The organism is Niallia tiangongensis (assembly GCF_044704065.1).
Taxonomy (GTDB): domain Bacteria; phylum Bacillota; class Bacilli; order Bacillales; family Cytobacillaceae; genus Niallia; species Niallia tiangongensis.
On record NZ_CP162613.1, the window covers coordinates 1437913 to 1495583 of the forward strand.

The 57671-nt window shown below is 35.1% G+C and carries 44 protein-coding genes and 2 pseudogenes (1 of these 46 running past the window's edge); 36 read left to right on the plus strand and 10 right to left on the minus strand.

The annotated features are described in order from the left end of the window. Positions 1–114 precede the first annotated feature (114 nt). Together AB3U99_RS06920 and AB3U99_RS06925 are read left to right on the plus strand one after the other, a co-directional pair. A complete protein-coding gene (locus AB3U99_RS06920; RefSeq protein ID WP_400246579.1) occupies positions 115–672 on the plus strand; it encodes a GNAT family N-acetyltransferase in 558 nt (185 codons plus the stop codon). Positions 673–779: 107 nt separating this feature from the next. Further along, positions 780–1112 carry an NIPSNAP family protein gene (locus tag AB3U99_RS06925; protein WP_400247977.1) on the plus strand — a complete coding sequence of 111 codons (333 nt, stop codon included), beginning with the start codon at positions 780–782 and terminating at the stop codon, positions 1110–1112. 176 nt (positions 1113–1288) lie between these two features. Here AB3U99_RS06925 and gntK read toward each other — a convergent pair whose 3' ends face one another. Further along, entirely contained in the window at positions 1289–2833 is a 1545-nt protein-coding gene (gene gntK, locus AB3U99_RS06930) for a gluconokinase (protein WP_400246580.1), read from the minus strand. Positions 2834–3106: 273 nt separating this feature from the next. Here gntK and AB3U99_RS06935 point away from each other — a divergent pair, with 273 nt between their 5' ends. Beyond that, the gene (locus tag AB3U99_RS06935; protein ID WP_400246581.1) at positions 3107–3358 is read left to right on the plus strand and encodes a hypothetical protein; all 252 of its coding nucleotides are present in this window, start codon (positions 3107–3109) and stop codon (positions 3356–3358) included. Between the two features lie 3 nt (positions 3359–3361). Here AB3U99_RS06935 and AB3U99_RS06940 read toward each other — a convergent pair whose 3' ends face one another. Next, positions 3362–4231 (minus strand): helix-turn-helix domain-containing protein, encoded by an 870-nt coding sequence (locus AB3U99_RS06940; protein WP_400246582.1) that lies wholly within the window; start codon positions 4229–4231, stop codon positions 3362–3364. A 249-nt stretch (positions 4232–4480) separates the two neighbouring features. On the opposite strand from AB3U99_RS06940, the gene AB3U99_RS06945 reads away from it, so the two are divergent. Genes AB3U99_RS06945 through galT form a run of 3 tightly spaced genes read left to right on the plus strand, consistent with a single transcriptional unit; the run spans position 4481 to position 8241 of the window. After that, positions 4481–5656 (plus strand): galactokinase, encoded by a 1176-nt coding sequence (locus AB3U99_RS06945; RefSeq protein ID WP_400246583.1) that lies wholly within the window; start codon positions 4481–4483, stop codon positions 5654–5656. A 28-nt stretch (positions 5657–5684) separates the two neighbouring features. Beyond that, positions 5685–6677, plus strand: coding sequence for a UDP-glucose 4-epimerase GalE (galE, locus tag AB3U99_RS06950; RefSeq protein ID WP_400246584.1), 993 nt, complete (start codon positions 5685–5687; stop codon positions 6675–6677). A 34-nt stretch (positions 6678–6711) separates the two neighbouring features. Beyond that, on the plus strand, positions 6712–8241 hold the full coding sequence (gene galT, locus AB3U99_RS06955; protein WP_400246585.1) for a UDP-glucose--hexose-1-phosphate uridylyltransferase: 1530 nt from the start codon (positions 6712–6714) through the stop codon (positions 8239–8241). A gap of 307 nt (positions 8242–8548) precedes the next feature. Here galT and AB3U99_RS06960 read toward each other — a convergent pair whose 3' ends face one another. Further along, positions 8549–10099, minus strand: coding sequence for a glycosyltransferase family 2 protein (locus AB3U99_RS06960; protein ID WP_400246586.1), 1551 nt, complete (start codon positions 10097–10099; stop codon positions 8549–8551). Between the two features lie 298 nt (positions 10100–10397). Here AB3U99_RS06960 and AB3U99_RS06965 point away from each other — a divergent pair, with 298 nt between their 5' ends. The 8 genes from AB3U99_RS06965 to AB3U99_RS07000 all read left to right on the plus strand — a co-directional run bounded on the left by AB3U99_RS06965 (position 10398) and on the right by AB3U99_RS07000 (position 18906). Further along, entirely contained in the window at positions 10398–11378 is a 981-nt protein-coding gene (locus AB3U99_RS06965) for a LacI family DNA-binding transcriptional regulator (protein WP_400246587.1), read from the plus strand. A gap of 365 nt (positions 11379–11743) precedes the next feature. Further along, the gene (nagA, locus tag AB3U99_RS06970; protein WP_400246588.1) at positions 11744–12952 is read left to right on the plus strand and encodes an N-acetylglucosamine-6-phosphate deacetylase; all 1209 of its coding nucleotides are present in this window, start codon (positions 11744–11746) and stop codon (positions 12950–12952) included. Continuing rightward, positions 12949–13701 carry a glucosamine-6-phosphate deaminase gene (nagB, locus tag AB3U99_RS06975; RefSeq protein ID WP_400246589.1) on the plus strand — a complete coding sequence of 251 codons (753 nt, stop codon included), beginning with the start codon at positions 12949–12951 and terminating at the stop codon, positions 13699–13701. Before nagA ends, nagB begins: the two co-directional genes overlap by 4 nt. Then, positions 13698–14423 carry a GntR family transcriptional regulator gene (locus tag AB3U99_RS06980; RefSeq protein WP_400246590.1) on the plus strand — a complete coding sequence of 242 codons (726 nt, stop codon included), beginning with the start codon at positions 13698–13700 and terminating at the stop codon, positions 14421–14423. The genes nagB and AB3U99_RS06980 overlap by 4 nt, the downstream gene beginning before the upstream one ends. Continuing rightward, the gene (gene murQ, locus AB3U99_RS06985; RefSeq protein WP_400246591.1) at positions 14420–15325 is read left to right on the plus strand and encodes an N-acetylmuramic acid 6-phosphate etherase; all 906 of its coding nucleotides are present in this window, start codon (positions 14420–14422) and stop codon (positions 15323–15325) included. The genes AB3U99_RS06980 and murQ overlap by 4 nt, the downstream gene beginning before the upstream one ends. Positions 15326–15445: 120 nt before the next feature. Beyond that, on the plus strand, positions 15446–16897 hold the full coding sequence (nagE, locus tag AB3U99_RS06990; RefSeq protein WP_400246592.1) for an N-acetylglucosamine-specific PTS transporter subunit IIBC: 1452 nt from the start codon (positions 15446–15448) through the stop codon (positions 16895–16897). A gap of 304 nt (positions 16898–17201) precedes the next feature. Further along, positions 17202–17978, plus strand: a complete 777-nt coding sequence (locus AB3U99_RS06995) for a LamB/YcsF family protein (protein ID WP_400246593.1) — start codon at positions 17202–17204, stop codon at positions 17976–17978. 385 nt (positions 17979–18363) lie between these two features. After that, on the plus strand, positions 18364–18906 hold the full coding sequence (locus AB3U99_RS07000; protein ID WP_400246594.1) for an RNA polymerase sigma factor: 543 nt from the start codon (positions 18364–18366) through the stop codon (positions 18904–18906). A gap of 577 nt (positions 18907–19483) precedes the next feature. Here AB3U99_RS07000 and AB3U99_RS07005 read toward each other — a convergent pair. From AB3U99_RS07005 to pepT, 4 genes are all read right to left on the minus strand, one after another. After that, positions 19484–20977 (minus strand): peptide MFS transporter, encoded by a 1494-nt coding sequence (locus tag AB3U99_RS07005; protein ID WP_400246595.1) that lies wholly within the window; start codon positions 20975–20977, stop codon positions 19484–19486. 925 nt (positions 20978–21902) lie between these two features. Then, positions 21903–22547 (minus strand): ribulose-phosphate 3-epimerase, encoded by a 645-nt coding sequence (rpe, locus tag AB3U99_RS07010; RefSeq protein ID WP_400246596.1) that lies wholly within the window; start codon positions 22545–22547, stop codon positions 21903–21905. A gap of 203 nt (positions 22548–22750) precedes the next feature. Beyond that, complete coding sequence (locus AB3U99_RS07015; protein ID WP_400246597.1) at positions 22751–23173, minus strand: hypothetical protein; 423 nt, start codon at positions 23171–23173, stop codon at positions 22751–22753. Between the two features lie 201 nt (positions 23174–23374). Beyond that, a complete protein-coding gene (gene pepT / locus AB3U99_RS07020; RefSeq protein WP_400246598.1) occupies positions 23375–24610 on the minus strand; it encodes a peptidase T in 1236 nt (411 codons plus the stop codon). A 300-nt stretch (positions 24611–24910) separates the two neighbouring features. Between pepT and AB3U99_RS07025 the strand changes: the two genes are divergently transcribed. The 14 genes and pseudogenes from AB3U99_RS07025 (at position 24911) to AB3U99_RS07090 (ending at position 44636) form a co-directional block, all read left to right on the plus strand. After that, positions 24911–25249 carry a hypothetical protein gene (locus AB3U99_RS07025; RefSeq protein ID WP_400246599.1) on the plus strand — a complete coding sequence of 113 codons (339 nt, stop codon included), beginning with the start codon at positions 24911–24913 and terminating at the stop codon, positions 25247–25249. 589 nt (positions 25250–25838) lie between these two features. Beyond that, the gene (locus tag AB3U99_RS07030; protein WP_400246600.1) at positions 25839–27908 is read left to right on the plus strand and encodes a bifunctional aldolase/short-chain dehydrogenase; all 2070 of its coding nucleotides are present in this window, start codon (positions 25839–25841) and stop codon (positions 27906–27908) included. Between the two features lie 244 nt (positions 27909–28152). Then, entirely contained in the window at positions 28153–29118 is a 966-nt protein-coding gene (locus tag AB3U99_RS07035) for an AraC family transcriptional regulator (protein WP_400246601.1), read from the plus strand. Positions 29119–29601: 483 nt separating this feature from the next. Further along, positions 29602–31020, plus strand: a complete 1419-nt coding sequence (gene rhaB / locus AB3U99_RS07040; RefSeq protein ID WP_400246602.1) for a rhamnulokinase — start codon at positions 29602–29604, stop codon at positions 31018–31020. Positions 31021–31035: 15 nt separating this feature from the next. Further along, complete coding sequence (gene rhaA, locus AB3U99_RS07045) at positions 31036–32289, plus strand: L-rhamnose isomerase (RefSeq protein WP_400246603.1); 1254 nt, start codon at positions 31036–31038, stop codon at positions 32287–32289. Between the two features lie 321 nt (positions 32290–32610). Next, positions 32611–33948, plus strand: a complete 1338-nt coding sequence (locus tag AB3U99_RS07050; protein WP_400241751.1) for an ISLre2 family transposase — start codon at positions 32611–32613, stop codon at positions 33946–33948. Positions 33949–34167: 219 nt separating this feature from the next. Then, on the plus strand, positions 34168–34932 hold the full coding sequence (locus tag AB3U99_RS07055) for a DeoR/GlpR family DNA-binding transcription regulator (protein WP_400246604.1): 765 nt from the start codon (positions 34168–34170) through the stop codon (positions 34930–34932). 273 nt (positions 34933–35205) lie between these two features. Continuing rightward, positions 35206–36042, plus strand: a complete 837-nt coding sequence (rhaD, locus tag AB3U99_RS07060) for a rhamnulose-1-phosphate aldolase (RefSeq protein ID WP_400246605.1) — start codon at positions 35206–35208, stop codon at positions 36040–36042. A gap of 417 nt (positions 36043–36459) precedes the next feature. Beyond that, entirely contained in the window at positions 36460–37611 is a 1152-nt protein-coding gene (locus AB3U99_RS07065; protein ID WP_400246606.1) for an iron-containing alcohol dehydrogenase, read from the plus strand. 387 nt (positions 37612–37998) lie between these two features. Then, positions 37999–38820: pseudogene (locus tag AB3U99_RS07070) on the plus strand (autoinducer 2 ABC transporter substrate-binding protein). A gap of 184 nt (positions 38821–39004) precedes the next feature. Then, a complete protein-coding gene (locus AB3U99_RS07075; protein WP_400246607.1) occupies positions 39005–40861 on the plus strand; it encodes a sensor histidine kinase in 1857 nt (618 codons plus the stop codon). Next, entirely contained in the window at positions 40830–42458 is a 1629-nt protein-coding gene (locus AB3U99_RS07080; protein WP_400246608.1) for a helix-turn-helix domain-containing protein, read from the plus strand. Before AB3U99_RS07075 ends, AB3U99_RS07080 begins: the two co-directional genes overlap by 32 nt. A 556-nt stretch (positions 42459–43014) precedes the next feature. Then, positions 43015–43338: an L-rhamnose mutarotase gene (gene rhaM / locus AB3U99_RS07085; RefSeq protein WP_400246609.1), complete on the plus strand. Its 324-nt coding sequence runs from the start codon at positions 43015–43017 to the stop codon at positions 43336–43338. A gap of 23 nt (positions 43339–43361) precedes the next feature. Beyond that, entirely contained in the window at positions 43362–44636 is a 1275-nt protein-coding gene (locus AB3U99_RS07090) for an MFS transporter (RefSeq protein WP_400246610.1), read from the plus strand. Between the two features lie 55 nt (positions 44637–44691). Here AB3U99_RS07090 and AB3U99_RS07095 read toward each other — a convergent pair whose 3' ends face one another. Both AB3U99_RS07095 and AB3U99_RS07100 read right to left on the minus strand, forming a co-directional pair. Next, a complete protein-coding gene (locus AB3U99_RS07095; RefSeq protein ID WP_400246611.1) occupies positions 44692–45534 on the minus strand; it encodes an STAS domain-containing protein in 843 nt (280 codons plus the stop codon). A 79-nt stretch (positions 45535–45613) separates the two neighbouring features. Beyond that, the gene (locus AB3U99_RS07100) at positions 45614–46732 is read right to left on the minus strand and encodes a GntR family transcriptional regulator (RefSeq protein ID WP_400246612.1); all 1119 of its coding nucleotides are present in this window, start codon (positions 46730–46732) and stop codon (positions 45614–45616) included. 675 nt (positions 46733–47407) lie between these two features. Between AB3U99_RS07100 and AB3U99_RS07105 the strand changes: the two genes are divergently transcribed. From AB3U99_RS07105 to AB3U99_RS07140, 8 genes and pseudogenes are all read left to right on the plus strand, one after another. Next, the gene (locus AB3U99_RS07105; protein WP_400247978.1) at positions 47408–47512 is read left to right on the plus strand and encodes an ATP-binding cassette domain-containing protein; all 105 of its coding nucleotides are present in this window, start codon (positions 47408–47410) and stop codon (positions 47510–47512) included. A 61-nt stretch (positions 47513–47573) separates the two neighbouring features. Further along, a pseudogene (locus AB3U99_RS07110) lies at positions 47574–47837 on the plus strand (ATP-binding cassette domain-containing protein); the annotation flags it as partial. Between the two features lie 92 nt (positions 47838–47929). After that, the gene (locus AB3U99_RS07115; RefSeq protein WP_400246613.1) at positions 47930–48160 is read left to right on the plus strand and encodes a hypothetical protein; all 231 of its coding nucleotides are present in this window, start codon (positions 47930–47932) and stop codon (positions 48158–48160) included. A gap of 550 nt (positions 48161–48710) precedes the next feature. Further along, positions 48711–50393 carry an alpha,alpha-phosphotrehalase gene (gene treC, locus AB3U99_RS07120; RefSeq protein WP_400246614.1) on the plus strand — a complete coding sequence of 561 codons (1683 nt, stop codon included), beginning with the start codon at positions 48711–48713 and terminating at the stop codon, positions 50391–50393. Between the two features lie 114 nt (positions 50394–50507). Then, positions 50508–50981, plus strand: coding sequence for a PTS glucose transporter subunit IIA (locus AB3U99_RS07125; RefSeq protein WP_400246615.1), 474 nt, complete (start codon positions 50508–50510; stop codon positions 50979–50981). Between the two features lie 999 nt (positions 50982–51980). Continuing rightward, on the plus strand, positions 51981–52724 hold the full coding sequence (locus AB3U99_RS07130) for a sugar phosphate nucleotidyltransferase (protein WP_400246616.1): 744 nt from the start codon (positions 51981–51983) through the stop codon (positions 52722–52724). A gap of 27 nt (positions 52725–52751) precedes the next feature. Further along, positions 52752–55481, plus strand: a complete 2730-nt coding sequence (locus AB3U99_RS07135) for a hypothetical protein (protein ID WP_400246617.1) — start codon at positions 52752–52754, stop codon at positions 55479–55481. A gap of 12 nt (positions 55482–55493) precedes the next feature. Beyond that, a complete protein-coding gene (locus tag AB3U99_RS07140) occupies positions 55494–56438 on the plus strand; it encodes an NAD-dependent epimerase/dehydratase family protein (RefSeq protein ID WP_400246618.1) in 945 nt (314 codons plus the stop codon). Positions 56439–56597: 159 nt separating this feature from the next. Here the strand turns inward: AB3U99_RS07140 and AB3U99_RS07145 are convergent, their stop codons facing one another. Continuing rightward, positions 56598–57671, minus strand: the 3' portion of a protein-coding gene (locus AB3U99_RS07145; protein WP_400242960.1) for a transposase. The gene runs 426 nt beyond the window's last position; 1074 of the gene's 1500 nt are visible here — the last part of the coding sequence; its start codon lies beyond the right edge, outside the window; the stop codon is at positions 56598–56600.

Below are 57671 nucleotides of genomic sequence, written 5' to 3' on the forward strand. Positions count from 1 at the left end.
TTCCTGTAATAAGTGAAACTTTGCTTATGGTAGAAACGGGGTAGTAGAGTTTAAGAAGGAGTTATTTACCTTATCAAAGAATATTATTCACATCGAATTGCTGGGGGAATGGATATGGACAACTTATTTACAATAGACTGTGGTGAAATACTATTAAGAGAATTTAGAAAAGAGGATGTTGATGCTATTTATGAATTGACATCACAATCCGAAGTTTATGAATTTTTGCCCGATTGGCGTTCGACAAGAGAACAAAGATTAGACTGGGTTACAAATTATGAGATACCCGATAATAAAGAGTTTTTAGCTAATATCCCAAGTATTGGTGAAAGGTGGCTGAAACTGGGAATTATTCTAAAAGAAACTGATGAATTTATTGGTTTCTGTAATACGGGTATAAAAGATGAACTAAGTGAACCGAATCGAGAAATTGCTTATGCTATTTCTAAACATTATAGAAATAAAGGGTACACAACACAAGCAGTAAAAGGATTAGTAAAATACTTATTTGAAAACACTGATGTTGAACAATTGAATGCTGTGGTACTACCACGAAATATAGCTTCAAATAAAGTTATAGAAAGATGCGGTTTTCAACTTAGTAGAGATGTTGAGATTGAAAACCAACTACATTATCATTACATCCTTGACAAAAAAGAATGGAAGAATTAAGTTTCTTTAACTAAACCAGCTAATAGAAGCTATTTTCTCGTTGCGTTAACGGGTGCAAGAGTTGAACAAGGCGGGCTTTAAATCAGATCGTCTTTTTATTTGCTTCAATATATTCGGAATATTATGTTAACAATGAATTTGTTGAAGTTTTTAATGCTCATTTTAATGAAAATAATTTACCTAATCAATTAAAACATGGTGCACGATTGGTAGGAAGATGGATGATTCCAATTGATGAAACAACCACAGAAATATTCGCTATTTGGGAATATGACAGTTACGAAGATTACGTTGAAATTGAAAATAATGTTAGAAGTGACGAAGCACATGTTCAACGAGTTAAAGAATGGTATGAACAACAGGGCGGTAGAGATTATGTCTTCAAAAATTATCTATTAGAAGTGAGGAACGAACAGTTAGAAACAACATTAAGTAAATAAGATAATTTCTTCTTCAACTATAGCACCCCTTTTGTTCAAAAAGATAATAGAAAAATATAAAAACGCTTGGAAAGGGTCCAAGCGTTTTTGCATGTCATTTGGCGTGCTTTTAACAGGAGAATATAATGTAACCTTTTCTCCAAATTATCTGAGCTACCTACTAGCTGCCGAAATCCTTATTTCACCCATTTATTCTGAAACGATGCAATTGCATCATACTCTTGTTCTAATGCTCGAGATATACGGATATAAATAGCAGTTAAATCCTGATAGATATCAACATTTTCTTGAAGTGGCTGATGGGAGTGTGTACTACCAACTAATTGTTTCATAATCGAGAAGTCATCAATTTCTCCCAGTGCATACATGCCTAAAACGATGGCCCCAAGACAAGAGCTTTCAAAGCTTTCTGGAACGACTACTTCTTGATCAAAAATATCTGCCATCATTTGTCTCCATAGTTCAGAACGGGCAAATCCACCTGTTGCTTGAATTTGCTTTGGTGCTCCAATCACTTCCTGTAAAGCTAACATAACCGTATAAAGATTTAAGATAACTCCCTCTAATACTGCTCTTACCATATGTTCTTTTTTATGATGTAAACCTAGTCCAAAGAAGGAACCTCTTGCATTGGCATTCCATAAAGGCGCTCTTTCTCCAGCAAGATATGGATGGAATAATAAACCGTCAGCACCAGGTGTAACTCGGGAAGCAATCTTTGTTAAAACTTCATAAGGGTCAATTCCGAGTCTTTTTGCTGTTTCCACTTCCGAAGAGGCCAATTCATCACGCACCCAACGGAAAGTCATTCCACCATTATTTACAGGACCACCAACTACCCAGTGATCTTCTGTTAAGCAATAGCAAAAGATTCTTCCTTTAGGATCTGTTATTGGTTTTTCGGTTACAGTACGAATCGCACCGCTTGTACCGATTGTCACTGCAACAACACCAGGGTCAATAGCATTTACTCCAAGATTAGAAAGAACGCCATCACTTGCACCTACAACAAATGGAGTTTCGGCAGGAATTCCAAGTTCCGTTGCATATTTATCCTTTAGCCCAGTCAAATAATGGGTAGTAGGAACCGGCTTCGCCAACTGCTCAGGAGTTACACCAGCAACTTCTAAAGCTTCCTGATCCCAATTTAACTGTTCAAGATTAAACATTCCAGTCGCAGAAGCAATAGAATAATCGATCACAAACTCGTCAAATAAGCGATAGAATATATATTCTTTAATGCCAATAAATTTAGTCGCCTTAGTAAAAATGTCTGGTTGATCATTTCTTAGCCAAGTTAATTTGGCTAAAGGAGACATGGGATGAATTGGCGTTCCTGTTCTGCGATATATTTCTAAGCCATTATGTTCTTCTTTGATTTTTTTTGCCCAAGAAGAAGCACGGCTATCTGCCCACGTAATACAGCGTGTTAAAGGTTTTCCATTTTCGCCTAATGCTATAACACTATGCATTGCAGAGCTAAAGGATACTAATTTTAGATTTTTCGCATCCACTTTGGCTTTTCTTAGAGCAGTCTTCATTGTTTCTAATACAGCCTGAAAAATTTGCTCAGGATCCTGTTCTGCAATTGCCGGTGCAGGGCTATGTAATGGATATTCTACATGATGCATGCTTAATACTTTGCCAGCTTCCGCAAATAGCACAGATTTTGTACTTGTTGTACCAATGTCTACACCTAAATATAGGGATGTTGAACTCATTATAAAAAACTCCTTTATACGGAAAGTCTAAAAAATATTTCATAAAATGTATTTTTTGTAGAAAAAAATTTCTTTACTTATATTTTAAAGGATATATATTTATTTTGAAACTGTTTTCATGAATTATTTTAAATTAATTTGCGTTAATTTATAGGCTTGTCGAATTTGAGTGCTCCATATAATGATTAGTTATATATTTTTGCTCTAAATATAGTAAAAACGGAGCAAAAATATGCTAAGATGAAATCATCCTATGTGTAAGGAGTTTTTTGAATGAATAACGAAATGGAAAAGATGTATGAGGCTATTTACAATCAAATACTCCATTATCAAAACCAATTGGAAGCAATTTTATGTCAAAATTCGGATACATTGCAGGAAGAGGAGCAAGAACAGTATAATCGAATGTCCATTGCTCTCCAAGCTTCAAAAGATATTCTGGAAAATATGCTAACACCAGGGAAGAAACTGAACTTCATTTATGAAAAAGGAATGTTCAGCTTGGAAATGTTTGATGAGAAATAAGTATTAGAGAAGAATATCTTCGCTTGGACGAATATTCTTCTTCCGAAACTCTCCAGGTGTCATGCCAGTTGATTTTCGAAACACCTTCGTAAAATAGTTTGCATTTGCAAAGCCTACCTGAACGGAAATATCCTCAATGGAATATTTGGTTTGATACAATAACTCTGCTCCTTTTATTATCCGGATATTCGTTAAATATTGGATAGGTGTAATGCCAAGCACTTTTTTAAATAAACGGGTAAAATGGAAGCGGGAAAGTTCGGCTGCCTCAGCCATATCATCAGGACCAATTGGTTTATCATAGTGATTTTGCGCAAATAATGTTGCATTTAATATACTCTCAGGCAATGGAATGTCTCCCATATTCTTCTTATATTGATACACTTCCATTATAAAGGAATAAGCAAGACTAGACGCTTGGTACGCATTCGTTATATTCTTCTCATTTGCTAGTTGATAAATGTGAAGAAGCTGCTGTATGGGTCTAGAATCAGAAGCTAATTGTATAATGAATTGATTATTCTCGGTGAAGGAATGCCAGCATTTTTTTACCGTTTCCCCATATAAAGTAATAAAAATGAATTCCCATTGCTCACTATTTTGTGGCAGATAATATCTGTATTCCTCTGAAATATCAATTAGAAATGCTTTTCCAGCGGTTAATCTATGATCTTTTCCTCCCATTTCAATAGCTCCCATTCCAGAAATAGTATATTGGAAAATATACATGCTATCCTCTTTACGCTTTTTTCCTTTCCAATTATAAAGATGAGAAGTTTGATTCTCCCATCCAATCGACCAAATTTGGGCAACCTCTTTTGTAATTTTTTCCGTAAATCTGTATGCAAATACATTATTATCTTTTTTAGGCAATGAGAAAGCCCCTTTCTAAGTGGAGATAACATAGGTAGATACTTGCCTGTATAGATGGATAGGAATTTGAGTTAATATTAAAGTTTATCAGAAATATTTCTGTTGAATAGCAAAATATTACCCTTTTCCCTTTCTTATTTTACCATTGAGAGAGAAAGGTTTGAAGCATAAAATAAAAATGTAAACGGTTCAATGAATTATTGATAACGAGAGGGAAAATAATCGTTCCTATATAAAGGAGAGATATAAATGGCAAATGACCTATGTACAACTTTTACTGATATTTTTAACGAAGGGGAAACAAAAATACGTACTTTTTTTGCACCGGGACGTGTGAATTTAATAGGAGAACACACAGATTATAATGGAGGGCATGTTTTTCCTTGTGCCTTATCCATTGGAACAACAGCAATTGTTCGAAAAAGATCCGATAGAATGATTCAATTCTATTCTACAAATTTTACGAATTTAGGTGTCATAAAGATAGCCTTAGATAATCTAGTCTATGATCAAGGAGATGATTGGGCGAATTACCCAAAAGGAGTTATTGCAATACTTGAACAACATGGATATAAACTAGATTCTGGATTTGATGTTTTATATGAAGGAGAAATACCAAATGGTGCGGGCTTATCTTCCTCTGCTTCTATTGAAGTAGTAACAGCTATCATGATAAATGAGCTCTACTCTTTTGCGATTGATCGAATTTCGCTAGTGAAAATGTGTCAGCAGGCAGAGAACGAGTTTATTGGTGTAAGCTGTGGCATCATGGATCAATTCGCAATTGGAATGGGAAAAGAAAAACATGCTATTTTACTAGATTGCGATACGCTTGATTATACCTACAGTCCACTCGATTTAGAAAATGCATCGCTAATTATTGCCAATACCAATAAGCGCAGGGGGCTTGCTGATTCTAAATATAATGAGAGACGAGGGGAATGTGAGAGAGCACTAAAAGACTTGCAGGAAGAGCTAGATATTCGTTCGCTTGGAGAATTAACTCAAGGGGAATTTGATGCACATGCTCATTTCATTAAGCAAGATATTGATCGATTAAGAGCAAGGCATGCTGTATATGAAAATGCAAGAACAATAGAGGCGGTAGAGAAACTTGAAGATGGCGATATTGCTGGATTTGGACAATTGATGAACGCATCACATATCTCCTTGAGGGACGATTATGAAGTTACTGGAAAAGAATTGGATGCTTTAGTGGAGGCTGCATGGGAACAAGAAGGTGTCATTGGTTCTCGTATGACAGGTGCAGGCTTTGGTGGCTGTACAATCAGCATTGTGAACAATGAATATATTGATGCCTTTATCGAAAAGGTAGGGGCGAAATACGAAGAGCAGACAGGATTAAAGGCAGACTTTTATGTTGTTCAAGTTGGCGATGGTGCAAAAGAAATGGTGGAAGCGTAGAAGCTAATAATAAAAGGAGGAGTAAGAAATGGCAATTCTAGTATGTGGTGGTGCTGGGTATATTGGAAGTCATATGGTGTCTGAACTATTAGACAGAGGGGAAGAAGTAGTTGTTGTAGATAATCTTCAAACAGGACATAAAGCAGCCGTATTAGAAAATGCAGCACTTTATATTGGTGATTTGCGAGATGAACAGTTCCTAGATGCTGTGTTTAAGAAACATTCGATTGATGCGGTTGTCCATTTTGCAGCTGACTCCTTAGTAGGGGAAAGTGTAAACAATCCATTGAAGTACTATGACAATAATGTATATGGTGCTATGTCGATTTTAAAGGTTATGCAGTCAAACGGTGTGAAGAAAATGGTATTCTCGTCAACAGCTGCAACTTATGGAGAAGCGAAGAATTTTCCGATTCAAGAAAGTGATCCTACTATCCCGACGAATCCATATGGTGAGACTAAGCTTGCGATTGAGAAAATGTTAAAGTGGACGGAAGAGGCGCATGGGATTCATTTTGTAGCGCTAAGATACTTTAATGTTGCAGGAGCGCATTTGGACGGAAAATTGGGAGAAGATCATTTTCCTGAAACACATCTTATTCCGATTATTTTACAAGTGGCATTAGGAAGTAGAGAAGCTATTAGCATTTTTGGCGATGATTATGATACGCATGACGGAACATGTATAAGAGATTATATTCATGTCACTGATTTAGCGAATGCTCATATACTCGCTTTGGAAAAATTAAGAAAAGATGAAACGAGTGGGATATACAATTTAGGTAGCGGAACAGGATTTACAGTGAAAGAAGTAATTGAAGCAGCAAGAAAGGTAACAGACCATCCTATCCCAACCGTAATTGCACCTAGAAGAGCAGGGGATCCTGCCCGATTAGTTGCTTCTTCAGACAAAGCAAAAGCAGAATTAGGCTGGAATCCACAATATACTTCTTTAGAAAAAATGATTGGGAGCGCTTGGAGATGGTTCCAAGAAAATCCGGAAGGCTATAAAGATAGATAATGAGGAATGACGAAGAAGAAAGGAGCAATGGTAGATGACACTAACTATTTATCATCATGTAGAACAATTGCTTTATTATGGACTACAATCAGATTTAATAAATAAATGGGATATAGATGTAGTACGAAATAAATTGCTCGAAATCTTAGAATTGGATGATTTTATTCCATCAGATAAGAAGGAAGTAACGGATACAGATTTGCGAATTATTTTAGATAATATATTAGATTGGGCAGCAGAAAATAATCGCTTACTAGAGCCTACGATTACCTACCGAGATTTACTAGATACAAAATTAATGGGCTGCTTTGTTCCATTGCCATCTGAAATAAATAATAGATTCGAAATGCTATACAAAGAAAAGGGAGCAAAGCAAGCAACAAACTGGTTTTATGATTTTTCGAAAAAGGTAGATTATATCCGAACCGATCGAATTGCCAAAAATGAAGAATGGCTGGTACAAACGAGCTATGGGGATTTAGAGATTACGATTAATTTGTCAAAACCAGAGAAAGACCCGAAAGAAATTGCAGCTGCAAAAAAAATAAAGCAAGGGTCCTATCCAAAATGTTTGCTATGTAAAGAAAATGCTGGTTATGCGGGGAGAGTCAATCATCCCGCAAGGCAAAATCATCGTATCCTCCCAGTAACTTTAGCGGGGGAACAGTGGTACCTGCAGTTTTCGCCATATGTGTATTACAATGAACATGCAATATGCTTTTCCGAAAAGCATGAACCAATGACTATTTCTAAACGTACATTTGCAAGATTATTAAACTTTGTCAAACAGTATCCTCATTATTTTATGGGCTCAAATGCAGACTTGCCGATTGTTGGGGGATCGATTCTGACACATGAGCATTTTCAAGGGGGAGTTCATGAATTTCCGATGGCAAAGGCTGAAATAGAAACAACATTTACAATGGACCGTTTCTCTTCTATTCAAGCAGGAATTGTCAAATGGCCTATGTCTGTCCTCCGGTTACAAGGAACAGATATACAAGAATTAGTGGAGGCTTCTGATTATATATTAAAAGAATGGATGGACTATAGTGATGAAACGGTAGATATTATTACATACACAGCTCATACTCGCCATAATACGATTACACCGATTGCCAGAATACGAAATGGATTATTTGAAATCGATTTAGTGTTGCGCAATAACCGAACAAGTGAAGAGCATCCATACGGAATCTTTCATCCGCATGAGGAGGTCCATGCGATAAAACACGAGAATATCGGACTTATTGAAGTGATGGGCTTAGCAGTCTTGCCAGGACGCTTAAAAGAAGAGATGAGCTTGCTTGCAGACAAAATTTTACAAGCTGATTTCGAAGCAAGCATCAAGGAAGAGCCTGCCATTATAAAACATTTGGACTGGGCAAAGGTTGTAAAAGAGAAAAACCAGGAGATGACAATAGAAAATGTACACTCCATCTTACAATCAGAAATAGGCATAGTGTTCGAAACCATTTTGCATCATGCAGGCGTGTTTAAAAGAGATGACAAAGGAAAAAAAGCATTTCAACGATTTGTAGCGATACTGCAAAAAATAAAGTGAAATAATGGGCTATCCGCCTCGTTCCAAAAGGGTTTGTGAAAAAAGTGTTTTATAGAGAAAATTAGAAATTAGGGACTTAAAAAGCGAAAAGTATATTGGTTGGAGAGGCGTCCGCTCGCCCCCTGGAAAGTGGACGCCTTGGAAAACAAAAACTGTTACATCTAAGTTTAGAAATAGCATCATCCAAATAATCAATAGTTACCAGATTTTATTGGCCACACTTAAGTCGAGGTTTAGAACTCGCCTCGGAACACAATTTTTCACTTTATTAAAATCTACTTTCGAACTAATTATTCATAATTTTTGTCTATCCAAGAACCTTTAATGCCAAATGATTATGAATCGTTTTGTAAAAATGATGCTTATCTGTTTGGCGTTTTTTTAACCGAAGCTTTGGATTTGGAATATGTAACTGTACTGTATGATAATCTTGATACGATAAATAAATTGTGTACACCGATTTTCCAAAAGAGGTAAAGAATGCTTCAGGTATCATAATTCTTTTTAAAGCTCCTTCATATGGGTCAATCTGAAAGAAATACTGTCTATGCATATCGTTTCGATCACGGAAAAGTATCTGCTCCATGTCTTCTGGATAATCACCTGTTATGCCGATATCGAACCGGAAGAAACCATTAGCATATTCACAATTTACTAATTCGGCATACATGGGAACTTTAATATAGTTATACGGTGGGCTTAAAGGGGAGACCCAATAAGCAGAACCGTTTTTTACAATGTGTTTCTTGCTTTTTTCTTGATTTATCCATTTACATAATGTTTCGATATCTTTATAGCGTTTTTGCAGAAATAATTGATAACAAACTTTATTATAAGGATGATAAAATTGGTCACAGATCTCATAATCAAAGGAAGAAGTTGTACGCAACATTTTTTTCATGGTTGATATATATGCTTTTCTTTTTAAAAATTCATCTATTTTTTCTTTATAAGTTTGAGTGTTCTCGCTTCTTAGCGTATGATAACGATTCATAAAACCATTAAAGCAATCAAATTCATAAAGTCGATTAAAAATCATTCTCTTTAATTCTGCATCCATCTCCTTCTGTTTAAAATAGTGAATGACTTTTCTATTACAACGCATTTTATTTAGAGCATTCGTTTGCTTGGTCAAGGACTCGTTATTTTCATCTAAGCGATTTAAATAATAAATAATCGATTTCGTTGTTGAGATTTTCTTGCAATTAGTCAGTACTTCCATGAAAAATTGCTTATCCTCTGCAAATTTCATCTCAGGGAATTTAATTTGATTTTTTTTAATAATACTAGATTTCATTAATCTTGCTCTAGGTCCTAAATGATGAAAAATATGTGGGATACTTGTCGGGTGAATGCTTCTTCTTTCTTTCCATGATTCATGTTCTGCTACAATTGCACTTTTATTGGAAGTAACTCTAATTGTTTTCCCAACAACATAATCATCGTCTGTTTCATTCAATACACTATAAAGCTTTTCTAAGCCAGTCTTTTCAAACCAATCATCAGCATCTAAAAAAGTTAGATAGGGGGCAGATGAAAGCTCGATTCCTAAATTTCTAGGATAAGCTGGGGTACCGCTATTTTTCTCAAGAAAGGCGAGTTTAATATTAGGATGTTCGTTAACGAACGTTTTTAAGATAGAACGAGTCTGATCTTTAGAGCCATCGTCAACGATAATATATTCAATTTGCGACATAATGGATTGCTGTAAAACCGATTCAATTGTATGCTTGATTGTTTTTTCATTATTATATACGGGTGTAATGACAGAGATAAGGGGCTGATTTAAATAGTTTTCACTTTCATATAGATCATACCTATATTTCTTGTTTTTTTGGAGAAATGATATATTTTTCATTGATTACCCTACCTTTATAATTAACGCTAAAAGAAGATCCTACTAGCAATCATTATGAAACAACAAGCAGAAAGGTATACTTCCACAATTAGAAAAAATAGTTAATACGTAATTATTTTTATCCTGTATAATATAGGTAGAAAAGAAAAGGGGCTAGAGTGAAAGTAGCGCTAAGTAAATCAGATACATAAGTACAACGAAATGAAAAGGCTTTCTAGAATGACTGATGACTGGGATGCGGGATGCTCTTAACCATTATGTTTTGCAAGAGCAACTTATAAGGAGGTTTGGTTTATAGGTGACAACAATTGGTGATATTGCTAAACTTGCAGGCGTAGCGAAAAGTACGGTTTCTCGTTATTTAAATGATGGTTCTGTAAGTGAAGCCACAAAACGAAAAATACAACATATTATTAAAGAAACAGGCTATACACCTAATGCATTTGCTCAAAGCTTAAAGGCAAAGAAAACGAATATCATTGGAACGATCGTGCCTAGATTAGATTCGTATGCTTCTTCACGAACGTTAATTGGAATCGATGAAGAATTAAAAACTATGAATTATCAAATGCTAATTTCCCATTCCAATCTAGACTTAGAAAGGGAAATTGAAAATATTCATTCATTAGTAACGCAAAAGGTTGCAGGGATTATTTTATTAGCGACGGAAATAACGGATCGTCACATATCGATAATTAAGGAAGTAGATATACCTGTGCTAATTGTCGGACAGCAGCATAAGGAAATTCATAGTTTAATTCATAATGATTATGAAGCAGCCTATGAAGTAGGGAAATATGTTATGTCACAAGGACATAAAAGAATTGCATTCCTTGGGGCCAATGAAAAAAATGTTGCAATTGGAATTGATCGAAAAGAAGGTTTTAAAAAAAGTATAGAAGAAGCAGTTGATATAGATGTAAGATTTTTTGAAACAAATAGGAATACTTTAGATTCAGTTTCCATTGTTTATGACATAATCGATACATTCTGTCCTAGTATCATTGTTTGTGCAACCGATAATCTTGCGATCGAAACAATGAAAGCGGTTTATTCGAAGGGTATCTCTATTCCGAATGATCTTTCCATTACTGGTTTTGGAGGGTACGAAATGGCAGAAATGATTCATCCTGGCTTAACCACTGCTAAGTTTTTTTATAAAGATGCTGGCAATCTTGCAGCTAGAAAGATGCTTAGTCTTATAAGAGGAGAGGACACTCCGATGAAAACAGTATCTGGATTTGAAATTATTTATCGGGAAAGTGTTAGAAAGGTTTAGTGGGGATTATATCCTGTCTTTGGGAATGGAAAGAGCGAGCGTTTGGAAAAAGAATTTTTAACTTTGTTATATCAGCTGGAGTTTGGAAAGGCAAGCTTTGGCTGATATCATTTAATATTTAATTAAAATAGAGATAGTTGAAGATTGACTTGGGAAAACGAAATAATCTATAATTTTATATGAAAGCGATTACTAGATATATGCAGATAAAAAAATAAAAAAACTTTGTTAAATTTCCTGACAAGTTTAGAGATTTATATGCATACTTTTAGTAGTATATGTAATAAGAATTATGTACGGAAGAACTGGTATAGACATCTAGATATATAGTTAATAAACCATTTTAAAAGGGGCTAATGAAATTTATGATTACAGATGAACAACAGGAATTAGTTTTAAAAAACTTATGTATTTACACAGAATCAGGCATAACTCCAAATGGATATGTGGCAGTTAAAGGAGGAAAAATCGATACAATTGGCTTAATGGAATCCTTTCATGAAAAAGACTGGAATAATGTACGAGTAATAGATTTCCCTAAGGGGATGAATTTAATTCCAGGATTCATAGATATCCATATTCATGGAGCAAATGATGCAGATGCGATGGACGGATCATTGAATGCCTTAGAAATAATGGCCAATATCTTACCAAAGGAAGGTACAACAAGCTTTTTAGCAACGACAATGACGCAAGATGCAGAAAGTATCGAAAAGGCACTGTCTACTATCGCTCAGTATATCGAATCTGCTGATCAAACTGGAAAAGCGGAAATAATCGGTATTCACTTAGAAGGTCCGTTTATCTCAGAAAAAAGAGTAGGGGCTCAACCGATTCAATCCGTTAAAAAGCCAGATATAGCACTGTTTAAAAAATGGCAAAGGTTATCCCACAATCAAATCAAACTTGTTACGATGGCACCTGAGGAAGATGAAAACTTCGAACTTGTTCGCTATTTAAAAGATGAGAATATTATTCCGTCAATAGGCCATTCAGATGCAGTTTATGAGCAAGTACTAACAAGCATTCAAGCAGGAGTAAATCATGTCACACATCTTTTTAATGGTATGAGAGGCCTACATCATCGCGATCCAGGAGTTGCTGGTGGAGCTTTGCTTCATTCTGAGTTAATGGCAGAAATGATTGTAGATGGCGTGCATATCCATCCAGACATCGTTAAACTTGCTTTTTTACAAAAGGGAGTTAATCATATTATCCTCATTACAGATAGCATGCGTGCGAAATGGCTTGAGGATGGCATATCTTCTTTAGGTGGGCAAAAGGTAATTGTTCGCGATGGAAAAGCATTATTAGAAAATGGTTCACTTGCTGGAAGTACGTTAAAAATGAATGATGCTATAAAAAATATGATGAATTTTACAGGATGCACGTTAAAGGATGTAATACAAATGGCTTCTTATAATCCTGCCAAACAGATCGGGGTATTGGATAAAAAAGGAAGTATCGCAAAAGGAAAAGATGCAGATTTAGTCGTATTAGATGAGAAACATCAAGTGATACTTACAATTTGTAATGGACAAATCGTTTATTCGAATGGAGGAGTAACAGCATGAAACTAATTGAAGCGCAAAATTATGACGAAATGAGTAAATTAGCTGCGAAAATAATAATCGAGCAAGTTCAAACTAAGTCAAATAGTGTTTTAGGACTCGCAACTGGCGGTACCCCAATAGGAACGTACCAGCATTTAATTAAGGATTTTACCCAAAATAAAACTTCCTATGAGCAAGTTATTACGCTCAATTTAGATGAATATATTGGTTTAGAAAAGGATAATCCACAAAGCTACAGCTATTATATGAAAGAGCAGTTATTTAAGCATATTAATATTCCAGAAAATCAAACTTACTTGCCATCTGCCAAAAGTGTTCAGGATGAAGAGGCAGGAAGAAATTATGAAAAGCTTATTGATTCATTAGGTGGAATAGATATGCAAATTTTAGGAATAGGTGAAAATGGGCATATCGGTTTTAATGAACCAGGTACTTCTTTTTCTTCTACTACAAGTATTGTAAAACTGGCTGACTCTACAAGAGAAGCAAATGCTCGATATTTTACTAAGATGGAGGATGTACCAACACATGCTATCTCTATGGGAATTTCCACGATAATGAAAAGTCGAAAAATCGTATTACTTGTTTCCGGAGTGAAAAAAGCTCCAATATTAAATCAGTTATTTCATACGGATGTAAAGGAGGATCTACCTGCATCTATTTTGAAAAAACATTTGGATGTCACGATTATAGCTGATCAGGAAGCACTTTCGATTTTAAAAGAAAATAAAGGGAGTGTATATAGTTGATCATAAAAGATTCGCATATTCCTATTTATTATCAATTAGAGATGGAAATAAAAGAAATCATTAAAGAATTAAAACCAGGGGATCCCATAAGTTCAGAACGGGAATTTTCGGAAAAATACGGTATCAGCAGGATGACGGTGCGCCAAGCAATTAATAATTTAGTAGCAGAGGGTGTTCTAGTTCGCAAGCGAGGAAAGGGAACTTTTGTTGCTACTCCTAAAGTAGAACAGGAGCTTTCTGGGCTAACAAGCTTTTCAGAAGATATGCGTTCGAGAGGATTAACGCCAAATACAAAAATTTTAGATTTTAAAACGATTCCTTGTCCAAGAGGAATTGCCTCTAAACTTAAGATAGATGAGGGTGATATGGTGTATGAATTTAGCCGATTGCGAATTGCAGATGATATCCCGATGGCGCTTGAAACCTCCTATCTTCCAACAGCATTGATTAAAGAGCTTCAGGAAGAGACTTTACATGGTTCTATGTATGAGTATGTGGAGCAAACTTTACATTTAAAGATTAGTCATGCTACACAAACATTAGAGTCGACATTAGCTCAAAAGAGTGAAAGTACGCCTCTGGGGATTAAAGAAGGAGCACCTGTCTTACTGATGGAGCGATATAGCTATTTGGAAAATGCAACTCCTTTTGAATATGTTAAATCTATTTATCGGGGAGATCGTTATAAATTTGTTATTGATATGAAGAGGTCACAATCATGAAGAAGCATAGAACGACAGAAAATAGTAATGAAAAAAGCCTGTTATTAGATGAATGGAGTTCTTTCGAAATTGTTCAGTTTATGAACCAGGAAGATGACGGAATTGCAAATGCGGTAAAAGTAGCATTGCCAACGATTGCCTTAGCAGTTGACGGAATTGTAGATCGATGGAAACAAGGAGGAAGAGTCTTTGTCATTGGAGCAGGTACTAGTGGAAGATTAGGGGTTGTGGATGCTGTGGAGCTTGGTCCCACTTTTTCTATTGAGCATGATCGGTGGACTGGAATCCTTGCTGGTGGTTATGACGCTATGTGGACCTCTTTGGAGGAGACAGAGGATGACGAACAGCTTATATTATCAACATTGGATAACTATCATTTTTCAGCGACAGATGTATTAATTGGTGTGACCGCGAGTGGATCTACCCCATTTGTCCTTTCGGGCATTCAGTATGGAAATGAAAAAAATGGACTAACAATAGGGATAAGTAATAATGAAAATACGCTACTTTCCTCTATTTGTGTGTATGGAATTGAAGCAATAACAGGTCCAGAAGTTATTAGAGGATCTACGCGGTTAAAAGCAGGAACCGCTCAAAAAATGGTGTTGAATATGCTATCTACCGCTTCTATGGTGAAACTAGGGAAGGTTTACCGTAATGAAATGGTTGATATGAAGTTAATTAATAGAAAGCTCGTATATCGTGCTGTACAAACGTTGATGAATACTACAGATATCAGTGAGGAGGAAGCTGCACGAATATTAAAAGAGAATAAGGAGGATTTGAAGGTATCCATATTTCGTGTGCTAACAGATGGAACAAAGGAGGAAGCACTTCATTATCTTCGGGAGACAGACGGTCATATAAAGCAAGCTATGCAACAATTTTTTCAAAAAAACTAATGAATTTCTATTTAAAGGAGGGATGCCCAAAAAAAGATAAGGTCAATAGAGGTCTCTTATTAAAACAGCAGTAGAGGATGGCATTATTTTAACTTATTTATTATATTAGGGGGAAGTTGAATGAAATCATACTTACAAAAGCTCGGTCGTGCATTGATGCTGCCAGTGGCTGTTTTACCAGCAGCAGCATTACTAATGGGGATTGGTTATGCAATTGATCCAAGTGGATGGGGAGAAGGGAGTCCGATTGCTTCTTTTCTAATTAAAGCGGGCTCGTCGATATTAGATAATATAGCAATCTTATTTGCAGTCGGAGTCGCGTTAGGTTTGTCAAAGGATAAGGACGGCGCTTCTGCAATGAGTGGCTTAGTTTCATACTTAGTTGTCAAAACCTTATTATCTCCTGCCTCTGTTGCAATGTTACAAGGGATTAATGTGGAAGATGTAAATTTAGCTTTCTCTAAAATTGAGAATGCATTTATCGGTATTTTAGCAGGTGCTGTAGCAGCAGCACTATACAATCGATTTAGCAAGACTCAACTTCCGACAGCATTTGCCTTCTTTAGCGGGAAAAGGCTTGTTCCAATTCTTAGTGCTGTTTCGATGCTAGTCATTTCCGTGATTTTATTGTTTGTTTGGCCAGCTATTTTTTCAGGACTTGTTAACTTTGGGGAAGCAATCAGTAAAATAGGGGCAGTTGGAGCAGGTATCTATGGATTCTTTAACCGTTTACTTATTCCAACAGGTTTACATCATGCCTTAAACGCTGTATTCTGGTTTGATATTGCAGGGATAAACGATATAAATAATTTTTGGTCCAGCAATGGAGAAAAAGGAATAACTGGTATGTATCAGGCGGGATTCTTCCCAGTAATGATGTTTGGACTTCCAGCAGCAGCTCTTGCTATGTATCATACAGCAAAAACAAAACGTAAAAAACAAGTGGCTTCCTTAATGCTTGCAGCAGGAATTGCTGCTTTTGTAACGGGTGTTACGGAACCAATTGAATTTGCGTTTATGTTCGCAGCTCCGGCCCTTTATGTTGTTCATGCTCTATTAACAGGTATTTCTCTATTTATTGCAGCAAGTTTTCATTGGACAGCTGGGTTTGGATTTAGTGGAGGATTAATCGACTTCATTTTAAGCTCTCAATTGCCATTAGCCAATAAGCCATATATGCTAATCGTCCAAGGTCTAGTATTTGCTGTTATATACTATACATTATTCCGTTTCCTCATTACTAAATTTAATTTTAAAACACCAGGCAGAGAAGATGATGAGTTAGTGAATGAATCATTAGATCAGGTGGCAGTTACTACGGATAATAAATTTGCTGTGATGGCTTCTGAAATTTATGAAGGTCTTGGCGGCGATAGTAATGTCACTTCTGTTGATAATTGTGTAACCCGTTTGCGGATTGAAGTAAAAGATATGGATGCAGTTAATCAACAGAAAATAAAAACTACTGGTGTACCAGGGATTAATATTATTGGACAAACAAGCATACAAGTAATTGTTGGGACAAATGTTCAATTTGTTGCAGATGAGATTGAAAAGATTAGAAAGGTGTAAACAATTAGATGGATTGTGTTAAAAGCTATTTCTTCTTCTAATCAAAGTCTACTGGAATAATAGCCTAAAAGGAAAACAATCTTTAAATGAAAATGCGGTAGTCCTCTCTTTGATTGGGGCTACCGTATTTTTGTTGCTATAAAGAAAGTAGAAAAATTAGCAGGTTTAAACGTCTGTTATCTAGAATCACCATAGTAAAGACAGGAGAAATAGGAACTAAGAGAAAGATATTACGTGTGTAAAAGTTTGATAGAAGTTACATCTATTGTTATAAAAATGATTTGACTAATTGGAGGGAGTTTGTATGTTTATTGATATAAACTGTGATTTAGGAGAAAGCTATGGAGCTTATCGTATAGGTAATGATGAAGCGATTATACCATTTGTAACAAGTGTTAATATTGCCTGTGGATTTCATGCAGGTGATCCAACGACGATGAGAAAAACTGTGAGTCTTGCTCTTGAAAATAACGTCGCTATTGGAGCGCATCCAGGCTTTAAGGATGTACTTGGCTTTGGAAGAAGAGAAATAAAAATCTCAGCCAGTGAAGTATATGATCTTGTCGTGTATCAAATAGGAGCATTAGAGGCATTTGTAAAAGCAGAGGGAGGAACGCTTCAACACGTAAAGCCTCATGGTGCATTATATAATATGGCAGCGAAAGATAAGCAATTAGCAGATGCAATTGCTAAAGCAGTTTATAAGGTGAATCCAGAATATATCCTCTTTGGTTTAGCAAGCAGCGAAATAATCAGAGCTGGTAAACGTTATGGTTTAAAAACAGCTAACGAGGTATTTGCGGATCGGATGTATCAGTCAGATGGAAGCTTAACTCCACGTACACAGGAACATGCTCTAATCCATAACCCAGATCATGCAGCCAAGCAGATAGTTCATATGGTCAAGGATAATAAGGTTATTTCTAACCAAGGAGAAGAAGTACCCATTCAAGCAGATACAATATGCATTCATGGGGATTCAAATAACGGCTTATCTATCGTAAAAACAATCAGAACAACTCTGCTTCAATCTAATATAAGCATTCAAAATTTCAATCAGTCGAAACAAGCAAAGCAGTAATGCTTTGCTTCCCCTATAATGACGACGATTTAGTAGTTCTCCCGACAAAATAAAAGCAGAAGCAACGCTCCATTAAGACAGCTATAAGGAAATAGAAAAATAACAGAATTTTAATGAAAAAAATGGGACTTTTATTACATTAAGATGTATAATATATTTCATTAATGTTACAAACGGAGTTTTAGTAACAGTCTTGTAACAAATCTAATGGATAAACACTGTTTTGATAGTAATAACTTAATGAGGAACTCGAATTGAGTGACAAATTTTACATGCTGTTAATTGGATTTTTTTTATAAAAAATACTTCTCATTAATCTAGTAATAAAATTTTTTTACTTGCTATCTGTCCATTGATTCACTGGTTTTGGTTGGGAGTGGGGGAAATGGGTTCGATTGATGAGCTCTATAGACAATATAATCAAGAATTAATTCATTTTTTACTATATTTAGGAGTAAAAAAAGAGGAGGCTGAGGATTTAGTTCAGGAAGTTTTTATTAGAGTTCTTAAAACAAAATGCCTCTTTAAAGGAGAAAGCAGTGAAAGGACTTGGTTATATACAATTGCAAAAAATATCGCCATCGATCATTTTCGAAAGCAAAAAAATTCCTATTCCTTTGATAGTGAAATTCCTATCCATATAAAAGATGAACAGGCACTTCCTGAGGAAATTGCACTTCATAAAGAACAACTGGATTGGATTAATCATCTACTAACATGCTGTACAGCAGATCAAAAAAAAGTAATCTATTGTAGATATTTGAAGGAAATGTCTATTATAGAAACAGCATTGAATTTAGGGTGGTCTGAAAGTAAGGTGAAGACAACACAGCATCGTGCCTTAAAATTACTTAAAAGAAGTCTAGTAAGCTCAAAAAAAATGGATGCAATTCCGAGAGTAGTACAAAAAGTAGAAATGGAGATATAAAGAGATGAAGATAGAAATTAGCTCTCCAATTTAAGTATTAATGGATAGTATAGGTTTAAAATAAAAAGAGGCTGGGACATAAGTATACCAGCCATAGATAAACCCGAACAATTATCAAAGAGTCCTAGATGGTTGTTCGGGTTTTATTAATTTTATAAAAGGCTGTTTTAGTACAGTTAGTGTTAATATCCGCAGCCTGAATACACTTCGCTTTCGATGGGGCGAGCACCGAGCCGCGGTCTGCCTTTGGCCTGCAGGGTCTCGGACTTTCTCGCAGCTCCCATAGGAGTCTACGTGTATTCAGGCTGCTCCATTTTTCTTACTAATTTATTTTTTCTTGGAAGAAAATTAGTTTTTAGGAAATAGTCTTTAAAAACGAAGTGGAATGGAGTGGAAAACACTCGACTCCTCCCCGCGGAAAGCGAGGGTTTGTAGCGCAATGGAACAAAATAGTTTTTACACTTGACTATATTTAAAAACATAAATAACTATTGTATAAAAGTAACCTTTATTTAAGAGCTAATTTAGAGATTGTTCGTCTTTACAGATTGGCTATTTACTTTTGTACCATCCTCTTTTATTTTATTCCCTTCATCTTGGTTTGAATCATTGGTGATATCAAGAAAAGGATAATACTTAAGAGGATAGCTATTCCACCTAGAATACCGAAATAGGCAACTTCTGATATTTTTGTAAATAACGGAGCGATTTGTGCATTAAGCGCCTGAGCAGCTGCACTTGATAAAAACCATAAGCTCATTGTTTGCGCAGAGAAAGCTTCTGGCGCAAGCTTCGTAGTTGCAGATAATCCTACTGGAGATATACATAGCTCCCCAACAACTACAAGGAAATAGCTTAATACTAACCATAATGGGCTTACTAGTGTACTTTCTCCACTAATATAAGCAGGTAACATCATAAGGATAAAGGATAAACCTGCAAATAATAAAGCAATCGAGAATTTTTTAGAAACAGAAGGCTGACGATTACCAAGCTTTACCCAAATCCATGCAAATACTGGTGCAAAAATAATGATGAACAACGGATTGATGGATTGGAAAATTGTCGGTGAAAGACTTAAACCAGCAAATTCTAATTGTGTTCGTTTATCTGCATAGGTAGCTAGAATAGTGGAACCTTGTTCTTGAATAGCCCAAAACATAACTGCAGCTAAAAACAACGGAATATATGCAATCAATCTGGAACGCTCATCACGAGTTGTTTTAGGACTGCGATACATAACTGTGAAATAAATAGCTGGAATTAAGAAACCAAGAATTCCAATAATTGTGATGAATGAATCAAATGTTAATATGCCTAAAGAAATAGTAATAGCAAGAATAATGGCAAGTACAACAATACCAATACCAATGGAAGAATAGACTTTTTTCTTTTCCTCTTTTGACAATGGATTTGGCACTACCGTACCAGCAAGACCTAGATTTTTCTTCTTAGTCATCATAAATACAATTAGTCCTAATAACATACCGATTGCAGCAAGTCCGAAACCAAGATGGAAGCTATAATTCATTCCAATCTCTCCGACAATGATTGGTGCTAGGAATCCACCAAGATTTATTCCCATGTAGAAAATACTAAAGCCGGCGTCACGGCGAGCATCCTGTGGACTATACATTTCACCAACAATACTTGATACATTTGGTTTTAATAATCCTGTTCCGATAACAATTAAGACCATCGAAATAAAGAACATCGTGATACTTCCTGGGACTGCTAAAACAATATGACCAAGCATGATGAAAATACCACCATAGAAAACGGCCATAGACGTACCAAAAATTCTATCTGCAAACCATCCGCCGATTATACCTGACATATAAACAAGGGAACCGTAAATAGAAACAATGGCAATTGCCGTTCCTTCAGAGATACCTAATCCGCCTTTAGAAACTTCGTAGTACATATAATAAACTAGGATGGCTCTCATTCCATAGTAAGAAAACCTCTCCCAAAATTCTGTGAAGAAAAGTGTGAATAATCCTTTTGGGTGCCCAAAGAATCCCTTTTGGGGAACACTGTCCACAATTTTCTGTTTATTTAATTCTGACATCATGAAACCTCCTCTATTATTTTAATATAATACTGAAAAGATGCTAGATTTGTCAAAAAAATTTTCGTGAAAGCTTTAATGTAGGTAAATATAAGGAAATATCGGATTGGAGTCTTAATAATTTTTTTTTAGAAAAGAATAAATATTTCTAATATAATATTTTCGATTGAATCTATGATAGGTTTCCGGTGTTATTTGGATCCGATTCGTGAGTGAATGGAAAGGAGGAAAAAAATTGATGACGGCATAATTGTGAAGGTTCAAGTGCGATGTTGGATCAGCATATGAGGATGGTTGAGAAAGGCAAAAAGAGGCTGGGCCATAAGTATTCCAGCCCAAGTTAAAGCCAAACAATTACACGAAAATTTCGTATGATTGTTTGGCTTTTTAATTAGCTTGTAAAAAAGCTGGTTCAGTTGTTATCACCCGCAGCCTGAATACACTTCGCTTTCCGTGGGGCTCGCGCTAAAGCCGCGGTCTGGCTTTGGCCTGCAGGGTCTCAGGCTGTCTCGCTAATCCCCGTGGCGTCTACGTGTATTCAGGCTGCTCCCTATTTCCTACTAATTTATTTTTTTAGGAAATAGGCTTTATAAACGGAGTGAAATGGAGCGGAAGACACGCGACTCCTGCGGGAAATAGAGTCGCTTTAGATCCCACAGGCTTTAGCCGAGGTGGCTCAGCTTTCTCCCCGGCGCATCGTGTGTCTGCAGCGCAATGGAACGAATTGTTTTTTACCCTTGATTATATTTAAAATCATAAATAACTAGTATGAAAAACTAGCCTTTGTTTAAGAGCTAAATTAGAGATTGTTCGTCTTTACAGAGTGGCTATTTAGTTTTGGCCCAGCCTCTTTTTATCAATTAATTCGGTTTTATGGGAGTAAGGGTCTACTAATTAACGGTCTTATATGGTAGTTTCACTTTATTTATCCACGTACAGCCTTAATTGCTTCTTCACGATTTGGATTATTATATATAAATGATCCAGCAACGAGCACATTGGCACCAGCTTCTTTCACTAATACTGCGGTTTCAGCGTTAATACCACCGTCAACTTCAATATCAAGTGCAGGATTTAATTGATCAGCTAATTGGCGAACTTCTCTTATTTTTGGAAGTACACTATGGATGAATGCTTGTCCACCAAATCCAGGATTAACGGTCATCAATAGAACCATGTCAATATCTTCGATGATGTGTTTAATCATTTCAACAGGAGTGCTTGGATTTAATACCACCCCAGATTTGACCCCATTTTCTTTAATCAATTGAATAGTACGGTGTAGGTGGCGACATGCCTCCACATGTACCGTAATGATATCAGCACCAGCTTTTGCAAATTGTGGTATATAAGAATCAGGATTCTCAATCATTAAATGAACATCTAAAGGTAATGTTGTAACTGGACGGATTGCTTCCACAATAAGTGGACCAATAGTGATATTTGGTACAAAATGTCCATCCATGACATCAACATGGATATAATCAGCACCACCTAACTCTACGTCTTTAACTTCTTCTCCTAGCTTCGCAAAATTAGCGGAGAGAATGGAGGGTGCAACTTTAATCATATGTTTCCTCCTCATTATGGTTTAAAATAAGTGCAATAAAATATACATGAAAATTATATCAGAGTGTGCGGAATGGAACAAGGAGATTAAAAGCGGTTCCACTATTGCAGGGAAAGAGGTAATAAAAAAAATAGTAGCCACTTCATAATATGGGAGGATGAGAAGAAGTGGCTATCAAAAATGAATCATGTATTTTTAAAGAATTATAATTTATTTATGATATCTTTTTGAATTTCAGCAGTCGCAGCTGCATAATTTGTTGAAATACAAGAAACTAACATTTCTTTATTTTTATAGAAAGGTTCTTTGTTTTTATTATAGTAAAAACGTACACTCTCTTCTTCTTTAAAGAATTCTTTCCCAATTTTTAATAGAGCAGTAATTGGCAGGGTATCAAAAGAAACATTGCTTTCTTCATGCTTTGTAGTTGGAATAGACTGTTCTTGATCTGTTTGCTTAAACTCTTTCACTACTTTTTTAAGAACCTTTTCTTGAGAGATTACCTGTTTAAAAAGTTTTTTGCGCACTCTTTTTTTCTTGGATTGAAGTCCAAATGTTTCTAATATATAGTGATGTAATTCTGTATTTTGTGTAACTTCTTCTTGCATTTTACTGATTGTATTCATTGCAAAACTCCTCTAATCTTTTCTTTCACCACTAAATCCATGGAATATAGGGATTTTGGCACTGAATTATTATATACTAAACTATTAAAAGTACAAAATTTAATTCGGTATTCGAAGTATATTTGGAATGCGAATGGGGTGATTATTGTAAAAAAATAACTAGTAAAACTATAAAAAAGAAGGCATAGAGCCTTCTTTCTATTATTCTCCTCTTTCTTCAAATAAGCGAGCAATTTCTACGATTACATTTGTCGCTTTCACCATGTTATCGACAGAAATATATTCATATTTCCCATGGAAATTTTCTCCACCTGTAAATATATTTGGGGTTGGTAGTCCCATATATGAAAGCTGAGAACCATCTGTACCACCACGGATTGGTTGTACGATTGGTGTAATTCCGAGATTTTCCAATGCTTGGTATGCGACGTCTACAATTTCTTTTACTGGCTCTATTTTTTCGCGCATATTGTAGTATTGGTCATTTAAATCTAACTTTATCGTATTATCGCCGTACTTTTGATTTAACTCGACCACAATTGCTTGAAGGGCATTTTTTCTTTCTTCAAAAGAAGCACGATCAAAATCACGGATAATATAATGGAGCTTTGTTTTTTCTACATCTCCTTCAAAGGACAGTAAATGATAAAAACCCTCGTATCCTTCTGTGAATTCAGGTGCTTCATTTGCAGGTAAACTGCTTTGTAACTCCATCGCTATTTTGATACTATTGACCATTTTCCCTTTTGCTGTACCTGGATGAACATTCGTTCCGCTTATGGTAATCTTTGCTCCAGCTGCATTAAAGCTTTCATATTGTAATTCGCCTAATGGACCACCATCAACCGTGTAAGCAAAATCTGCATCAAAGGCTTCAACATTAAATTTATGAGGTCCTCTTCCAATTTCTTCATCAGGTGTAAAGGCAACTCTGATTTTCCCATGTTTAATGTCGGAGTTTTCTTTTAGGTAAATAAGGGCAGTTACAATTTCAGCAATTCCAGCTTTATTGTCTGCACCAAGTAAGGTGGTTCCATCGGTTGTGAGTAATGTATGCCCAACATAATTCTTTAATTCTGGAAAATCCTTAGGTGATAAAACGATATGTAAGTCTTTATTTAATACAATTTCCTGACCGTCATATTTTTCCACTTTTTGTGGTCGAACATTTTTCCCTGTGAAATCCGTTGCTGTATCTAAATGAGCTAGAAAGCCAATCGTTGGAACCTTTTTATCTGTATTAGCCGGCAAGGTTGCCATAACATAGCCATTTTCATCAATAGTTACATCGTCCATTCCAATTTCTTTTAGTTCTTCCACTAATAAATTTGCCAGTGTTAATTGTCCTGGAGTAGATGGACATTCAGAGTTGCTTTCATTTGATTGCGTATCAACCACTGTATACGATATAAAACGATTTATAATATTTTCTTTCACAATATTCAACTCCTTTATCAGATATCCTGATTTTATCATAGAAGGAATGAATAATACGAATATATTAGTACAATCGCAGTAATTATTATTATTTGTTTTGCAGCTATATGGTGGTTAAACGGTAAGAGTATACATGCGATTGAGGACATAAGGAAAATAGATGCATCAGCTACATTTGATCAGCAAGATGAGGAATATATCGTTTATTTTTGGCAAGCAACCTGTACATATTGTAAACAAATCGAAAATGATGTTATTGATTTTAGCAACAGTGGAGATATTCCTATTTATATTGTCGATATGCAGGACGAAAAGAATGAATCTAGCTGGTATGACTGGGATGCCCATCATAAAAAGTATGACAAAGTAATAGGTAAAATAGAAGACGGAAAAGAAGTATGGAATGATGGAATAGACATAGAGGATTTCCAAAATGATAAAAATATTGCCTGGGGGGTAGTGGCAAATGAAGATAATCAAATTATTGCAACACATAATACAGCTTATGGTAATGAAGCGCCAGAAAGAGCAGAGGAAATTGAAATTACTGGCACACCAACGATGATAAAAATTAAAAATGGTACTTTTGAAGATTATGCTGTGGGAGTAGAAGAAACACAAGAAATGCTAGGGGAATAAAGCCGATAGAAGCTGAAGGTAGGTACCTAGGCTTCTTTTTTTAGATAAAAGCTGAAATTTGGATAGTAAGAGTAAATGGGCATTCAATGAAAGGGGGGAACGCCGAAAAGCAGAGCGACAAAGGGAAAAGTGGCGTTCATCAAGGGAATGAAAGCCGAAAAGCAGAGTGACAAAGGGAAAAGTGGCGTTCATCAAGGGAATGAAAGCCGAAAAGCAGAGTGACAAAGGGAAAAGTGGCGTTCATCAAGGGAATGAAAGCCGAAAAGCAGAGTGACAAAGGGAAAAGTGGCGTTCATCAAGGGAATGAAAGCCGAAAAGCAGAGCGACAAAGGAATGAGTAGCGTTCATAAAGCAAATGAAACCCAAAAAGTTAGAAGAAATAAATTCCCCCCAAAAAAACAATGTTAAGCGTAACATAGCTGTACATCACAGTCCCCATCAAAAGAAGCTCCTATTAACTTTTCCTGATGTGGATTAATCTTTACAAAACAACTACAAATAAAAATAAATAAACTATTTCAAAAACAAACAAACATACTATATAATGTAATTGGGGTATAAAAAAACAGTTAGTGAAGGGAGAATTATTATGGTTCAGAATTTATGGAAAAATGAAAAGGCTTCACAATTGAATAAAGGATTAGATGAGTTAGTTTACCGCTCCAATTTAATTGGTTCAGATCGAGCTGTATGTAATTGGGGAGGCGGAAATACTTCCATGAAAACAATCGAAAAGGATTTTCGTGGACGAGAAATAGAAGTAATGTGGGTAAAAGGAAGCGGTTCAGACTTAGCAACAATGAAAGCGCATAATTTTACAGGACTTAAGCTGGAAGATATTAAACCATTAATCGAAAGAGAAGAAATGCCTGATGAGGAAATGGTCGCTTATTTATCTCATTGTATGATTGATAGTACTCATCCAAGAGCGTCTATCGAAACCTTATTACACGCATTTTTACCGTATAAACATGTCGATCACACCCATCCAGATGCTATTATCAGCATTTGCTGTGCGGATAATGGGAAACAAATCGCCGAAGAAATTTATGGGAATCGTTTTGTGTGGGTACCTTATATTAGACCGGGCTTTATCTTGTCAAAAATGATTGCAGAAGGTGTCAAGAATAATCCAAATGCAGAGTTAGTGTTAATGGAAAAGCATGGTCTTGTTGTTTGGGGAGATACAGCCGAGGAAAGCTATGAAAAAACAATCGCGATTATTAACGAAGCAGAAAGCTATATTCATAATAAAATAAAAGAAGAAAAAGTGTTTGGTGGAGAAAAATATTCTGCTTTATCGATGGAAGAGGCAGAAGAGATTCTTAGCCAAGTGCTGCCAGTAATTCGAGGAGCAATAAGTGGAGAAAAACAGATGCTTCTAACCTATGATAGAGAGAAAGAAGTACTTCAATTCGTTAATAGCAACGATGCAAAGAGTTTATCACAAATAGGTGCAGCATGCCCAGATCATCTTGTACATACGAAAAGACAACCATTGTATATAGAGTGGGATTCGGCGACAAAAGATATTGCTAGTTTAAAAGAAAGTATAAAAACAGGTGTAGAGAACTTTAAAAATGAGTATATTGCTTATTTTGATAGAAATAAAGAGGAGGGAGATCAAATTTCTGAAACGGCTCCAAGGGTTATTCTAATACCTGGAATTGGTATGGTTAACACTGGAAAAACACTTGCTATGGCTGAAGTGAGTGGTGCTTTATATCATCGAGCAATCTCTGTTATGAAGGGGGCTACAACATTAGGGGAGTTTGTATCTTTAAATGAAAATGAATCATTTAAGATAGAGTATTGGCCACTGGAATTATATAAATTATCCCTTGCACCAAAAGAAGCGGAATTCTCTCGTAAAGTTGCCTTTGTTACCGGAGGAGCTGGTGGTATTGGAAGTGAAACTTGCCGACTATTTGCAGACCTAGGGGCACATGTTGTTATTGCGGATCTTAATATAGAAGGTGCAGAAAAGGTAGCTGCAGAAATCAATGAAAAGTACGGTTCTAAACGAGCGCTAGCAGTTAAGATGGATGTAACAAAAGAAGAAGCTGTGAAAGAAGCCTATAAGAAAACAGCCCTTACATTTGGGGGAGTGGATATTATCGTCAATAATGCAGGACTTGCAACATCTAGTCCATTTGATGAAACTTCTTTACAAGAATGGAATTTAAATGTAAATGTTCTTGGAACAGGATATTTTCTAGTTGCGAGAGAAGCATTTAAGCAAATGAAAGAGCAAGGTTTAGGGGGCAGCATGGTATTCATCGGTTCCAAAAACTCTGTATATGCAGGGAAAAATGTTACTGCCTATAGCTCCGTGAAAGCAATGGAAGCACATCTAGCAAGATGTATTGCTGCAGAGGGAGGAGAATTTGGCATCCGTGTTAATACGGTATTACCTGATGCTGTATTACAGGGGTCTGCTATCTGGGGATCAAAGTGGCGTGAAGAGCGAGCAGCCAATTATGGAATTGACCCAGCTCAATTAGAAGAGCACTATAAGAAACGTACTACTTTATTAGTGAATATTTTTCCAAAGGATATTGCGGAAGCTATTTGCTATTTCTCTTCTTCAAAAGCAGAGAAAACAACAGGGTGCATGCTGACAGTTGATGGAGGAGTTCCAGCAGCATTCACTAGATAATATAAAGTGAGCTTCAATGAGTGGGGATTTATGCTATCCCCGCTTTTTTTTGTGTGAAAGGAATGAAAAATAGTTGAAAAGACGTTTCCTTCCAATTGTTAAGTAGATATTAGCAGAAGCAAGTCTTATACTAAAGTAGAAGCAATGTAAACGATTTCGAAAAATCGCGTCTTTTTTTCTTACAGAAAAGCGTATCAAAATCACCAATAATATTATAGATAGTTTAAACAGGAGGTTGACCTTCTTGGAAAATGTTTTATTGAAGCAATTAATGAAATTAACAGAGGAAGAAAAAAGTATTGTGCAGCAAAAGCAAGGCGTTATGAAAGACATCTATACAAGTCAAAGTAATTTTGTTATTGAAAGTGAAAAGTTTCTGCGAAAAGATAAAATGATAACGGTGAGAAAGCATACACGTTTTATTGACTTTCCTAAACATAAGCATAATTATATTGAGATAAATTATGTGGTGAATGGTAGATTGCAGCAAAAAGTTGGCAAAGACCACATTTCGCTAAAAAAAGGGGAGCTCTTATTTTTAAATCAGCATATGGAGCATGAAATTCAGGCTTGTGATAGGGAAGATATCGTCGTTAATTTCATCATCCAGCCGCCTTTTTTTCAGTTTATTTTTCAATATTTACATGGAGAAAATAAACTAATCGATTTTCTTATTAATAGCTTATTTAATCATACGGAAAGTGGCCAGTATTTATACTACAAGGTCTCTGAAGTTATGGAAATCCAAGACATCATCGGGAAATTATTAAAGGAAGAAACAAATAATTCCATTTTATCGGAATCGACGATGAAGCTGTATATGGGGTTATTGATAATTGAACTGATAAAAAATACAGATAAAATTCAACAAAATGAAGGGGCATTGCAAAATCAGTATCTTGTGATTGAAGCTTTGACCTATATCGAAGAGAATTATCAAAATGGAACGCTAAATGAACTGGCAGATAAGCTCCATCAATCTATGTCTTCTTTGAGTAAAAATATAAAGAAAGCAACAGGTTATACTTTTAAGGAGTTGCTGCAGGAGAAGCGTCTTAGTAAGTCAAAAATTCTGTTGGAGACCACGGATATTTCGATTAAGCGAATCATTGAAGAAGTAGGATATGATAATATTAGCTATTTCTATCGGATATTTAAAGAAAAATATGGAATGACACCGAAAACTTTTCGGTTGAAGCTAGCAAAGTAACCATTTGCTAGTTTTTTTGAGGATGGTCAAAAATAAATAACTAATCTTTAAAGACGAACAATCTCTAATTTATCTCTAAAATAAAGCTACTTTCTCATGTGGTTATCTATGTTTTTAAAAATAGTCAAGTGTAAACACTAAGTCGTTCCATTGCGCTACAGACGCTCGCTTTCCGCGGGGTATCAGCCTTTCCTCTATTTCCCGCAGGAGTCGAGCGTCCTCCGCTCCATTTCACTTCGTTTCTAAACCTTTTAATAAACCAATAAACACGAATATTTATGTAAATTAATTACATTATAGTTTGCGTTTATTGTTAGTTGGAATACTTATGTCCAAGCCTCTTGAAAATACAAAAAATAGTTTTGGAGGTTTGGAAAATAAGGACAATAAAAAAGAGAAGTTACGTTATTTTTTTTTAGATTGTAAACCATTACAATAAGTCTAAGGAAACGTTTTCTAATTCCTTTTTAAGGAGAGGTGGAAATGACAAGGTATACACTTGCAGTAGATATCGGAGCCTCTAGCGGAAGGCTTATTCTTGGATCAGTTCAAAATGAAAAATTAGAGCTTAATGAAATTCATCGTTTTGAAAATAACATGATTAAAAAAGGACAGCATTACTGTTGGGATATGGACAGGCTTTTTTCTGAAGTGAAAAAAGGTATAAATAAGTGCAATGCTCTAGGTATCAAGCCAGAAAGTATTGGCATAGATACTTGGGCCGTGGATTTTGTTTTACTAGATGAAAATGGGGAACTTTTGACAGATGCCATTGCTTACCGGGATGATCGAACGGATGGCAAGATGGAAGAAGTATTCCAGAAAATCATGAAGGAAAGATTATACTTAGAAACAGGTATTCAATTCCAAAAATTTAATACAATTTATCAATTATATTCTTTAAAAAAGACGCAGCCGGAAGTATTAGCAAGGGCGAAAACATTTTTAATGATTCCTGATTATTTACACTATTTACTTTCAGGCATTCCAGCAAATGAGTACACTAATGCCTCTTCTACACAATTATTAAATGCTTTTACAAAAAAATGGGATATAACAATTCTCGATACATTAGAAATTAACAGTCAAATGTTCCAAGAAATCAAAAAGCCGAATACGATTCTTGGAAATTTAAAGCCTGAATTGGTAGAAGAATTTGGCTTTGATATGAAGGTTATTCTACCAGCAACACATGATACAGGTTCCGCAGTAATTTCCGTTCCAGAGTTAAATGATACAATCTATATCAGTTCAGGAACATGGTCACTGATTGGAGTGGAAAATAGATTTCCTATCTGTGTAACGAAGGCGTTAGATTATAACTTTACTAATGAAGGAGGAATCGATTATCGCTTTCGTTTCTTGAAAAATATTATGGGGCTTTGGATGATACAGGAAGTCAGACGCAATTATAATAACCAATACTCTTTTGCTGAGTTTGTTGAATTAGCAAAAGAAGCACATGATTTTTCAAGCATTGTAAATGTGAATGATGATCGTTTTCTAAAGCCTGACAATATGGTGGAAGAAATTCAGAACTATTGTATAGAAACAGGACAGCAGGTTCCGGCAACACCTGGAGAAATAGCGAAATGCGTTTATGATAGTTTAGTAGATAGCTATATTACAGCGATAAATGAAATAGAAGAAATTTTCGAAAAAACTTTTCCGAGTATAAATATTATTGGCGGAGGTTGTCAGAATGAAATGTTAAATCAGTTACTTGCAGAAGCCACAAAGAAAGATGTATATGCTGGGCCGATTGAAGCGACAGCAATTGGAAATATTGTTTCTCAATTCATCGCATTAGGAGAAATAGATAGTCTAGTAGAAGCAAGACAAATGATAAAGAAATCATTTGAAATAAAAGCATATAAAGCTACTGAAGATGCTATTAAATAAAAGGAGGAAACAAACATGTCTGTTAAAGATAATTTTGATCTAGCAAAAAAACAATATGAGCAATGGGGAGTAAATGTAGATGAAGCATTAGAAAAGCTTAAGAATATTCCGATTTCCATTCATTGCTGGCAAGGGGATGACATCGCTGGATTTGAAGTCAATCAAAGAGAATTATCAGGTGGTATTGATGTAACAGGGAATTACCCTGGAAAAGCAACGAATCCTGAAGAATTAAGAAGCGATTTAGAGAAAGCGCTCTCCTTGATTCCTGGTAAGCATCGTGTTAATCTTCATGCTATTTATGCGGAAACCAATGGGGTAGCTGTAGAAAGAGATGAGCTAGAACCGAAGCATTTTGAAAATTGGGTACAATGGGCGAAAGGAAATGGCTTAGGGCTAGATTTTAATCCGACTTTATTCTCCCATGAAAATGCAGCAGACGGTTTAACATTAGCTCATCCAAGTGAAGAAATTCGTGATTTTTGGATTAACCATTGTATTGCAAGTAGAAAAATCGCTGAATATTTTGGGAAAGAGCTAGGAACGCCTGCTTTAACAAATATTTGGATTCCTGACGGCTATAAAGATATTCCAAGTGACCGCTTAACACCAAGAAAAAGACTAAAGGATTCCTTAGATAAAATTTATGCTGTAGAAACGGACGAAAGATATAACTTAGATGCAGTGGAAAGTAAGGTTTTTGGAATTGGGTCAGAATCCTATGTAGTGGGCTCCCATGAATTTTACTTAGGGTATGCGTTGAAAAATAATAAATTATGTCTTATGGATACTGGTCACTATCATCCAACAGAAACTGTTTCTAACAAAATTTCTTCCATGCTTTTATTTAGTGAGAAGTTAGCATTGCATGTATCTAGACCAGTAAGATGGGATAGCGATCATGTTGTTATTTTAGATGATGAACTAAAAGAAATTGCCGTAGAAATCGTTCGAAATGATGCGTTAGACAAAGTAATCATTGGTTTAGATTTCTTTGACGCTAGCATTAACCGTGTAGCTGCATGGACAATTGGTACAAGAAATATGATTAAAGCACTTTTAAATGCCTTGTTACTTCCTAATGAAAAGTTAAAACAATTACAAGAGGAAGGAAATTTCACAGAGAGATTGGCGCTAATGGAAGAATTTAAAACATATCCATTTGGAGCTATTTGGGATTACTATTGTGAGCAAATGAATGTACCTGTGCGTGAAACTTGGATTAATGAAGTGAAGGCATATGAGGAAGAAGTTCTATTGAAGAGATAAAGGAAACCTTTAATTAGTAATGATATGCTTACTAATGGAGTTAAATGAGGTGAAAAAGAGTAAAAGTCTTGGACTTTTACTCTTTTTCTATAATCAGAAGCTACTATAATATGTAAGTATTTACATATATAAATAAGTATGAGTAAAATGTTTGTGGGAGAATAAATATCCTTTTTGTCTAGTTGGGGGACGAGTCCCCCAACTAGACAAAAAGGCCACCAAGCGAAAGCGCGGTAGCTGGAAAAAATTAAGTATTAAAAAAGAGAGCTTCCTTTTGTAAAGTAGAGTTTGACTAGAACACTACGAAAAGGAGAGGCTCTCATGAATGAATGTAACATAAAATTACCATCATTAAAAGAATTGGAAAAAACTTTATTTCGAACGCTACAAAATACGTTTCAAGAAATCCTTGTTCAAACATTAGAAAATTGGGATCTAGAGATTGCCCAGCAACGAGATAAAAGAAGATTTGCTTTACGAGATAAACGAGATATACGATTAGAGACAGCTTTTGGAGCAGTGGAGCTGAAGCGTAATTATTATTTCGATCGTGTGACCAAAAAATATATTTGTCTATTAGATCACTATTTACAGTTTCAGGGGAATAAGGGATTTAGTCCGCTACTAGAAGAATGGGGGTTAGAACTAGCGACGAATGGCTCCTCCTATCGAAAGGCTGTGGAAACCTTAGAACAGTTTTTAGGCTATTCGGCGATGAGCCACGAAGCATTACGGCAACATCTTCTTCAAACAAACGTGCTTCCAGTTACGGAAAAACGTCCCTTTCAAAAGGTCTTGTTTGTCGAAGTAGATGGATTATATGTGAAGAGCCAAGAAAAGAAAAAGCGTGGATTTGAGTTGAAATTCGCCGCTGTACACGAGGGATGGAAAGGAAACGGAAAGCGAGTCAGGCTCCGAAATAAAAGGCATTTTCTCTATGAAGGAAAAGAAGCATTTTGGGAAGCGTTTGAAACGTTCTTACAGAATAATTATGCGTATGATCCTACCCAAACCTTGCTTATTATTAATGGCGATGGAGCAGGATGGATAACGGCATGTCGGGAGTATTTTCATGAACGCGCCTTTTTCACCATGGATCGTTTTCATGTAGCTCGTTCGATGAAACAGCTAATGAAGAGCCATCCCCGATACCGCTACATGAAAATAGCGTTAAAAAACTACCAGGTAGAAAAATTACTTCTAGAGTTGAATAGTGCAGTAGGAACAATGGAAACACCAGAAGAAGAAGAAAAACTAGAGCATTTACTTGCATTTTTGACGCATCATCAGGAAGCAATAAAAGATTATCGTATTTGGTTAGAGGAGAAGGATGTGAACACCGAAGCTTATCGTCCGATGGGAAGTGCAGAAGCAATGATGAATCAATTAGCCAAACGATTAAAAAATGGAAGAGCATGGAGCAAAAAAGGCGTCATGAGCATGGCACGTTTGTGGATTGGGTTGAAGGATGATCTATCTATCCAAACGATATATGGAAAATGGGAAAAAGCCACGGAAAAATCAAAGAAAGAGCATCGACCGAAAAGAAAAATATCCACAAAATTAGTGACAGAAACCGTGCGTCAGAACATGCCATACTTAAATCAGGCGATTGGAAAACCCATTCACTTTGCCTTACAGGGATTAAAAGGTTTTTAAAAAATGAGAGAATCAACAGTTGGAAGAACAAAACCAATTGGAAAGCGGATACAAACTTAGAGGTTTTACTTTATAAAAAAGGGAGCTAAAAAAACTCCCACAAAAACTTGACTCAATCTATAAATAAACCGATATGTTGAAGGATTAAAAAATATGCTATAGTAATAAACATATAACAACATAATCCCAAGGAAACAAAAATGGAGGGGAACTTTAAAGGTGCTTGTAGCGGAAAGACGACGAAAAATTGTGGAGCTTGTAAATGAAAGACTGAGCATTCGTGTGACAGAGCTTAGTGAGATTTTTTCTGTAACAGAAGAAACGATCAGAAGAGATTTAGAAAAGCTAGAACAGGAAAAGCTTTTGATGAGGAGTCACGGTGGTGCAGTGAGTATCGAGAAGGAGCCTACAGATATTCCTTTTATCGTAAGAGAGGTAACAAATGCCGAGCAAAAGAAAGCAATTGCTCGAGAAGCGGTAAAACATATTCAGGCAGGAGAACAAATTATATTGGATGGAAGCACTACTGCTTGGTATATGGCAGCACAATTACCAGATATGCCACTTACAGTTATTACTAATTCTATTAAGGTAGCCTTAGAATTGAGTAAGAAAGAACAAATAAAAGTAATATCAACAGGTGGCATGCTTCTGTCAAAATCTTTATCTTATGTTGGACCTTTAGCAGAGCGTTCCCTTGACAGATATTATGTGAACAAGCTATTTCTATCTTGTAAAGGGGTGGATGTGGTAAGCGGTTTAAGTGATGCAAATGAATGGCAGGCACTTTTAAAGAAACAGATGATGGATATATCATCAGAGGTAACGCTCCTAGTGGATTCAAGTAAATTTGGAGTGAAAACTTTTGCACATATTGCACATCTAGATCAGATACACCATGTTATTACAGATGAAAATATACCAGTAGAATATGAAAATTGGTTTCAAGAAAAAAATATATCCTTTAAGGCTGTTCTGTCTTAAAGAAGACGTTCAAGAAACAGTAGATTGAACAATAATTAATAGACAGCTTCAACAGTTTAAAAAATGTTGAAACTGTCTTTTTTTGTTTTTGAATAATAAGGATATGGTGAGGAAACAGACAAAAACAAAATAAAATTCACAAATAATACATAATATTATTCTGTTTTTACTTTTGTATATGTTGACTTATTTTTGTTTAGAGCGTAATATGAAGGTGTGAAATCAAAGAATACAAAAATATTAGTTAATAAAACAATAAAAGGAGTGGCAGAAATGGTAGCGATTATGCAAAAGAAAAATATATTAGATGCACCGTTTATAAAGGAAATGTGTGAAGCAACCTTTAATATGTGGCATATGGGCTGGGATGAGAGAAATGGAGGAAATATTAGTTATCTTTTAGATGAGGAAGTAGTAGAACAGTATTTAGATGTCAGCAAAATTGTCCGGTATCTTCCATTAAAATTTCCAGTTTCAGAATTAGCAGGAAAATACTTTGTTGTTACAGGTTCTGGAAAATATTTTAAAAATGTGAAAGGAGATCCTGCAAATACACTTGGTGTTGTAAAAGTAGATAATAGTGGAGAAAAAGTCCACATACTTTGGGGCTTTGAAGATGGCTCAAATCCTACAAGTGAGTTACCATCACATTTTATGAGTCATATTGCTCGTTTGCGAGTAGACCCTAATCACCGAATTATTATGCATAATCATGCGACAAACATACTTGCAATGACATTTATCCATGATTTAGATGAAGCTAGCTTTACGAAAACATTATGGCAAATGTGTACAGAATGTATCGTAGTTTTTCCTGATGCAATTGGTATTTTGCCTTGGATGGTTCCTGGAACAGATGCAATCGGAAAAAAAACAGCAGAAAAAATGCTGGAGCATCGTTTAGTGATTTGGCCACATCACGGAATCTTTGGTGCTGGTTCAACAATGGATGAAACATTTGGTTTAATTGAAACAGCAGAAAAAGCAGCACAAATTTTTACGATTATCGGAGATGCTTCTAAAATAAAACAGACTATTACGGATCAGCAGCTTAAAGATTTGGCAGATGCTTTTCAGGTAGTACCTAGGGAAGGAATATTAAATCTATAAAAGAGTAGAGGCTGGGACATAAGCATTTCAACCAACAATAAACGCGAATTGTAATGTAATTAATTTGCATAAATGTTCGTATTTATTGTTTTAGAAAAAGTTTAAAAAACGAAGTGTAATGGAGCGGAGGACGCTCGACTCCTGCGGGAAATAGAGGAAAGGCTGAGACCCTGCAGCGCATGCAGGAGGCTCAGCTTCCTCCCCGGCGCATCGAGCGTCTGAAGCGCAATGGAACGACTTAGTTTTTACACTTGACTATATTTTAAAAACATAGGTAACCATCATGAGAAAGTAGCTTATTTAAGAGCTAAATTAGAGATTGTTCGTCTTTAAAGATTAGCTATTTAGTTTTGTCCCAACCCTTTCTTTATAAATAATTATGTGAAATACTGAACAAAATAAGAGGAGGCAAATAAAATGAGTGCACATGTATTTTATGTTCCAAGTACGAATTTAATGGGGAGAGGCTGTCTACAGGAAGTAGGACCACAAATAGAAGAATTAGGCGTAAAAAGAGCGCTATTGGTAACCGATGCTTTCCTAAATGAAAGCGGGATTGTAGCAAAAGTGAAAAAAGTACTGGATGAAAGAGAAATAGAGTATGTTGTTTATGCAGAAGTAAAACCTAATCCGACAACAGTAAATGTATATAGAGGAGTAGAAGCATACAAAGAAAATGAATGTGATTTTATTGTATCTGTTGGTGGAGGATCTCCTCAGGACACAGCAAAAGCGATTGGACTTTATGTAACAAATGGTGGAGATATTAGGAATTACGAAGGTGTAGGAAAAACTTCAAAAAAATCAGTACCAATTGTTGCGATAAACACAACTGCTGGAACATCCAGTGAATTCACCATTAACTATGTCATTACAGATGAGGAACGACAAGTTAAAATGGTAATGGTGGATAAAAATTGTCTTGTAACAATATCCGTGAACGATCCTGAGCTAATGGTGGATAAGCCTGCTGCATTAACAGCTGCAACAGGAATAGATGCTTTAACACATGCGATAGAAGCAATTGTTACTCCGGGAGCATATGCAGTAACCGATGCTACCGCTTTAGCTGCAGTAGAGAAGATATTCACCTATTTACCCCGAGCAGTAAAGGACGGACATGATATAGAAGCCCGTGAACAGATGGTATATGTTATGTTCTTAGCTGGTGTGGCATTTAATAATGCAGGTTTAGGATTTGTTCATGCAATGGCACATCAATTAGGGGGCGTATATGATTTACCACATGGTGTATGCAATGCCATGCTCTTACCTATCGTGGAAAGAGAAAATGCTAGACGGGATCCTCATAAATTTCCTGCAATAGCTAAAGCAATTGGTATTTCTACAAAAGGAAAAACGGATAGCCAGTGTGCGGAGGAAGTAATTGCTGCCATAATAAAGCTTTGCCAAACAGTAGAAATTCCGACAAAATTATCAGAATTAGGTGTAGATAAGGTCGATTTGGATAAATTAGCGAATTTTTCATTAGTAGATGCATGCGCTCCTGGAAATCCATTCCAACCTACAAGGGAAGAAGTCATTTCTATGTTTAAAGAGATTTTATAATAATAACATTTGGCTTCTTTGTAAGCATTTTTTAGAAGGAATTAGTGTGTATGCTACAGTACTGATTCCTTCTATTTTTTTGTTCAAAATTTAACACACACTTAACGGGCAGTAAGACTCTCTCTCATATTAAGGAGAAAACGAGTAAGGTAGGTAAGAAGCTCAACTATCCATAAAGGGCAGATTGGTTCAATTAACCAGTGGGGAAAGCCCTGCACTGATGGAAGTTATTCTTTACGGATTTTCCAAATAAAACCGAATAAATAAAAACAAACAAATATATATTTCTTTGTTTGTTTTTTATATAATAAAAGAAAGCACTTTATTTAGAGAGAAATGAAAGTTAGGTGAAAAGAAATGCAGCTAAAATCAATAATGGTAGTTTTCATGCTTTTGATTATTGTAAGCGGATGCACTTTCGATTTATCTAATCAAAAATATGAAATTATCTATCAGGATGATCGGATTCAGACAAAAGAAGAGATAAGTTCTTCAACAGAAAAGGAGTATACAATTGCTATAATACCAAAGGTGAGTGGTATCCCCTACTTTAATGCAGTGGAAGAAGGCGTATTAGAAGCTGGGAAAGATTTGAATGTCCATGTAATATACAGTGGACCTTTAATAGCTGATTGGCAGCAGCAAGAGGAATTAGTTAGGGAATACATAGAAAAAGAGGTTGATGCTATTGCCATTTCAGCAAATGATCCGGAAAAATTAGGTCCGATATTAATGGAAGCAAAGCAAAAAGGGATTGTAGTGATGACATGGGACTCGGATACTAATGAAAAATATCGTAAATATTTTGTTAGCTCTGTCGATCCAGAGACTCTTGGTAGACATGTTATGGACACACTTTCTTTAAATATGAAAGAAAAAGGTGCTTATGCCATTATCACCGGTTCCGATAATGCTGCAACTTTAAAGGAATGGATTAAGTGGATGGTTATACAACAAGAGCAAAACTATCCTCACATGAAGCTATTAGAAGTAGGATAATCAAATGATAATCCTCAAAAAGCGTATATGATTGCAAAACAATTATTGGAGAATTATCCAGACTTAAAGGGGATAATTGGAAGTTCATCAGTAGGACCTCCAGCAGCAGCACAAGCAGTTATTGATGCTGGTAAAGTTGGAGAAGTAGCTGTCGTTGGTTTATCCAGCCCTAATTTAGTGCGTTCCTATTTGAAAAATGAAGCGCTATAAGTAAGCACTTTATGGAGTCCAAAAAAATTAGGATATTTAACCGTTAGTGTAGCAAAAGAAATTCTACTAGGAAATGAAGTGACAGATAATAAGGCATTTGAAAATGTCGGTGTTATTAGACTGAAAGACGATACTATTATTATGGGGCAGCCTATTGATTTTATAAAGGAGAATATCGATCAATATGATTTTTAACCGTACTCATTTATTTAAGCTAGGAAAAGCCCCCTTAAAGCGTAAGCTAATTATTACGTATATAATAATGACAGTAATTCCAATGGGAATATTAGGATATATTATATATACCCAAAATACAAAAGCTATAGAGGAACAAGTAGGTGAATATATTCCTAGATTACTAAATCAAGCAAATAAAAATATTGAAAATGAATTAAATCTATTAAATGATTTGCCTAATGCCATTTATAATTCAAAAGAAATCATGTCTATTTTAAGAAGTACTCCATACAAGGAGAAATCTGCTTTTTTACAGGAACAATATAAAGTGGAAAGTTTTTTATCCAATAACTATTTAAATAGTAATCAATCAGATATTCTTGCTGCGTTTTTGATAACAAATAATGGCAACTATATAAGTACAAAAACTGCTTTTAAAGGCATGGACTTGAACGATTCTATCCTTCCTTTTGGCGAAATACATGATTCAGCCGGAGAAATGCCAATCATTTTACCTAATAAAACAAATTTAGTTTTTGAAAAAGATATTCCATTTATTTTAGTTGTTAATGAACTTACAGACTTTGAAAATAGGGAAAGTTTAGGTTCTTTGATATTTGCAGTAGATGTGACATTTATTGAAAAAATTCTAAATGATATTGATAAGGAAGAAAGAGCTACTATGTGGCTAATGGATGAAAATGGCTATATTATTTATCATCCTAATAAATCACTAATTGGACAAATTGATGGCGGATTAGTGGATTATCCTTTAGTGAATGGCAGTTTTCGAACGATGGAACATGGAAATGAAAATATATTATATAGTATGAATCAATCAATAAGTAGACACTGGAAACTCGCTCACAGTATTCCAATGAAATATTTAACAGAAAGAACAGATATAGTAAAGAATTATACGCTTTCCATTTTTTTGATTTTAGCAATTATTTCGACAGTTATTTCCATTTATATCGCTTGGTCTGTCACGAAACCAATCAAGCATCTTGGTAAAGTAATGAAGGAAGTGGAAAATGGTAATTTACATGTCACGATTACACCAACCAATACAGATGAAGTGGGACAATTAGCTGAGAGTTTTCGTTCCATGTTAGAGCAATTAAGAATTCTCATTCAGAAAAACTATGAAATCGAACTACAACAGCGAAATGCGCAAATTTATGCACTTCAATCACAAATAAATCCACACTTTATGTACAATACTTTAGAAACAATAGGAGCGGTTATTGAAGAAGAGGAGACGGAAACCGCAGTCGACATGGTTGAAATTCTGGGGCAAATGTTAAGGTATTCATTAAGTAGTAGTGGCAAACTGGTACCTCTACAAACAGAATTGACACATATAAAAAACTATTTAAGACTTCAAAAAATTAGATTTGAGGATAGAGTCCACTATGAAATTATTGGAGAAGAAATGATTGGCATCTATTACTCTCCTAAATTTATTGTGCAACCAATTATTGAAAATACTTTTAAATATGGCATGAAGCAAAGGAAAGTATTGAGAATTTATATTGTAGTTTTGGTTGAGGATGAACTATTAAAAATTATCATAAAGGATAATGGACCTGGAATAGATAAAGAAAAGCTGCAGACTATCCAAAAAAACTTAGAGAAACAAGACTATTTTACAAGAGAATCGGGAGTGGGATTAACTAACGTACATGCTCGAATTACAATGTTATTTACAAATACATACGGTATTTCGATTGAAAGCACGGAATCAATCGGAACAGAAGTGACAATCTTATTACCTCTAATTACAAATCCTAATTTTGTGTGCGAGAAAAGGTTAAAAGAGGAGGGAGAAAATGGAGAAGTTGAAAGTAATCGTTGTAGATGATGAGCCAAGAATTTTAAAACGGATGATACGGATGGTAGAAGAACAGGGAGAAGTTTGGGAAATTATCGGGGCATTCTCTGACGGAAAAGAAGTGATGGAAGGAATAGAAGAGCAGTCACTTACATTTGATTTACTCTTAACAGATGTGCAAATGCCAGAAATAACAGGTCTACAGCTTATTAATCAGTTGAAAGATAAAATGTCATTTGAGTCTATTATCATTAGCGGATTTGATGATTTTATCTTTTTGCAATCTGCTATAAAAGAAGGCGTTTCTAATTACTTATTGAAACCAGTTCATCGAGATCAATTAAAAGAAGTATTGCAACAGACGCAGAAAAAAATTGAAGCAAAAAGAATAGAAGAAAATGAAAAGCAGAAATTACAACGAAAGGCGAAAGAATTAGATTACACAAAGCAAGTCTATTATTTAAGTCAACTTCAAGAAAAAGATTTTTCGACAGAGGATAAGTTAAAGTGGCACCAATTCTTAGGAAATGGGTCATTTCGATTACTATATTTTAGTATTGACCAAAATATTAAAAAAACCTGGTCGGATAATTATTCAGCTTGGTTAAAACAAGCAAACGAAGATATTCTTTCTTCGCTAAAGAATGCATTAGAAGAATGGTCATCATCTTCTCACATAAGAAATTGGCTATGGAGAGATGATCTATTTTCAATATGGCTCTTAATAGAACAGAAAGAAAACGACCAATTACATACTGAGACAGAGGCTTTTTTGGATTTTTGGAAAGAAAATGTGAGACATGGTTCCAAAAATACCGTTACAATTGCCGTTGGGAAGGACATTACAAGTATAGTAGAGTTTTTGGATAATCGAAAAAAGTTAGAAAATATAATGCAGAATCGAATGATATATGGATGCAATAAAGTATTTTGGCTAGAACAATTACCTGAAACAAATGAGGAGAGTAAAAAACATAGTTCAGAAATTATTAAAAGTATCCAGCAACTTTTATTTAGTCTTGAAAATGAAGAAAAAAAAGAAGTTATTGTTTTTCTCGATGAATATTTCAATAAGCTGCAGCTTATTAGATCAGCAAGTATATTAGAAGAAGCTGTACAATTACTTGGAATAAGAATCGTAAACAGATGGGTTGAGTTAGAAGGTTTTGGAGAAGAAAGAATTTTGTTCCGCGAAGTTATCTCTTTAACAAAAAATACATCCAATTTTTATCAATTGAAGGATAAGATAAAAAGTTGGGTTCTTTCTGTGATGGAAAGGATTCAAGAAGCAAAAAGAACAAATAAAAACCCTATTCAAAAAGCAAAGGATTATATTCAAGCTCATTTAGGTGAATCGATAACGATTAAACTAATTGCGCAACAGGTATATATGAGCCCTACCTATTTTAGTGTTTATTTTAAAGAGCAAACAGGTGAAACAATCCTAGACTATATCACGAAAACGCGATTGAAAAAAGCAACAGAATTATTGGAAACAACAGATCTTAAGATATATGATATAGCTGTTCAACTAGGCTATCAGGATACAAAGTATTTTAGTCGATTGTTTAGACAATGGTATGGATATACTCCCTCTCAATATAGAGAAGCTCATCTAAGAAGATAGGAGAGAAAGTACAAGTATTAATGATAATTTTAAGCGATCAGAATCTAAAAAATGGATTTCTGATCGCTTTTTTTGGTGGAAAAAAGTGTACTTAAACAGCTCTTTTTCATATGTATCGAAGCTTAATTAAAGAAGGGGATTTTTAATAAAAAAGGCTGTTTTCGTAAAGTTTGTTGCTATCACCCGCAGCCGAAATACACTTCGCTTTCCGTGGGGCTCGCGCTGAGCTACTTCGTCGCTACGCTCATGCAGGGTCTCAGACTGTCTCGCTAATCCCACTGGAGTCTACGTGTATCCCGGCTGCTCTATTTTTCCAACTTATTCTTTTTTCCTTTGAAAAACAACAATCTTTAGAAAACAGCCATAAAAAAATATTCTCTAGTTCAATAGCGAAAATCCCACAAAAAATTACGCTTAAAATGAAAACCCTACCAAAAAACATTTGATTATCCCCCCATTCTTAGTTTTGTCTCCTGTAAAGCGCTTTTTTCATGCGTTAATATGTATATATCAACCATGTAATTGCTTTCGATAATAAGAAGGGAGTAAAGAGAGAATGAAAAATCGCACTAGATTAGCAAGTATTATGCATCTATATAAGGATCAATATGAAGAATATGAGAAAAGACATAATGAACTATGGCCAGAGATGGAGGAGACTTTAAAGACTCATGGTGTGCACCACTATTCAATTTTTTTAGAAGAAGAATCTGGACAATTATTTGCCTATTTAGAAGTAGATGATGTGAAAGACTGGAATAAGGTCTCAGAAACAGACATTTGTAAGAAGTGGTGGGAATATATGGAGCCATTAATGGAGACAAATCCAGATAATAGTCCTATTTCAAAACAGCTTAAAAGCGTTTTTTATCTCGAATAGAATAATAGAAAGGAAGATTAGAGATGGCAACTGCTGTGAAAAAAAATAATAAAAAGGCTACTATTACAGTAGCAATGTCCAATTATCTTGAAGCAGGCTCTATTGTTGCTGGTGCTGGTGGATTGACTCTTTGGATGGAATACTTGAATTTAGATGATTTTAAGCTTGGTTTACTTGGTGCTTTAAGTGCGAATGGGTTTGGATCAGCAATTGGTGCTTTAATTGGTGGTATTTTAGTAGATAAATATGGAAGAAAGTTTATTTATAAGTATGATCTTCTAGTATACATGCTTGGGGTTTTATTGATTACTTTCTCTTTCAATTTTCCAATGCTACTAATTGGTTATGTTATTACAGGTATTGCAGTAGGTGCTGCTATTCCAGCTGCTTGGACATATATTGCGGAAGAAGCGCCTGATAACGAGCGGGCTGCCAGAATAGGCTATGGTCAATTAGCTTGGTCTGTAGGACCAGCAATCTCTCTATTATTATCTGTTTTATTAGCTCCTTTAGGGTTATTAGGAAGTAGAATAATATTTGCGCAATTATTTGTAATCGCTTTAGTTACATGGATTATGCAGCAACAGATTAATGAATCAGCGATTTGGGAAGAAGAAAAACAAAAAGAAAAAGCTCAAATACAAAAGGGTGAAAAAATTGCCAATCCGATTAAAGAATTATTCTCCATTAAAGCGAATCGACAAGCAATTGTTCTTTTAATAGGAATCTATGTATTCTGGAATTTAGTTGCAGGCGTAATGGGTTACTTTATGCCATATATTTACGAAACAGTCGGTGGCTTAACAGCAGCACACGCTAATTTATTGCAAGCATTCTTATGGATATTAACGGTAGCATCTACTTATTTTGTCTTTATAAAACTAGGTGATAAGGTAAATCGTAAAATGCTTTATACCATTGGAGCAGTCCTTGGAATTATCGCTTGGCTAGTATTATCTTTAGGATCAATGGGAATGTTTGAATTATTCACATTTGTTATCCTTTGGGGAATTGCAGCTGGATTTGGTGCTCAGGCATTTTACGGATTGTGGTCAAGTGAACTATTCCATACGAAGTATAGAGCCAAAGCACAAGGGTTCTTATTTGCAACGGCACGTATTTCTGTCGGACTTATTTCCTTAGTAGTGCCATTAATGATTACTACGTTAGGTTTTAAGATTTCAGGTCTGATTATGATAGGATTCTTGTTAGTTGCAGCAATTGTCGGGTTCGTAATGGCACCTGAAACAAGAGGGAAATCATTAAAAGAAATTGAAAAAGAGCGTTATACAGCATAAAAAAGGATGTCTTAACAGAGTTATTATTACAATAACACTTTAAGACATCCTATCCTTATTCTACTATCCTCTTCAACCCAATGCTTGCTAAAGCAGTGTGTAAATTCGCGCATGTGGTAATTTTGCTAAAGTCGATTCCTAATGAAATAATTGTTTGAGCAATCTCCGGTCTAATCCCAGAGACGATGGATTTAACTCCAATTAAATCTAATGCATGAACAACTTTAAATAAATTATCCGCAACCATCGTATCTACAATTGGTACTCCTGAGATATCTAAAATTAGATATTCAATTTTTAAATTAGAAGATTCTTGTAATGCCACCTCTAAAATCAATTGAGAGCGCTGTGTATCAATTTCTCCGATAAGAGGGATAATAGCTGTTTCTTTCGCGATTGGAACAACTGGTACAGAAAGTTCTTCTAAAGCAGTATATGCAATCTTCATGATTTTCGTATTATGTTCCTCATAAAAATGCCCAATATAAGCACTAATTTCATCGAGAATTGGATCAATGATCTTTCCTACATCCAACATAGTAATTGGTGCAAAAGACTTTTGTTCTAGTTCTTCTGTGAATACGTCCCAAATAACATTGCGATAAATCGATAAGGAGCGAAGGGAAGATTGTAAAGGAATATGGTTCCTTACAAAGGCTTCTCCAGTTTTTTTAGACCAATTCTGTATTCCATCAGCATTTTTATTATCCTTTAAGGCTTCAGCTAAAATGAAAAAAAGTTTAGCATTCCATTCAAGGACATCTTGTTCAGGGTAAGGAAGGGATAAATCAGATGTTTGCTGCTGTAAAAATTGCGATAGTAATGTATTCGTATTTTCAGCAAGGATGTTCTTGTTTTTTATGATTTTGTTCCCTATATAAGCTAATTCATCCTTCAAAATGGCTCACTCCTAAGTATAAATCTATTAATAGTATACATGTTCTTTCCTAATATGTGGAGAAAATGAACTTTTTCCTCTATATAGTATCCGGACAAGGTCCTGTGGAATTTCTTAGGATAAGCTTTGGTTTATACACAGAGGATGGAGGTAAAGTTCCTTTCTTTTCCACTGCATCCACAATCCATTTTGCAGCTTCCGTGCCCATCTCTATTTTTGGATGGGATACAGAAGTTAATTTGACTTCTGAAGCTTCGGTTAAAAAGGAATCATCATAGCCAATAATGGATATATCATTTGGGATAGTTAAGTTTAACGAGCGCAAGTAATTAATTACTTGAATAGCAAGTTGATCATTATAGCAAACAATAGCAGTCGGTCTATTAGCTGTTTCGAATACTTCCGTTAATCGCTCAATCGGATAAATCTCTTGATTTTCCGTTGAATAATTAATCATCATTTCTGGAAAAAATGGAATCGAGTATGCTTTATATGCTTGAATGAACCCTTTCATTCTATTAATTCCTTGTAAATCATCTGATTTAAATAATCCGATGATTTTTTTATGCCCTAGCTTTATTAAATGTTCGGTCGAAATAAACCCACCAAGTTCATCATCCATCACTAAATGTGGGGGAGAGAGCTGTGAATAAAATTGGTTAATCATTAAATAGGGAATGTTATTCTGCTCCAACTCTAAATAAAGCTGTATGTTTGGATTAAAAGTATTGGTTTTGGTTGGCTCGACAATTAATCCATCTATATTACTGTTTAGCATAGTCTGAAGACATAGTTTTTCCTTTTTTATATCATTGTCCGTACAAGCGAAAGTGAGAGAATACCCATGATTAGTTAAATATGATTCAATTCCTTTGATGATGGATGGGAAAATATAATCTGATATATATGTTGTGATTACGCCGATATTTTTCGTTTTTTTTAATGGTGGATGGGAAAGTAATGTTTGAGAAGAGTGAACCTGTTGATGGGAGACAAAAGTTCCAGCACCTTGTTCCCTATAAAGCCAACCCTCATGTACCAAATCTCCTATTGCTTGTCGGATCGTATGGCGACTTACCCCAAACATTCTTCCTAACTCATTTTCTGAGTGTATTTTTTCACCGGGATGCACTTTTTCGCTAATAATCCATTCCGTAATTTTCTCTTTCACCATATTGTATTTAGTTGTTTGTGCCACTGTTTCACCGCTTTCCATTGTAGTTAACGATGGTAACTTATACGTACAATAAAAATTATAGAGATATCGTATCAAAAAAAGGTGTAAAAGACCATTAATTTCGCAGTAAAAGGATGATAAAGTAGTGATATTTATTTGGAATTTCGTATAAAATGGAGCGCTGATATAATTAAATTAATATTATACGTACAAGTTTTCCATATCATCTTAGCTTTTTCATTAGGCTATTTATTAAAAGATTGTCGTTTTTTATAAATTAATGTTCATAACACCATAAATCGGATAATTGTGTGTAAAATAAACTGCATATAATATCATTTGCTTTTTCTGTATCCATGAAACTGATTAACCTTTAATGTATTTTTCGTTTTAAACCCTTTTATGATCGAATCATCATTGTTTTAATGCAAGTTTAAAGAACTACGTCCAAGTTTTCATTTGGGCGTTTTTACGCTTGTCGAGATCAGTATTGATGAGGGGAATATCCGAAATTCAGTTTTCCTTTCTCCAGCTTCGTTAAATTCATTCCAATTTGCCTTTTATAAAAAGAATACTTGATGGTTGACTCTCCCCTAAGAGGATAGTTCAAAGTTCCTTTTGTAAGATATGAGGAGGGAAGACTATGTATGAACTAACTGTAAACGATGTTAGCAAATCGTTTGGCAAAAAGGTTCTATCTTCGGACTAATTGGTCCAAATGGTGCAGGGAAATCTACTTTGACGAGAATACTAGCTACTTTGACCTTGCCCAATGAGGGTACTGTCAAAATTTCGATTTAGACGCTATTTCTGAGGTGAATAAGGTTCGAAAAAAAGTTGGTATCACTTTCCAACAACAACTGTATTTACGACAGGAACAGCTTGGGAAAACATATTGATTGCCGGTAAAATGTATGGCATGAGTACTACAAAAATAATGGAACGAGGAGAACACCTGTTAAAAGAATTTAATTTGTTTCAGGCATCCAACGATTTGATTGATACTTACTCAGGTGGAATGAAAAGAAAATTGGATATTGCGATAAGTTTGCTTCATAAACCTGAAATCCTTTTACTGGATGAACCTACAGCAGAATTAGACCCAGAGTCGAGAACTACCCTGTAACAACACACTATTTAGAGGAAATTAATCACCTAGCAATTGAAACTGCATTAAGCAACAATGGAAAGATACTTGATATTGGGACGCCAAAAGCATTGATCAATAAACTTACGGCTGATCAATTGGAAATCCACTATCGCAAAGTAGACTTTCCTAACATTCAAAAAATCGAAGAATATATTTCTGACCTGAAAGAGGTCGTACACCAAGAAATAAAACCAACGGCATTAACAATTATGACGAGTCATGGACAACAAATGCTATCTGAATTATTGCGATACTTAATTCAAAGTAATGTCGAAATAGTATTTAGTGAATTGAAATAGGCAAAGTTAAATGACGTTTATTTAGCAAAATTTAATGAGAAAGGGGCAGAACTATGAATAACATAACATTCGCTTTGTTATTAGCAAAAAAAGAGACTAACACCGCTAATTAAAAATCCAATAGCAATTATTATTTCAATGTTCCAACCATTGATTTTCCTAGTGGTGTTTGGAACGATATTTTCAAACATATCTTCTGTTAATGGGTTTGAAGAATCCAATAATGTATCATATATTTTACCGGGAATTTTGATCATGAATGCTTTATTAATAGGAGTTTTGAAAACGCATTACTTAATTTGTTGACAACTTGTATATACATGTTATGATAAAAGGGAAGGAAAATAATATTTTCGTTAATGGTCTTGCTCAAGTACAGTTCCAATAAAGTTGACGTTCATTGTGATGTCGACCATTTTGCGCGTGAATGAGCAAGTAGTAATTGTACTTTTCCTAGTAAATTATAATGAAATGGAAAAAAAGGCAGATACTAATTCCGTTAAGCTAAAAGGAAAAAGGGACATAATTTTCACATCGGTGGTGTAAATAGATGGAACAAGCATGGTGGCAAAAAGCAGTAGTGTATCAAATTTATCCGAAGAGTTTTCAAGATACGACTGGAAATGGAGTCGGAGATATTCAAGGAATTATAAAAAGATTAGATTATTTAAAGGAATTAGGGGTAGACGTACTGTGGCTAACGCCGATTTATGCTTCCCCACAAAAAGATAATGGCTATGATATTAGTGATTACTATTCCATTCATCATGAATATGGAAAAATGGAAGACTTTGATCAGCTATTAGATGAAGCTCATCAAAAAGGGCTAAAAATTATTATGGATATTGTCGTTAACCATACCTCTACTGAGCATGAGTGGTTTAAACAGGCAGCCTCTTCTAAGGATAATCCTTATCGTGATTTTTATATTTGGAAAGATGGAAAAGAAGACGGAAGTGAGCCAACAAACTGGCAGTCAAAATTTGGTGGGAATGCGTGGCAATATGATGAAAAGACAGGTCAATATTACTTGCATCTTTTTGATATAACACAAGCTGATTTAAATTGGGAAAATGAGCAGCTGCGCAATGAAGTATACAAAATGATGAAATTCTGGTTTGAAAAAGGGGTAGATGGCTTCCGTCTAGATGTTATTAACTTGATTTCAAAAAATCAGGACTTTCCAGATGATGATGGTTCAGTAGCACCTGGTGATGGAAGAAAGTTTTATACAGACGGTCCACGTGTACATGAATTTATCCATGAAATGAATCAAGAGGTATTTTCAAAATACAACAGCATGACAGTTGGGGAGATGTCTTCCACGACTTTAGAGCATTGTATTAAATATACAAAGCCAGAACGTAATGAATTAAGCATGACCTTTAATTTTCATCATTTAAAGGTAGATTATCCAAACGGAGAAAAATGGGAAATTGGGGAAATGGATTTTCATGCTTTAAAACAAATCCTATCTAACTGGCAAAGAGGGATGAATGAAGGTGGAGGCTGGAATGCCCTATTCTGGTGTAACCACGATCAGCCTCGAATTGTATCTCGTTATGGAAATGATGGAAAATATCATAAGGAATCTGCGAAGATGCTTGCGACGACAATCCATATGATGCAGGGGACTCCATATATATATCAAGGAGAAGAATTTGGGATGACCGATCCTAAATTTACATCTATTGATCAATACCGTGATGTGGAATCTTTAAATATGTATAATATTTTACAAGCAAATGGTAAGCCAAAAGAAGAAATATTAGAAGTTCTCCGAAGAAAATCTCGTGATAATTCTAGAACACCTGTACAATGGAATGGAGAGGAAAATGCAGGATTTACTGAGGGAACACCATGGATAGAAACAGCGAGAAATTATAAAGTGCTGAATGCAGAAAATGCATTAAAGGATAAGGATTCTGTCTTCTATCACTATCAAAATTTAATTAAGCTTCGCAAAGAATACGATATTATTACAGATGGAGACTATGAATTACTTGCTCCTGACGATGATAAGGTTTTTGCCTATTTGCGTAGCACGGATAAAGAAAAGTTATTAGTAGTAAATAATTTTTACGAGGAAGAAGCGGTGTTTACTTTACCGAAGCATATGGATACAACAGGATTAACAAGTACAACTCTTCTTTCTAACTATACAGATTCTGCATCACTTGGAGAAAGTATTACGCTAAGACCATATGAATCTATTGTTTATCATTTAAAATAAGACTTCGTTTCCTGCGGAGAAATTTCGCAGGAAATATTACTAATCAGATTTATGGGAAAATTTTCTTTATTGCGTTAAAATAGAATTAGAGAATCTTTTACTGGAGGTATTATCTTGTTTAAAAATCTATTTAAAAGAAATAAGGAAGAAAATACGAGTGCAACTAAAAATTACATTCAGCCTTTAGAAGGAAAACTATTAAGTATTAGTGAAGTACCTGATCCTGTTTTTTCACAAAAGATGATGGGTGATGGCATAGCAGTAGATCCGACTAATGGTGTATTAGTTGCTCCAGCAGATGGGCGAATTATGAATGTGTTTCCTACAAAGCATGCATTGAGCATGACAGACAATAGTGGTAAAGAAATCTTAATTCATGTTGGATTAGATACCGTTACTCTTAAAGGTGAAGGGTTCACTTCATTTGTTAAAGATGGAGATAAAGTAAAACAAGGACAAAAATTAATGGAAATCGACTTTGATGCGATTAAGTCAAAAGTTCCTTCTATTATAACTCCAATGGTATTTACGAACCTAGGAGAAAATGAAAAAGTAGTAGTGGAAGGAAATGAAATTAAAATCGGGTAAAAAAATGCTATGAGGCTGTCTCGCCTTATAGCATTTTCTTTATAAAGGGTTAAAAGTTGAATCAAAAGCTCAGGAAAAAAGTGTAGTAATGGCATTATTGATAAATGTAAAGCATGATCTCACTTTATTACAGGTGAATGGAAAACGACACTTGTTCATTTAATTCCAAGATTATATGAGGTTACTAGTGGCTCTATAGAAATAGATGGAAAAGACATCCGAGGTTTACCTTTTAAAAGTAATGGACTGTTTTGATAGATTTTCTTTCGCTACATGCAATTTTAAAGCAATAGTACTATCATCCGTTATTGAATTGGAACTTGATTCAAGATTGCTCTAGCAATGGACATCCTTTGTTTTTGCCTGACAGATAAATTAACTCTTTTATATTTCTTCTATTGTGGCTTCGACTTTACAAAAGGCAATATTCTCTCTAATCGTACCTGTAAAAATTCATCGGTTGAATGAAAGTCGAAATTCCCTCACAAAAAGAAAACCATCCATCATTCGACAAAAGTAGTTGATACAAAACAAGCCCACTCTAGCAATCTATTTTTCAATAGCAAACGATATTCCCCATTGTCTTTTTTATATTTGTCATAAGAACCATGACGTTATTGATAGTAAGTGATACTTGCCTAGAATTAGTAGAGAAATATTTTTCTCTCGCTTGAATTTCATATTAAAGTACTTTCGAACTATCCACAGCTTCCACTGTTTCTTGAGCACCATCTAATATTGTGAAGGCTCATCTATTTTATCTTAGATACAATATTACTTGTTTACTAATTATCAGAAAGCACTTCCGTTCAGTATGGGGCTTGCTTCCTGTTTGAGGGATAATAACTTTATTCCATACAGAGAAAGCGATAAAAAAAATTTTTTTCCCAATCTCTCAGAAAATCGCCTATATCTCATCAAACATAATGAAACCACCTACGCACACTTAGTAGCCTGTACATATAATGGCATGAAAATACTAAGTGAAGAGGTGAAAGCATGAAAGTTGTCATTTTATGTGGGGGCAAAGGAATGAGAATGAGAGGCTTAACAGAGAACATACCAAAAGCATTAGCTGATGTTAATGGAAAACCGATATTATGGCATATTATGAAGCATTATAGTAAATATGAACACCAGGAATTTATTTTGCCACTGGGATATAAAGGAGAACAAATAAAGGATTATTTTGTAAATCTGGCTTGGAAAAATAACAATCTCAAAATTGATTTATTAAACAATCAATATGACATTCTCGAAAAAGCAGAGCCTTGGAAAATTACATGTATTGATACAGGGCAAGATACGATGACAGGAGCAAGAATTAAACAGTTAGAAGAATATATAGAGGATGATATCTTCCTATTAACATATGGGGATGGTTTATCAAATATTGATTTAGATGCACTTATTGCCTTTCATAAAGAGAAAGGAAAAACAGTAACACTAACAGGAATTAAAAAAAATAATCAATATGGAGTACTTGATATAGAAGAGGGAATTGCCAATAGTTTTTCAGAAAAGCCAATTTTAAATGACTGGATCAATGGGGGATTTTTTGTTTGTAATAAGGAATTCTTTGACTATTTATCAGCACAGCCGGATTGTGTGCTAGAGGAAGAGCCTTTAAGAAAGCTAATTGAAGAGAGAGAATTAGCTGTCTATTTACATGACGGAATATGGATATCTATTGATACGCCAAAGGATTTAGAAGACGCTAGAAAGATATGGAAACAAAAATAATAGGTAAAAGGGAGAGAGAGGATTGCCGTGAAGTGGCTAAGAAAAAACATCATAAATGACTTTCTGGAAGCATTGTCTAGTAATGAAAAGGCGGATAAGTCGGCTACTGTAAATATTCAACTATTTTCAAAAGAGGTTTCGGTTAAATTTCATGTAGATAATTTGGTTGATATTTTAATTGGAGCTAAAAACAAAAATAATAAGATGCTTGCTTTACCATCTCCACAAGAAGAGACATCATCATCACAAGCGAATACTGTTGAACAAAATCAATTGATTAATGAAACTAATCCAAGCGCGATTAACAGTATTTCAAACAATGATGAAGCACTTGCACAAGAAAAGGCAAGACAAGAAACAGCCGCACAGGAAAAAGCAAAACAAGGAGCATTAGCACAGGAAAAAGCAAAACAAGGAGCATTAGCACAGGAAAAAGCAAAACAAGCAGCATTAGCACAGGAAAAAGCAAAACAAGGAGCATTAGCACAGGAAAAAGCAAAACAAGGAGCATTAGCACAGGAAAAAGCAAAACAAGCAGCATTAGCACAGGAAAAAGCAAAACAAGGAGCATTGGCACAGGAAAAAGCAAAACAAGCAGCATTAGCACAGGAAAAAGCAAAACAAGGAGCATTAGCACAGGAAAAAGCAAAACAAGCGGCATTAGCACAGGAAAAAGCAAAACAAGCAGCATTGGCACAGGAAAAAGCAAAACAAGCAGCATTAGCACAGGAAAAAGCAAAACAAGCGGCATTGGCGCAGGAAAAAGCAAAACAAGGAGCATTGGCACAGGAAAAAGCAAAACAAGTAGCAGCAGTTAAAATAAATGAGGTAACAAAAATATCTCCAACAGAGCCAATTTCATCCACCAATCAAAATTTCTGTGTAATTGCAGGAAAAGAATATTGTATTAAGATTATGGCGGTTTATCAATCACTTGTTAAAAATAGTGAGAATTTCAATTTATGGGTTTGTTGTACTGATGCTATTACGTATAAGTTTTTGAATGAAAAAAATCTAAAAAATATGCATCTTATTAGAGTAGAAGAAATAGAGAATGATCAGTTAAGAGCTGTTAAACAAGAAAGAATGACAAATGAATATTGTTGGACATTAAAATCTTTCTTAATTGAATACATTCTTAAAAATAATGATATTGAGCAAGTTTTATATTGTGACGGAGATATGTATTTCTTCTCTAATCCTGAAAGTATTTTTAATGAATGGGGCTCTGCTTCCATCTACTTGACTCCACAAAGAGATTTAGAATGGGTAGAACAAAAGTACGGGAAGTATCAGGCTGGTATTGTCGGATTTAGAAAAGATGAGACAGGATTGGCAGCTGTTCAATGGTGGAAGGATAGATGCCTTGAATGGTGTAGCGTAGTGGAAAGTAATGGCCGATTTGGAGACCAAAAGTATCTAGATCAGCTTCCAATTATGTATGATAATGTTCGAATATCTACTGATTTAGGGGTTAATGCTGCACCTTGGAATATTGTTTACAATAATGATTTTAAAATTTCTCTACAAGGAGAAAAAGTTTTCATAAATAATTACCCGCTAGTTGCATATCATTTTTCTTGTATAACTATTTATGATAGTGATAAATATGATTTATGGAGTATGCATCAATTAAATATTCCAAAGGAAATTATGAATGATATTTATGTTCCATATCTTGATCATTTAGAAGCATTAATTACGTCGTATCAGAATAGTTATCCTGGAATTATTCGAGCCACGCTTTCGACAAATGACTTTATTCAGGCAAAGACAAAGTACCATTCCACTAAATTGAAAAGAAAAATGATTAAGTACAATAATTATTTACTATTAACCTCTATCTTTAGTAAAGAATATTTAGTTAAAGGACTAGCGATGTACGATTCATTGAGTAAGCAGATAGACAATTTTCACTTATGGATTTGTACGATGGACCAAGAAACCAACGATGTCCTATCTAATTTAAATTTAAAAAATGTAACATTAGTGCCAGTAGAAACAATTGAGACACAGCAATTAAAAGAGATAAAACAACAGCGAACACTGCAAGAATATTGTTGGACAATAAAAGCAACATTAGTGGAACACTTATTAGCAACTCATTCCGATATTGATCATCTTTTCTATTGTGATAGTGATTTATACTTCTTCTCTAACCCAATCTCTGTGATAGATGACTTCGCTAGATATTCTGTCTATCTATGTCGTCAACGAGGAACAGACTTATTAGAACATTTCCATGGTCAGTATCAGGCTGGATTTATCGGATTCAAAAATGAAAAAAACAGCAGAAAGATTCTAAATTGGTGGGAAAAGAGATGCTTAGAAGAATGCTCTGAAGTATATAATGACGAACGGAAATCATGGGGAGATCAATTGTATTTAGATCGGATTCCAGAATTGTTTATTAATATTAAAGTAAATGAAAATCCAGGAATTAACGCTGCTCCATGGAATCTTATCTTAAATAATACAGAACAAGAAGTAACCATGAGGGAGAATAAAGTATATATTGACAATAATCCATTGAAGTTCTTCCATTTTGGAAGTCTATTAATGCTTAATGAGAATGAATTTGATCTATGGAAGCTAGAAGAAGTTAATATTTCAGCCCCAATATTAACAAATATCTATAATCCTTATTTAGTGAAATTAAAAGAGTTCTCAAATAGCCTCTCTAATAATCCAGAATTCTTTGCAAACGTACCTGCTGATTATACAGCAAAAAATCCTTATTCTATCGCCTCTTTATAAGTGGTGTATGCCATGAAATTGAAAAATAAAAAAGTGTTAGTAACAGGTGCTTATGGTTTTATTGGATCTCATCTTATTAAACAGCTAGTGAACGAAAATACGACTATTGCTGTAATTGTTAGAAAAGATTCTAATCCATGGAGAGTACAAGAATATTTGCCTCAATTAAAAATATATGAGGCAAATATTCAAAATCGCCCCGATATATGCCGTATAATCCATGACTTCCAACCAGACTATATTTTTCATCTAGCAGCTTATGGAACGAATCCCAATAATAAAAATGATTTACTTGCTTTTGAGACGAATATATTAGGAACAATGAATATCCTATTTGCGGCAAAAGATACAAATTGTCAAAAAATTATTTGCCTTGGTAGTAGTTCAGAGTATGGGGATAAAAAAGAACAGATTCATGAAGGAATGCTATTAGAACCAGTCGATATTTATGGAAGTACGAAAGCAGCCTCTACAATTATTTCCCATCAATTAGCACAAGAATATAAGATTTCGATAGTCACCTTACGGGCATTTAATATTTTTGGAGAAGCGGAGGATAACCATAAATTATTCTCTCATATTATTGACAAAGTACTTCGCGGTGAAGAGGTACAATTAACGACATGTGACCAATATCGGGATTATAGCTATGTAGGAAATATTGTCGATGGCTTAATCCTTGCATCCACAGATGAAGGAAATAATAATATGATTTTAAATATTGCTTCTGGTGAAGCTCATCCTTTAAGATATTTTGTTGATTTAATTTATCAACATTTAGATACGAAGCAAGTTCCTCTTTATGGTGCCATTCCAAAAAGGGCAAATGAAAGGAACGCACCAATACCGGAAATAACAAAGATTCAAACAATTCTTGGGTGGACTCCAGCTGTTTCCATAGAAGAGGGGATTAAGAAAACAATTGCCTGGTATAAAGGTTATTATCATTTTCAATAAATAGAGGCTCGGAAATTAAATGACTGATTCTGGGTCTTAAGGGGGATGATAGCTAAATTTTGGAGGATAAATTGGAATTTTCAAAGTCGTTTTTAAAAAAGTGCATATCAAATAAACCACCTATAGTGGATTTTTTTAAAAATGTATTTTAAGATGACTTTATAAGGACAAAAGAGATTTAATTAATGTGTTAAGATTTGCAAAATGATTCTTTTTTGCCTCCTTTAACCACGCATCGGCATGCTGGCACATGCCGATGATATAGGTTCGAATATTCCAATGCCTTGAACTACGTCCTCTTGAATCCTCTAAATGATAATCAATCTTTTGCCGTTTAATACAGCGCTCAATCCCAGTACGCAAGGAATAACGCTTATACCATTCCTTACTGTCACGTTTGACACGTGGAAATAGACGAGGATTATCCTTTGTCGATGTATAAAAAGTTCGTCCATATGTAGAGGTAGAACATGGGTTTGGGCACTTCCATTTTCCAACTACAGCTGGGCATCGCCATTTACGACGGTAACGTTTTTTATCCGCTCCCCAATCAAGCATTTTGCGACCAATTGGGCAAATCGGAACACCGTCTAAATTAATATCCATTTCATTGTAAATAAACTGCTTAGAACGCCTAGGATTGAGGTCAATGATGGCTGAAACATCATAGTGTTCTAACATTTTATAAATGGGATAAGCGTCTAAGGCTGAATCTAAGATGACTTCCCTAAATTTCCAATCAGGATACCAATGTAAAAGTTCATGATATGTACTTACAAACAGAACAGAATCGTGTTTACTAGCTCGATACATTCTTGGGTAGATTGGCAAATTATACGGACTATCTGAGGCACCTATCATAAAGAGATTTCGTCCATAATAGTACTTTTCTCTAGAGCTATCCCAGCCATAATCAGCATCAGGATCTGAAAATTGTCGTTTACATTGGCACTTCCAAATTCCTTGTTTTCGACAATCACAAAGGAATTTCCCATATGACCGACCTCCCGTTACAACAGGAGTTCCGTCAGCCAAAATGCTGAGTGACTGCGTATTTCCTAATAATCCATCTGATGCCGATTTATTTACGAATAGTGATTGAAATAGGAGTTGGAGTTGATCGTGTGCCTTTTGTTTATAATGAACTTTCTTGTTTTTTAGTGCACGGTTAACTAGCTTCTCCACAATTTTTGGATTTTTAGGTTCAAGTTTTTGATTCTTTTTGCCTTTCTT

Coding starts and splice junctions, on each gene's coding strand:
- AB3U99_RS06920 (WP_400246579.1), top strand. CDS start 115: ATGGACAACTTATTTACAATAGACTGTGGTGAAATACTATTAAGAGAA.
- gntK (WP_400246580.1), bottom strand. CDS start 2,833: ATGAGTTCAACATCCCTATATTTAGGTGTAGACATTGGTACAACAAGT.
- AB3U99_RS06935 (WP_400246581.1), top strand. CDS start 3,107: ATGAATAACGAAATGGAAAAGATGTATGAGGCTATTTACAATCAAATA.
- AB3U99_RS06945 (WP_400246583.1), top strand. CDS start 4,481: ATGGCAAATGACCTATGTACAACTTTTACTGATATTTTTAACGAAGGG.
- galE (WP_400246584.1), top strand. CDS start 5,685: ATGGCAATTCTAGTATGTGGTGGTGCTGGGTATATTGGAAGTCATATG.
- galT (WP_400246585.1), top strand. CDS start 6,712: ATGACACTAACTATTTATCATCATGTAGAACAATTGCTTTATTATGGA.
- AB3U99_RS06960 (WP_400246586.1), bottom strand. CDS start 10,099: ATGAAAAATATATCATTTCTCCAAAAAAACAAGAAATATAGGTATGAT.
- nagA (WP_400246588.1), top strand. CDS start 11,744: ATGATTACAGATGAACAACAGGAATTAGTTTTAAAAAACTTATGTATT.
- nagB (WP_400246589.1), top strand. CDS start 12,949: ATGAAACTAATTGAAGCGCAAAATTATGACGAAATGAGTAAATTAGCT.
- murQ (WP_400246591.1), top strand. CDS start 14,420: ATGAAGAAGCATAGAACGACAGAAAATAGTAATGAAAAAAGCCTGTTA.
- nagE (WP_400246592.1), top strand. CDS start 15,446: ATGAAATCATACTTACAAAAGCTCGGTCGTGCATTGATGCTGCCAGTG.
- AB3U99_RS06995 (WP_400246593.1), top strand. CDS start 17,202: ATGTTTATTGATATAAACTGTGATTTAGGAGAAAGCTATGGAGCTTAT.
- AB3U99_RS07000 (WP_400246594.1), top strand. CDS start 18,364: ATGGGTTCGATTGATGAGCTCTATAGACAATATAATCAAGAATTAATT.
- AB3U99_RS07005 (WP_400246595.1), bottom strand. CDS start 20,977: ATGTCAGAATTAAATAAACAGAAAATTGTGGACAGTGTTCCCCAAAAG.
- rpe (WP_400246596.1), bottom strand. CDS start 22,547: ATGATTAAAGTTGCACCCTCCATTCTCTCCGCTAATTTTGCGAAGCTA.
- AB3U99_RS07015 (WP_400246597.1), bottom strand. CDS start 23,173: ATGAATACAATCAGTAAAATGCAAGAAGAAGTTACACAAAATACAGAA.
- AB3U99_RS07025 (WP_400246599.1), top strand. CDS start 24,911: ATGCAGGACGAAAAGAATGAATCTAGCTGGTATGACTGGGATGCCCAT.
- AB3U99_RS07030 (WP_400246600.1), top strand. CDS start 25,839: ATGGTTCAGAATTTATGGAAAAATGAAAAGGCTTCACAATTGAATAAA.
- rhaB (WP_400246602.1), top strand. CDS start 29,602: ATGACAAGGTATACACTTGCAGTAGATATCGGAGCCTCTAGCGGAAGG.
- rhaA (WP_400246603.1), top strand. CDS start 31,036: ATGTCTGTTAAAGATAATTTTGATCTAGCAAAAAAACAATATGAGCAA.
- AB3U99_RS07050 (WP_400241751.1), top strand. CDS start 32,611: ATGAATGAATGTAACATAAAATTACCATCATTAAAAGAATTGGAAAAA.
- rhaD (WP_400246605.1), top strand. CDS start 35,206: ATGGTAGCGATTATGCAAAAGAAAAATATATTAGATGCACCGTTTATA.
- AB3U99_RS07065 (WP_400246606.1), top strand. CDS start 36,460: ATGAGTGCACATGTATTTTATGTTCCAAGTACGAATTTAATGGGGAGA.
- AB3U99_RS07075 (WP_400246607.1), top strand. CDS start 39,005: ATGATTTTTAACCGTACTCATTTATTTAAGCTAGGAAAAGCCCCCTTA.
- AB3U99_RS07080 (WP_400246608.1), top strand. CDS start 40,830: ATGGAGAAGTTGAAAGTAATCGTTGTAGATGATGAGCCAAGAATTTTA.
- rhaM (WP_400246609.1), top strand. CDS start 43,015: ATGAAAAATCGCACTAGATTAGCAAGTATTATGCATCTATATAAGGAT.
- AB3U99_RS07090 (WP_400246610.1), top strand. CDS start 43,362: ATGGCAACTGCTGTGAAAAAAAATAATAAAAAGGCTACTATTACAGTA.
- treC (WP_400246614.1), top strand. CDS start 48,711: ATGGAACAAGCATGGTGGCAAAAAGCAGTAGTGTATCAAATTTATCCG.
- AB3U99_RS07130 (WP_400246616.1), top strand. CDS start 51,981: ATGAAAGTTGTCATTTTATGTGGGGGCAAAGGAATGAGAATGAGAGGC.
- AB3U99_RS07140 (WP_400246618.1), top strand. CDS start 55,494: ATGAAATTGAAAAATAAAAAAGTGTTAGTAACAGGTGCTTATGGTTTT.